This window comes from Enterobacter hormaechei ATCC 49162 (assembly GCF_001875655.1).
Lineage (GTDB): Bacteria > Pseudomonadota > Gammaproteobacteria > Enterobacterales > Enterobacteriaceae > Enterobacter > Enterobacter hormaechei.
The window spans coordinates 284,496-342,166 of record NZ_MKEQ01000001.1; the positions used below are offsets into that span (position 1 = coordinate 284,496).

Annotated in this window: 53 protein-coding genes and 1 pseudogene (2 of these 54 cut by a window edge); 36 read left to right on the top strand and 18 right to left on the bottom strand. The window is 54.9% G+C overall.

Features of this window, described 5'->3' with window-relative positions:
• On the top strand, window positions 1–1,125 hold the 3' end of the coding sequence (acnA, locus tag BH712_RS01490; RefSeq protein ID WP_006810842.1) for an aconitate hydratase AcnA. The gene continues 1,551 nt to the left of window position 1, outside the view; the window shows 1,125 of its 2,676 coding nt (coding positions 1,552–2,676); its start codon lies beyond the left edge, outside the window; it ends in the stop codon at window positions 1,123–1,125.
• A 37-nt stretch (window positions 1,126–1,162) separates the two neighbouring features.
• On the opposite strand, the gene ribA is transcribed toward acnA, so the two are convergent.
• A complete protein-coding gene (ribA, locus tag BH712_RS01495) occupies window positions 1,163–1,753 on the bottom strand; it encodes a GTP cyclohydrolase II (protein WP_003856813.1) in 591 nt (196 codons plus the stop codon).
• 197 nt (window positions 1,754–1,950) lie between these two features.
• Here ribA and pgpB point away from each other — a divergent pair, with 197 nt between their 5' ends.
• The 5 genes from pgpB to yciH all read left to right on the top strand — a co-directional run bounded on the left by pgpB (window position 1,951) and on the right by yciH (window position 5,599).
• Window positions 1,951–2,718 carry a phosphatidylglycerophosphatase B gene (gene pgpB, locus BH712_RS01500; protein ID WP_032673862.1) on the top strand — a complete coding sequence of 256 codons (768 nt, stop codon included), beginning with the start codon at window positions 1,951–1,953 and terminating at the stop codon, window positions 2,716–2,718.
• Between the two features lie 148 nt (window positions 2,719–2,866).
• A complete protein-coding gene (locus BH712_RS01505; protein ID WP_006810839.1) occupies window positions 2,867–3,175 on the top strand; it encodes a LapA family protein in 309 nt (102 codons plus the stop codon).
• Window positions 3,176–3,181: 6 nt separating this feature from the next.
• Complete coding sequence (gene lapB / locus BH712_RS01510) at window positions 3,182–4,351, top strand: lipopolysaccharide assembly protein LapB (RefSeq protein ID WP_006810838.1); 1,170 nt, start codon at window positions 3,182–3,184, stop codon at window positions 4,349–4,351.
• 184 nt (window positions 4,352–4,535) lie between these two features.
• Window positions 4,536–5,273 carry an orotidine-5'-phosphate decarboxylase gene (gene pyrF, locus BH712_RS01515; protein ID WP_006810837.1) on the top strand — a complete coding sequence of 246 codons (738 nt, stop codon included), beginning with the start codon at window positions 4,536–4,538 and terminating at the stop codon, window positions 5,271–5,273.
• A complete protein-coding gene (yciH, locus tag BH712_RS01520; RefSeq protein WP_006810836.1) occupies window positions 5,273–5,599 on the top strand; it encodes a stress response translation initiation inhibitor YciH in 327 nt (108 codons plus the stop codon). The genes pyrF and yciH overlap by 1 nt, the downstream gene beginning before the upstream one ends.
• 104 nt (window positions 5,600–5,703) lie before the next feature.
• Here the strand turns inward: yciH and osmB are convergent, their stop codons facing one another.
• The 3 genes from osmB to BH712_RS01535 form a co-directional block, all read right to left on the bottom strand.
• Window positions 5,704–5,922 (bottom strand): osmotically-inducible lipoprotein OsmB, encoded by a 219-nt coding sequence (gene osmB, locus BH712_RS01525; protein WP_003856823.1) that lies wholly within the window; start codon window positions 5,920–5,922, stop codon window positions 5,704–5,706.
• A 262-nt stretch (window positions 5,923–6,184) separates the two neighbouring features.
• Entirely contained in the window at window positions 6,185–6,937 is a 753-nt protein-coding gene (gene yciT, locus BH712_RS01530; RefSeq protein WP_032673861.1) for a DNA-binding transcriptional regulator YciT, read from the bottom strand.
• 37 nt (window positions 6,938–6,974) lie between these two features.
• Entirely contained in the window at window positions 6,975–7,157 is a 183-nt protein-coding gene (locus BH712_RS01535; RefSeq protein WP_032674108.1) for a YciZ family protein, read from the bottom strand.
• 191 nt (window positions 7,158–7,348) lie between these two features.
• On the opposite strand from BH712_RS01535, the gene BH712_RS01540 reads away from it, so the two are divergent.
• The gene (locus BH712_RS01540) at window positions 7,349–8,218 is read left to right on the top strand and encodes a crotonase/enoyl-CoA hydratase family protein (protein WP_006810833.1); all 870 of its coding nucleotides are present in this window, start codon (window positions 7,349–7,351) and stop codon (window positions 8,216–8,218) included.
• Here the strand turns inward: BH712_RS01540 and pdeR are convergent.
• From pdeR to BH712_RS01565, 5 genes and pseudogenes are all read right to left on the bottom strand, one after another.
• A pseudogene (gene pdeR / locus BH712_RS01545) lies at window positions 8,215–10,045 on the bottom strand (cyclic di-GMP phosphodiesterase). The gene BH712_RS01540 and the pseudogene pdeR overlap by 4 nt on opposite strands.
• Window positions 10,046–10,249: 204 nt before the next feature.
• Window positions 10,250–12,184, bottom strand: coding sequence for an exoribonuclease II (locus tag BH712_RS01550; protein WP_006810830.1), 1,935 nt, complete (start codon window positions 12,182–12,184; stop codon window positions 10,250–10,252).
• A gap of 88 nt (window positions 12,185–12,272) precedes the next feature.
• Window positions 12,273–13,259, bottom strand: coding sequence for a CMD domain-containing protein (locus tag BH712_RS01555; RefSeq protein WP_006810829.1), 987 nt, complete (start codon window positions 13,257–13,259; stop codon window positions 12,273–12,275).
• Window positions 13,260–13,406: 147 nt separating this feature from the next.
• Window positions 13,407–14,195, bottom strand: a complete 789-nt coding sequence (gene fabI / locus BH712_RS01560) for an enoyl-ACP reductase FabI (RefSeq protein ID WP_003856831.1) — start codon at window positions 14,193–14,195, stop codon at window positions 13,407–13,409.
• A gap of 285 nt (window positions 14,196–14,480) precedes the next feature.
• Window positions 14,481–14,882: a RidA family protein gene (locus tag BH712_RS01565; protein WP_032673859.1), complete on the bottom strand. Its 402-nt coding sequence runs from the start codon at window positions 14,880–14,882 to the stop codon at window positions 14,481–14,483.
• A 131-nt stretch (window positions 14,883–15,013) separates the two neighbouring features.
• Between BH712_RS01565 and BH712_RS01570 the strand changes: the two genes are divergently transcribed.
• The gene (locus tag BH712_RS01570) at window positions 15,014–15,604 is read left to right on the top strand and encodes a TetR/AcrR family transcriptional regulator (protein ID WP_006810826.1); all 591 of its coding nucleotides are present in this window, start codon (window positions 15,014–15,016) and stop codon (window positions 15,602–15,604) included.
• Here the strand turns inward: BH712_RS01570 and sapF are convergent.
• From sapF to pspF, 6 genes are all read right to left on the bottom strand, one after another.
• Window positions 15,601–16,407, bottom strand: a complete 807-nt coding sequence (gene sapF, locus BH712_RS01575; protein WP_006810825.1) for a putrescine export ABC transporter ATP-binding protein SapF — start codon at window positions 16,405–16,407, stop codon at window positions 15,601–15,603. The two genes, BH712_RS01570 and sapF, sit on opposite strands and share 4 nt — an antisense overlap.
• Before the next feature lies 1 nt (window position 16,408).
• On the bottom strand, window positions 16,409–17,401 hold the full coding sequence (sapD, locus tag BH712_RS01580) for a putrescine export ABC transporter ATP-binding protein SapD (protein ID WP_003856840.1): 993 nt from the start codon (window positions 17,399–17,401) through the stop codon (window positions 16,409–16,411).
• Window positions 17,401–18,291: a putrescine export ABC transporter permease SapC gene (gene sapC / locus BH712_RS01585; protein ID WP_006810824.1), complete on the bottom strand. Its 891-nt coding sequence runs from the start codon at window positions 18,289–18,291 to the stop codon at window positions 17,401–17,403. Before sapC ends, sapD begins: the two co-directional genes overlap by 1 nt.
• Window positions 18,278–19,243 (bottom strand): putrescine export ABC transporter permease SapB, encoded by a 966-nt coding sequence (gene sapB / locus BH712_RS01590; protein WP_006810823.1) that lies wholly within the window; start codon window positions 19,241–19,243, stop codon window positions 18,278–18,280. The genes sapC and sapB overlap by 14 nt, the downstream gene beginning before the upstream one ends.
• Window positions 19,240–20,880: an ABC transporter substrate-binding protein SapA gene (gene sapA / locus BH712_RS01595; protein WP_006810822.1), complete on the bottom strand. Its 1,641-nt coding sequence runs from the start codon at window positions 20,878–20,880 to the stop codon at window positions 19,240–19,242. Before sapA ends, sapB begins: the two co-directional genes overlap by 4 nt.
• 88 nt (window positions 20,881–20,968) lie before the next feature.
• On the bottom strand, window positions 20,969–21,961 hold the full coding sequence (pspF, locus tag BH712_RS01600) for a phage shock protein operon transcriptional activator (protein WP_169313203.1): 993 nt from the start codon (window positions 21,959–21,961) through the stop codon (window positions 20,969–20,971).
• Window positions 21,962–22,112: 151 nt separating this feature from the next.
• Between pspF and pspA the strand changes: the two genes are divergently transcribed.
• From pspA to BH712_RS01675, 15 genes are all read left to right on the top strand, one after another.
• Window positions 22,113–22,781: a phage shock protein PspA gene (pspA, locus tag BH712_RS01605; protein WP_006810820.1), complete on the top strand. Its 669-nt coding sequence runs from the start codon at window positions 22,113–22,115 to the stop codon at window positions 22,779–22,781.
• 49 nt (window positions 22,782–22,830) lie between these two features.
• Window positions 22,831–23,055 carry an envelope stress response membrane protein PspB gene (pspB, locus tag BH712_RS01610; RefSeq protein ID WP_003856853.1) on the top strand — a complete coding sequence of 75 codons (225 nt, stop codon included), beginning with the start codon at window positions 22,831–22,833 and terminating at the stop codon, window positions 23,053–23,055.
• Window positions 23,055–23,414 (top strand): envelope stress response membrane protein PspC, encoded by a 360-nt coding sequence (gene pspC / locus BH712_RS01615; RefSeq protein WP_006810819.1) that lies wholly within the window; start codon window positions 23,055–23,057, stop codon window positions 23,412–23,414. Before pspB ends, pspC begins: the two co-directional genes overlap by 1 nt.
• A 12-nt stretch (window positions 23,415–23,426) precedes the next feature.
• Window positions 23,427–23,651, top strand: a complete 225-nt coding sequence (gene pspD, locus BH712_RS01620; protein ID WP_006810818.1) for a phage shock protein PspD — start codon at window positions 23,427–23,429, stop codon at window positions 23,649–23,651.
• 195 nt (window positions 23,652–23,846) lie between these two features.
• Window positions 23,847–25,544 carry a sugar phosphorylase gene (locus BH712_RS01625; protein ID WP_006810817.1) on the top strand — a complete coding sequence of 566 codons (1,698 nt, stop codon included), beginning with the start codon at window positions 23,847–23,849 and terminating at the stop codon, window positions 25,542–25,544.
• A 13-nt stretch (window positions 25,545–25,557) separates the two neighbouring features.
• Window positions 25,558–26,850, top strand: coding sequence for an ABC transporter substrate-binding protein (locus tag BH712_RS01630; protein WP_006810816.1), 1,293 nt, complete (start codon window positions 25,558–25,560; stop codon window positions 26,848–26,850).
• A 21-nt stretch (window positions 26,851–26,871) separates the two neighbouring features.
• The gene (locus BH712_RS01635; protein WP_006810815.1) at window positions 26,872–27,753 is read left to right on the top strand and encodes a carbohydrate ABC transporter permease; all 882 of its coding nucleotides are present in this window, start codon (window positions 26,872–26,874) and stop codon (window positions 27,751–27,753) included.
• Window positions 27,740–28,582, top strand: coding sequence for a carbohydrate ABC transporter permease (locus BH712_RS01640; RefSeq protein ID WP_006810814.1), 843 nt, complete (start codon window positions 27,740–27,742; stop codon window positions 28,580–28,582). The genes BH712_RS01635 and BH712_RS01640 overlap by 14 nt, the downstream gene beginning before the upstream one ends.
• Before the next feature lie 28 nt (window positions 28,583–28,610).
• The gene (gene ycjQ / locus BH712_RS01645) at window positions 28,611–29,663 is read left to right on the top strand and encodes a D-guloside 3-dehydrogenase (protein WP_006810813.1); all 1,053 of its coding nucleotides are present in this window, start codon (window positions 28,611–28,613) and stop codon (window positions 29,661–29,663) included.
• Between the two features lie 17 nt (window positions 29,664–29,680).
• Window positions 29,681–30,469: a 3-dehydro-D-guloside 4-epimerase gene (gene ycjR, locus BH712_RS01650; protein ID WP_006810812.1), complete on the top strand. Its 789-nt coding sequence runs from the start codon at window positions 29,681–29,683 to the stop codon at window positions 30,467–30,469.
• Window positions 30,470–30,480: 11 nt separating this feature from the next.
• The gene (gene ycjS, locus BH712_RS01655; RefSeq protein ID WP_139237265.1) at window positions 30,481–31,539 is read left to right on the top strand and encodes a D-glucoside 3-dehydrogenase; all 1,059 of its coding nucleotides are present in this window, start codon (window positions 30,481–30,483) and stop codon (window positions 31,537–31,539) included.
• Window positions 31,533–33,812 (top strand): glycoside hydrolase family 65 protein, encoded by a 2,280-nt coding sequence (locus BH712_RS01660; protein WP_006810810.1) that lies wholly within the window; start codon window positions 31,533–31,535, stop codon window positions 33,810–33,812. Before ycjS ends, BH712_RS01660 begins: the two co-directional genes overlap by 7 nt.
• Window positions 33,802–34,467, top strand: coding sequence for a beta-phosphoglucomutase (gene pgmB, locus BH712_RS01665; protein ID WP_006810809.1), 666 nt, complete (start codon window positions 33,802–33,804; stop codon window positions 34,465–34,467). Before BH712_RS01660 ends, pgmB begins: the two co-directional genes overlap by 11 nt.
• 13 nt (window positions 34,468–34,480) lie before the next feature.
• Complete coding sequence (locus tag BH712_RS01670) at window positions 34,481–35,563, top strand: ABC transporter ATP-binding protein (protein ID WP_006810808.1); 1,083 nt, start codon at window positions 34,481–34,483, stop codon at window positions 35,561–35,563.
• 65 nt (window positions 35,564–35,628) lie between these two features.
• On the top strand, window positions 35,629–36,543 hold the full coding sequence (locus tag BH712_RS01675) for an OmpG family monomeric porin (RefSeq protein WP_006810807.1): 915 nt from the start codon (window positions 35,629–35,631) through the stop codon (window positions 36,541–36,543).
• 33 nt (window positions 36,544–36,576) lie between these two features.
• Here BH712_RS01675 and BH712_RS01680 read toward each other — a convergent pair whose 3' ends face one another.
• Window positions 36,577–37,587, bottom strand: a complete 1,011-nt coding sequence (locus BH712_RS01680; protein WP_000075349.1) for a LacI family DNA-binding transcriptional regulator — start codon at window positions 37,585–37,587, stop codon at window positions 36,577–36,579.
• A gap of 155 nt (window positions 37,588–37,742) precedes the next feature.
• Between BH712_RS01680 and BH712_RS01685 the strand changes: the two genes are divergently transcribed.
• The 3 genes from BH712_RS01685 (at window position 37,743) to tyrR (ending at window position 41,842) form a co-directional block, all read left to right on the top strand.
• A complete protein-coding gene (locus BH712_RS01685; protein WP_006810806.1) occupies window positions 37,743–39,140 on the top strand; it encodes a YcjX family GTP-binding protein in 1,398 nt (465 codons plus the stop codon).
• Window positions 39,137–40,189, top strand: a complete 1,053-nt coding sequence (locus BH712_RS01690) for a YcjF family protein (protein ID WP_006810805.1) — start codon at window positions 39,137–39,139, stop codon at window positions 40,187–40,189. The genes BH712_RS01685 and BH712_RS01690 overlap by 4 nt, the downstream gene beginning before the upstream one ends.
• Before the next feature lie 111 nt (window positions 40,190–40,300).
• Window positions 40,301–41,842: a transcriptional regulator TyrR gene (gene tyrR, locus BH712_RS01695; RefSeq protein WP_006810804.1), complete on the top strand. Its 1,542-nt coding sequence runs from the start codon at window positions 40,301–40,303 to the stop codon at window positions 41,840–41,842.
• A 34-nt stretch (window positions 41,843–41,876) separates the two neighbouring features.
• Here tyrR and tpx read toward each other — a convergent pair whose 3' ends face one another.
• The gene (tpx, locus tag BH712_RS01700) at window positions 41,877–42,383 is read right to left on the bottom strand and encodes a thiol peroxidase (RefSeq protein WP_006810803.1); all 507 of its coding nucleotides are present in this window, start codon (window positions 42,381–42,383) and stop codon (window positions 41,877–41,879) included.
• A 105-nt stretch (window positions 42,384–42,488) separates the two neighbouring features.
• Between tpx and ycjG the strand changes: the two genes are divergently transcribed.
• Entirely contained in the window at window positions 42,489–43,454 is a 966-nt protein-coding gene (ycjG, locus tag BH712_RS01705; RefSeq protein WP_006810802.1) for an L-Ala-D/L-Glu epimerase, read from the top strand.
• On the opposite strand, the gene mpaA is transcribed toward ycjG, so the two are convergent.
• A complete protein-coding gene (gene mpaA, locus BH712_RS01710) occupies window positions 43,445–44,158 on the bottom strand; it encodes a murein tripeptide amidase MpaA (protein WP_032673856.1) in 714 nt (237 codons plus the stop codon). The two genes, ycjG and mpaA, sit on opposite strands and share 10 nt — an antisense overlap.
• A 183-nt stretch (window positions 44,159–44,341) precedes the next feature.
• Here mpaA and BH712_RS01715 point away from each other — a divergent pair, with 183 nt between their 5' ends.
• From BH712_RS01715 to BH712_RS01755, 9 genes are all read left to right on the top strand, one after another.
• Window positions 44,342–45,958: a peptide ABC transporter substrate-binding protein gene (locus tag BH712_RS01715; protein WP_006810800.1), complete on the top strand. Its 1,617-nt coding sequence runs from the start codon at window positions 44,342–44,344 to the stop codon at window positions 45,956–45,958.
• Between the two features lie 611 nt (window positions 45,959–46,569).
• The gene (gene tssB / locus BH712_RS01720; RefSeq protein ID WP_003856899.1) at window positions 46,570–47,061 is read left to right on the top strand and encodes a type VI secretion system contractile sheath small subunit; all 492 of its coding nucleotides are present in this window, start codon (window positions 46,570–46,572) and stop codon (window positions 47,059–47,061) included.
• 40 nt (window positions 47,062–47,101) lie between these two features.
• A complete protein-coding gene (tssC, locus tag BH712_RS01725) occupies window positions 47,102–48,637 on the top strand; it encodes a type VI secretion system contractile sheath large subunit (RefSeq protein WP_032674106.1) in 1,536 nt (511 codons plus the stop codon).
• Window positions 48,638–48,652: 15 nt separating this feature from the next.
• Entirely contained in the window at window positions 48,653–49,993 is a 1,341-nt protein-coding gene (gene tssK / locus BH712_RS01730) for a type VI secretion system baseplate subunit TssK (RefSeq protein WP_006810798.1), read from the top strand.
• Window positions 49,990–50,679: a type VI secretion system protein TssL, short form gene (gene tssL / locus BH712_RS01735; protein WP_006810797.1), complete on the top strand. Its 690-nt coding sequence runs from the start codon at window positions 49,990–49,992 to the stop codon at window positions 50,677–50,679. Before tssK ends, tssL begins: the two co-directional genes overlap by 4 nt.
• On the top strand, window positions 50,676–52,382 hold the full coding sequence (locus BH712_RS01740; protein WP_006810796.1) for an OmpA family protein: 1,707 nt from the start codon (window positions 50,676–50,678) through the stop codon (window positions 52,380–52,382). Before tssL ends, BH712_RS01740 begins: the two co-directional genes overlap by 4 nt.
• Before the next feature lie 5 nt (window positions 52,383–52,387).
• Window positions 52,388–52,879, top strand: a complete 492-nt coding sequence (hcp, locus tag BH712_RS01745; protein WP_006810795.1) for a type VI secretion system effector Hcp — start codon at window positions 52,388–52,390, stop codon at window positions 52,877–52,879.
• 169 nt (window positions 52,880–53,048) lie between these two features.
• Window positions 53,049–55,694, top strand: coding sequence for a type VI secretion system ATPase TssH (tssH, locus tag BH712_RS01750; RefSeq protein WP_006810794.1), 2,646 nt, complete (start codon window positions 53,049–53,051; stop codon window positions 55,692–55,694).
• On the top strand, window positions 55,691–57,671 hold the 5' portion of the coding sequence (locus tag BH712_RS01755; protein ID WP_006810793.1) for a type VI secretion system Vgr family protein. It continues 800 nt past the right edge of the window; only the first 1,981 of its 2,781 coding nucleotides appear in the window; its start codon is at window positions 55,691–55,693; the stop codon falls past the right edge of the window. Before tssH ends, BH712_RS01755 begins: the two co-directional genes overlap by 4 nt.

Consider the following 57,671-nt stretch of genomic DNA (forward strand, 5'->3'; position numbering starts at 1 on the left):
GCGATCAAGCAAGGTGATTTGACCGTTGGCGCGGTGCTTTCCGGTAACCGAAACTTTGAAGGGCGTATTCATCCGCTGGTGAAAACCAACTGGCTGGCCTCGCCGCCGCTGGTTGTGGCCTATGCTCTGGCCGGAAACATGAACATTAATCTGGCGACCGATCCGATTGGTCACGATTGCAAGAATGAACCGGTTTATCTGAAAGATATCTGGCCATCATCGCGTGAAATTGCGCGCGCAGTCGAGAAAGTCTCCACGGAGATGTTCCGCAAAGAATATGCCGAAGTATTTGAAGGTACGGAGGAATGGAAAGCGATCGACGTGGTGGGTTCCGATACCTATGACTGGCAGAATGACTCCACCTATATTCGCCTGTCTCCATTCTTCGATGAGATGCTGGCGGAGCCTGCACCGCTGAAAGATATTCACGGCGCGCGGATCCTGGCGATGCTGGGGGATTCCGTCACAACCGACCATATCTCTCCGGCGGGGAGTATCAAGGCGGACAGCCCGGCTGGTCGGTATCTGCAAAGTCGAGGCGTGGAACGTCGCGATTTCAACTCCTACGGTTCGCGTCGCGGTAACCACGAAGTGATGATGCGCGGAACATTTGCCAACATCCGCATTCGTAATGAAATGGTGCCGGGCGTGGAAGGGGGCATGACGCGTCACCTGCCGGATACGGAGGTCATTTCGATTTATGACGCTGCCGTGAAGTATCAGCAGGAAGGGACGCCGTTGGCGGTTATTGCCGGGAAAGAATACGGTTCCGGCTCCAGCCGTGACTGGGCGGCGAAAGGCCCGCGCCTGCTTGGAGTTCGCGTGGTCATTGCCGAATCCTTTGAACGTATCCACCGTTCAAACCTGATCGGAATGGGGATCCTGCCGCTGGAATTTCCACAGGGCGGGACGCGTAAAACGCTGGGGCTGACCGGAGAAGAGCAGATTGATATCAGCGGTCTGCAAAATCTGCAACCGGGTAAAACGGTGCCAGTGAAGTTAACGCGTGCAGACGGTACAACAGAAGTGCTGGAATGCCGGTGTCGTATAGATACGGCCACGGAGCTGACCTATTACCAGAACGACGGCATTTTGCATTATGTAATCCGTAAGATGCTGGACTGATAAAACTCGCCCGGCACATGTGCCGGGCGTTTTGCATTTACTCGCTCAGCAGGTGGCCCATTTTGGCGGCTTTAGTATCAAGATAGTGCGCGTTTTTCGGGTTACGGCCAACAATCAGCGGCACGCGTTCCACGATATTGATGCCCGCTTCAGTGAGGATCTCCACTTTCTTCGGGTTGTTAGTCAGCAGGCGCACTTCGTCCACGCCCAGCAGCTTGAACATATCTGCGCACAGGGTGAAATCGCGCTCGTCGGCAGCAAAGCCGAGCTGATGGTTCGCTTCGACAGTATCGTAGCCCTGATCCTGCAACGCATAGGCGCGGATTTTATTCAGCAGGCCGATATTACGTCCTTCCTGACGGTGATACAGCAGAACGCCACGTCCTTCCTCTGCGATATGAGAAAGGGCGGCTTCAAGCTGGAAACCGCAGTCGCACCGCAGGCTGAACAGCGCGTCACCGGTCAGACACTCTGAATGAACGCGGGACAACACCGGCGTTTGTCCCGAAATGTCGCCGAATACCAGGGCGACGTGATCTTGCCCGGTTGCCAGTTCTTCAAAACCCACCATCAGGAAATCGCCCCATGGGGTTGGCAGTTTGGCTTCTGCCACACGTTTAAGCTGCATGTGATTCTCCAGACCAGGCTGACACGTTTCGTGCCTTTGCCCCATTTTGCTTTCTGTATTGGACTATTTTGCCACAAGCCCGGCAACTTCACCTAATCGCCACCACGTTATACGGACGTTAAACGCACGATCCGACATCTCCACCAGAATGATGAAATTCAGTTATGATTGTGGTGCTTAGTGAAAAAGGAGAGGACATGCTTTCAATTGCCAGACGAACGGCCGCAGGCGCCGCCGTATTGCTTGTTATACCCCTGGTCGTTTGGTTCTCCGGCTGGATGTGGCAGCCAGAACAAAACGAGACGTGGCTGAAAGCCTTATACTGGATAACCGAGACGGTCACCCAGCCGTGGGGGATTATTACGCACGTGCTGCTCTGTGCCTGGTTCCTGTGGTGCCTGCGCTTTCGCCTTCGCGCGGCGCTGGTACTCTTTGCCATTCTTGGCGGAGCCATACTTATCGGGCAGGGGGTGAAGTCGTGGGTGAAAGATCGTGTGCAAGAACCCCGTCCTTTCGTCGTCTGGCTGGAAAAAACGCACCATGTTCCGGTGGATGAGTTCTACAATTTAAAGCGTAAAGATCGCGGTGCGCTGGTAAAGGAGCAGCTTGCGGAACAACAGGATATCCCGACTTTTTTACGCAAACACTGGCAAAAAGAGACCGGCTTTGCGTTTCCTTCCGGGCATACCATGTTTGCAGCCAGCTGGGCGTTACTTGGCGTGGGTCTGCTGTGGCCGCGTCGGCGTACCCTCACGATTGCGATTTTGCTGGTCTGGGCGTCAGGCGTAATGGGCAGCCGGATGCTGCTGGGAATGCACTGGCCGCGTGATTTGGTGGTGGCAACGCTGATCTCGTGGGTACTTGTGACGCTGGCGTCCTGGCTTGCACAACGTTTCTGTGGACCACTGACGCCGCCGCCGGAAGAGAAGGAAGAAATCGCCGAAAGGGAGTCTGGCGGAATCTGAAGGTTGATATTCCGCACTTTGACCATAAATCCATGTAGGGCGCGTTACTTTTTCCGTTTCGCGTCCGTCACTAAAATGGTAGCTTATAAGGCTGATTGCAGTGAGTTGAACACGCTTTATACGCTCGAACCACATAACGGGAAGTCATGTGAAATATTTACTCATTTTCTTACTGGTGTTGGCGATTTTTGTCATTTCAGTCACATTGGGCGCGCAAAACGATCAACAGGTAAGTTTCAACTATCTGCTGGCGCAGGGCGAGTACCGGGTGTCGAGCCTGCTGGCTGTGTTATTCGCGGCGGGTTTTGTCATTGGCTGGCTTGTATGCGGCCTGTTCTGGCTGAAGGTTCGTGTTTCTCTTGTTCGCGCTGAACGTAAAATTAAACGACTTGAACATCAACTTACGCCTGCGACTGACATTCCGGCGAGCTCTGGTGTGCCGGTAGTCAAGGAATAATCGAATATGCTGGAGTTGTTGTTTCTGCTTTTGCCTGTCGCCGCAGCCTATGGCTGGTATATGGGCCGCAGAAGCGCGCAACAAACAAAACAGGATGAAGCGAACCGACTCTCCCGTGATTATGTTGCGGGGGTGAACTTCCTGTTGAGCAATCAGCAGGATAAAGCGGTGGATCTGTTCCTCGACATGCTTAAAGAGGATACCGGCACCGTAGAGGCGCATCTTACCCTGGGTAACCTGTTCCGCTCGCGCGGCGAGGTGGACCGTGCCATTCGTATCCACCAGACCCTGATGGAAAGCGCGTCGTTGACCTATGAGCAACGGCTGCTGGCCGTGCAGCAGCTGGGACGGGATTACATGGCCGCGGGGCTTTACGATCGCGCCGAGGATATGTTCTCCCAGCTCGTGGATGAGACTGACTTCCGCATCGGTGCGCTTCAGCAACTTCTGCAAATCTACCAGGCCACCAGCGACTGGCAAAAAGCGATTGATACCGCCGAACGGCTGGTCAAACTCGGCAAAGATAAACAGCGCGTCGAAATTGCCCACTTCTACTGCGAGCTGGCCCTTCAGCAGATGGGTAGCGATGACATGGATAAAGCCATGGCGTTGTTAAAGAAAGGCGCCGCGGCCGATCGCAACAGCGCCCGCATCTCGATTATGATGGGCCGGGTCTTTATGGCTAACGGCGATTACGCCAAAGCCGTGGAGAGCCTGCTTCGTGTTATCGATCAGGACAAAGAGCTGGTCAGCGAAACGCTGGAAATGCTGCAAACCTGCTATCAGCAGCTTGATAAGCAGGACGAGTGGGTGGCGTTCCTGCGCCGCTGTGTTGAAGAAAACACCGGGGCCACAGCCGAGCTGATGCTGTCTGATGTCGTTGAACAGCACGAAGGGAGTGATACTGCACAGGTTTATATTACCCGTCAGTTGCAGCGTCATCCTACGATGCGCGTCTTCCACAAATTGATGGACTACCACCTCAATGACGCGGAAGAAGGGCGCGCTAAAGAGAGCCTGATGGTGCTGCGAGACATGGTGGGCGAACAGGTACGGAGCAAACCGCGCTATCGCTGCCAGAAATGCGGCTTCACCGCGTACTCGCTCTACTGGCATTGTCCTTCATGCCGTGCCTGGTCCACCATTAAGCCAATCCGTGGCCTGGACGGGCAGTGATTTTTTAAAACGCCGCAATTTAGTTACAACATACTAATGGTTGCAGTAACTTCGTCAGCACCGTGCGGTCTGGGGTTCAGCAGGAAAAGCATTCGATTCTGTTCATTTACCCCGAGGGCAGGTAGAATGCACGCCGTTTATCTGTTCCGCGCCGCTGCGCGCCCATAGACGAAAAGGGCTGGTCATGACGTCTGTTACATCCTCCACTTCCCGCGTAGTTACCGATTCTCCCGTAGTTGTTGCTCTGGATTACAATAACCGTGACGCTGCACTGGCCTTTGTCGAGGGTATTGATCCCCGCGATTGCCGTCTGAAAGTAGGCAAAGAGATGTTTACGCTGTTCGGTCCGCAAATCGTCCGCGATCTGCACCAGCGGGGTTTCGACGTTTTCCTCGACCTGAAATTCCACGATATTCCGAATACCACTGCGCATGCCGTGGCTGCGGCGGCTGAACTGGGCGTGTGGATGGTTAACGTTCATGCATCCGGCGGAGCACGCATGATGACGGCGGCGCGTGAAGCGCTGGTGCCGTTCGGCACTGACGCTCCGCTTCTGATCGCCGTCACCGTGCTGACCAGTATGGATGAATCTGACCTGCGCGACCTGGGTGTGACATTGTCACCTGCCGGGCACGCGGAGCGTCTCGCGCGCCTCACGCAACAGTGTGGGCTTGATGGCGTAGTCTGTTCAGCGCAGGAGGCGGTTCGCTTCAAATCTGAGTTAGGCCGCGATTTTAAACTGGTGACGCCAGGTATCCGTCCGGCAGGCAGCGCAACAGGGGATCAGCGACGCATCATGACGCCAGAACAGGCGTTAAGCGCGGGGGTGGACTATATGGTGATCGGCCGTCCGGTGACGCAAGCCGCTAACCCGGCAGAGGCCCTGAAAGCGATTAATGCATCACTGAAAAAGGGGGCATAATGCGTGACGCCAACAGTCGTCTGGTCTATTCAACCGATACCGGGCGCATAGAAGAGCCAAAAGAGAAAGCCGAACGTCCGAAAGGCGATGGCATCGTGCGTATTCAGCGTCAGACCAGCGGCAGAAAAGGTAAAGGCGTTTGCCTTGTCACCGGCCTTGATCTGGATGATGCAGACCTGGCAAAACTCGCCGCGGAGCTTAAAAAGAAGTGCGGATGCGGTGGGGCAGTAAAAGATGGCATTATTGAGATTCAGGGTGATAAACGGGATTTAATTAAAACGCTGCTGGAAGCCAAAGGAATGAAAGTCAAACTGGCGGGCGGCTAAAATAAATGAGCCACGGACATTGCCGTGGCTCTTTTTTTTACGTGCGTAAGTCAGACCTGAAAATACAAAATATATTATTTTACCGGTGAGAGCCGTTATGGTGATTATTTGCCCACCTGGTGACCGATAATACCACCTACGGCAGCACCACCTAATGTACCCAGCGTACTACCATCCGTTAATACTGCACCACCAAGCGCACCAGCACCGGCACCAATCGCGGTATTACGGTCACGTTTAGACCAGTTAGAGCAAGCGCTCAGGGACATTGCTACAGTGATTGCCAGAACAGCGGCGGCTAATTTTTTGCTGGTAAAGGTCATAATACTTTCTCCTGAATTATCGATTCACGGAAAGGAATGCACTTTAAGTATAGACAATATCCATACTTAAATTCTTTTCCCGTGAAAGCTGGTCGCGCAGGCGTTTCATCATCACGCAGGTGATAGTCACTTCCTGTTATATCGCTAATATTAATTTTACGTGTTTAGAACGGTTTCAACAGGTAAAAACTCTTAAAGGAAGGGTCGGAATACTCTCAGAGAAAGGTTTAAGTGCGCCCATTATTCGGGCGCAGCAGGATAATCAGGCCGTTTTTTTCACAATATCGACCGTCAGGCCGTCTTGTTCTAATTGCTGGCGATATTCATCTCGCAACCGCTCATCCGTAATCACACGGCTGAAGCGCGAAGCCGGACCCATCGTATAGGGGTGCACGGCGCCAAACTTAGAGCTGTCGGTCAGCACAATCGCTTCACACTCTTTGGCGAGCACGGCGTTAACCACGTCGGTACGCATCATGTCGCGCCCGGTAAAGCCGGTCTCAGGCTGCCAGCCGTCAATACCAATGAACGCTTTGCTGAAGTGGACCTGCTGAACATATTGACGCGTTAAAGGTCCCACCATGCTTTCGCTTTTTTTCTGGTAAATGCCGCCCAGCAGAATCACCTCGCAGCGAGTTTCCTTCAACAGGTGGGCGATATAGCTACTGACGGTGATGATGGTAATGTCTTTTTGTTCGGCAAGCGTGCGTGCCAGAAGGGCGTTACTGCTGCCATTTTCAATAAAGACGGTCTCACCGTTATTCACCAGGGATGCAGCAAACTCCGCCAGTTCCCGCTTGAGCGCATAATTGTTCATCATGCGGGTTTCAACATCCTCACTGTCCAGTGGGACGGCATAACCGTGCGCACGACGCAGGTAGCTCTGTTTTTCCAGAAGATTCAGATCCTGGCGGATGGTGACTTCAGAAACGCCGGTGGCTTTAGCGAGATCGACCACGCTCACGCGTCCCTGATCGATCACCATCTGCAAAATGATTTGTTGTCGGGAATTCATAGCATCCATTTAAAAGGCTAGGGCGGAAACGACGTGGTTACACTTCCCACGGGGCTTTTGGTTGAGTGGATCCTGGTGCGTTATCAGCGCCGTTCTCAGCCAGCAGTTCAGACTTGAGGATCTCAAGATTACGGATAGCAGAGTGATAATCGCCCGCGACGAGAATATCCAGCACAGTATCAATACGCTGTGCCACGGCTGCTGCATCAATGTTAGACATAAGCTCACCCTGAAGCGAAAAGTTAATATTATCAATGATGCAGAAAATTGATTCAAAAGAGAAGGTGAAAAATGCAATAACCAAAGTTCATCAATGAGAGTGATAAATTTAACCCCCGTATGCTGCGGATTGTAGGGGTGGATTAGTCTAAAACTGCGCGCAACGCGCTTTTTTATAAGAGGAATTCGACTATGACAGTTATCAACCAGACAACCTGCACCTTGTTTACTGATGCTGAACGATTCACTCAACTGGCGGCTTATTATGAGGCCGAACGGCGCACGGTGTGGATGATGTTACGTGCCGCCCCGCGGCCTTGTTTCAACCACGCGCTGATCGAGGAGATCATGAACCTCTCCTGGCTGGTACGGCAGTCAGGATTTATCGTGGATTTTTGGGTGACCGGATCGCTGGTCCCCGAAATATACAATACGGGTGGTGATTTACACTTCTTCGTTGAGTGCATCAAAAATAACCGACGCGAAGCGTTACGCGCCTATGCCCGGGCCTGCGTGGACTGCGTGCATGCCGCCTCGCGAGGGTTTGACACCGGTGCGGTCACGCTGGCCATGGTGGAAGGAAGCGCCTTAGGGGGCGGGTTTGAGGCTGCGCTGGCGCACCATTTCATACTGGCCCAGCGCGATGCCCGTTTAGGCTTTCCTGAAATCGCGTTCAATCTCTTCCCGGGTATGGGGGGCTATTCACTGGTGGCGCGCCGTGCTGGCATGAAAATGGCGGAGGAGCTGATCTATAAAGGTGAGTCGCATACGGCGGAATGGTATGAGCAGCACGGCCTTGTGGATGTCTTATTCGAGCCGTTACAGAGCTATATGTCGGTGCGGACATTTATCGATACGCTGCAACCGAAGCTGAACGGCGTCAGGGCCATGTTGCGCGCCCGTACGCGTGTTTTGCCGCTTCCAAGGAGCGAACTGATGGACATTACCGAGGATTGGGTTGATGCCGCCTTCTGCCTTGAACCGAAAGATATCGCCTACATGGAGCGGCTGGTTATGCTGCAAACTCGCCATCAGGCGACGGGCTTACACAAAGCCAGCTAACGGACATGCCTGGCCTGATAACGCTTTAGCCATCGCTCAAATGCGGCAGCGGGCATGGGCTTAGCAAACAGATAACCCTGCCGTTCGTTGACGCCATTCTTCGTCAGAAAGGCGTCTTCTTTTGCGCTCTCCACGCCTTCAGCAATGACCTGCAAATTCAGCGCCTGCGCCACGGCGACTATCGCGCGCACCAGCGACTGTGAAATGGACTGTTTATGGATATCCCGCACGAAAGACTGGTCGAGCTTAATGGCATCGATAGGGAATCGCGCCAGTTGCGACAGGGAAGAGTAGCCCGTACCGAAGTCATCCAGGTGAATTTGCGCACCCAGGCGGCTGAATTGCTGGATCACTGACAGGGCCAGCTCTTCATTTTGCCACCTGACGCACCACATCGAGCATAACCCAGCGGCCAAGAGGCACAATTAGCCCCGACTCCTCGGCGTAGGAGATAAATTCCATCGGCGGGATCAGGCCGCGTTCTGGCGACTGCCAGCGCACCAGCGCCTCCAGACTTCTGACTTCGCCGCGCCAGGTCATTTTCGGCTGGTAGTGGATCAGCAGCTGATCGTTATCCAGCGCTTTACGCAGGTTGGTATCCAGCCAGAGATATTCAAATACCCGCTGATTCATCTCTGGCGAGAAAACGCAGAATTTACCCCGACCATTTTCTTTGGCGGTGTACATGGCGGTGTCGGCATTGCGAATGACGCTTTCGCGATCGTTACCATGCTGGGGCGCAAGCGCAATGCCCAGCGAGCAGCCGGTGTAAACCTCTATCAGCCCGATGCGGAAAGGCTGACGCAGTCGGGTCAGAATGCGTGACGCCATGGCTTCCAGCGCGCCCTGCGAGGTATCGGTGGCCAACACGATAAACTCATCCCCGCCCAGGCGCGCCAGGGTTTGTCCTTCGTCCAGGCAGCTCAGGATCGCCAGCGCAACGGCCTGGAGTAACTGGTCGCCAAACATGTGCCCATAGGCATCGTTCACTTTTTTAAAGTTATCCAGATCGAGATACACCACGCCCACCTGCGTGTCACCTCGTGCGGTGATGGAATCGGAGATCAGCTCATGGATGGCATTTCGGTTAGGCAAACCGGTTATCGTATCCGTATTGGCGAGAACGCGCAGGCGCTCCTGGGCCCGGCGCTCTTCCGTTATGTCGGTACCCGAACAGATGAGGAAAATTTCATTTTTCCCGCTGCCGCTGTGAACGAATTTATTTCTGAAGAGAAACAGGCGTTGCCCCTTGCGGGTCTTGATCCAGCGTTCGACTTCGTACGAACTGCCGTTACGAAAAAAACCGGTGATGTTGCGTTTGGAGGCGGCGGCTTCGCTACGGCTCATAAACAGTTTGAACACGTTTTGTCCGATGACTTCCTGTTCCTTCAGGCCCGTATATTCCTCACTTAAACGGTTGAAGCGCTGAATATTCCCGTTCTGGTCGAGGATCACAATCACGGAGTTAGCCTCGGAAACCACCTGTTCGGCGAAGGAGAGCCCTTGCGCCAGGTCGCGCGCCACGGAAGGGGTATCGTTCCAGGCTGATGCCGTTCCTGCCCACTCATTTTTGTTAATTTTACGGCCAACAAGATGGACGGGAACCTCCACACCGTACAGTGGCAGAGTCATGGCAATGCTGGAGGTGATCACGGTTAGCTGGCGAATCAGCGCGGCCTGCTCATCATCCAGCGCAACGACCTGAATGATGTCAGCACTTTCACTGGCAGCAAGATGCAGAGCATTGCTGTCTGCTGTCAGTCGCCACCAGGGGCTATGCGTACCCATGTAACGAAACAGCAAATTCTGCTCCAGATCGTCCAACACGTTTTCTCCCGCGTCTGCTGAGTAGCGCACACATTATTCAGTTGCAGTCGACAATGACGGCTCTCTTTTACTGTAGATAATTCTGGCGAAATGTGGCGGCGGGAAAACGAAAAGTGTGAGAAAAAACGATGATTTTTCGGGAGATAATACAGGAGAGAACTCCCGGCAGCCCCTGAACGGGAAGGCCGGGAGTTTGCGCGGTTATCAGGCGACAGGGCGCGCGATAATGCTGCGGGTTTCCATACGGACTTCAGCGATGGTGACATCAATCACGTCTGTGACCTTGTATACCGTTTCGCCTTTAATTTGCACGGTCCCGTTTTCCTGGCTACAAACCAGTTCATCGCGAACGGCGTGCAGGAACGGGGCAGGGATAAAGGCAACGGCGCCATTATCTACCAGACGAACGCGCATACCGCCGCGGCTGATATCGATGATTTCAGCCGGGAAGCGGGTGTCAGTCCCCGCCTTATCATTCAGGAAGCGCGCGTACAACCAGTCACCGACATCACGCTCCGCCATACGGTTGAGACGGCGACGCTCTGCCATCTGCAACGTCGTATCATCCTGAGGGCGCGCAACAGATTCACCTTTAATGATCGCTTTCAGCAGACGATGGTTCACCATGTCGCCGTACTTACGGATCGGAGAGGTCCAGGTCGCGTACGCCTCAAGACCGAGACCAAAGTGCGGGCCTGGCTCGGTGCTGATTTCCGCAAAGGACTGGAAGCGGCGAATACGGCTGTCAAGGAACCCTGACGGCTGTGCGTCCAGCTCGCGGCGCAGTTTGCAGAAACCCTGAAGGGTAAGCACTTCCTCAGGATCAACGTGTACGTCATGAGTTTTCAGCAGGGCAGCCAGCGCTTCGGTGTTCGCCGGATCAAACCCGGTGTGCACGTTGTAAATGCCAAAGCCTAATTTGTCGCGCAGCACGCGTGCGGCACAAATGTTGGCGGAAATCATCGCTTCTTCAACGATGCGGTTGGCAATACGGCGCGGCTCAGCGACGATATTCAGCACTTCACCTTTTTCACCCAGCACAAAACGGTAGTCCGGACGATCTTTGAAGACCAGCGCGTGGGTTTGACGCCATTCGCTGCGGCTCAGACAGACGCGGTGCAGCAGACGAATTTGTGCAGCAATAGTGTCGGACTCGGGTTTCCAGCTGCCCGTATTCTCCAGCCAGTCGGATACGTTGTCATAGGCCAGCTTGGCTTTGGATTCGATGGTGGCGGCGAAGAACTCGATGTCCTCTTCAATGGTACCGTCAGCCGCGATGGTCATGCGACAGGCGAGCACCGGACGCACTTCATGCGCACGCAACGAGCAAAGGTCGTCGGAGAGTTCACGCGGCAGCATCGGAATGTTAAAGCCCGGCAGGTAGTTGGTGAACGAACGCACTTTGGCCATCTCGTCCAGCTTGCTGCCTTCAACAATCCATGCGGTAGGATCGGCGATGGCGACGGTCAGATGCAGCTTGCCATCGGCTGTCTCTTCGGCATACAGCGCATCGTCCATATCCTCGGTGCTGGCGCTGTCGATGGTAACAAAGTCCAGCGCCGTCAGATCGCGACGTTCCAGACCTTCGTCCTGCATTTCAGTTGCCACGCCATCAGGGGCTTCTTTTTCGAGGTTGTGGCGCGCCAGCGTCACCCACCAGGGGACGAAATGGTCGTCGCCGAAGGTGATGTACTGGGTTAGCTCTGCGTAGAAACCGCGATCGCCTTTTAACGGATGACGGCGCATCTCAGCCACCGCCCAGTCCCCCTCAACAAAATCATGCTCAACGCCACGCGCGGCGCGGCACGGAATAGCATCTTTCAGGAGAGGATGATCCGGCACGACAGAAAGACGATCGTCTTTTTTATGCACTTTCCCGACAAAGCGGGTCAGGAAAGGTTCGATCAGTGCTTCCGGCTCGGCAGATTCTCGTTCCTTTTCGGTATGAATAACGGCCGAAATGCGGTCGCCATGCATCACTTTCTTCATCTGAGGAGGCGGAATGAAGTAGCTCTTCTGACCGTCAACTTCAAGAAAGCCAAAGCCCTTTTCCGTGGCTTTTACGACCCCTTCTGCACGCGGCGTCTGGGAATGCAGTTGCTGTTTAAGCTGCGCTAGCAGCGGGTTGTCCTGAAACATAATGTTCTATTTTCGTAGCCATTGAGCGGCTGACAGTTTTACGCGAATCTCACTGCTACAGCAAGCGCTCTTTAGGTAAAGAGTATGGTTATTCCTCTTTGCCGAGCGCCATGCGCAGACGGTCCAGCCAGCCATAAAATGCCGATCGGGTTAACAGGCTGATGACCTTCTCTGGCGAGAGACCTGACTCGGTCAGGGGCGTTAACTGGGCAGCGCTAAAGCGATCCGGAGACGCGACGAGCAGCGCATGGGCGGCGGTGAGCATCGACGACGCCTGGCCTTCGCTTCGCGGAAGGTTAACCAGAATTTCGCCCGTCATGTTAAGCAGCATCGGTTCATGACACAGCACCGGCGTGAGCGCTTCAAGCGCCGGTTCCGCCTGCCAGCGAGAGAGTGCCTCAAGCTGAAGCGTACTGGCATATTTGAGTTCAACCGGGGGAAGCGTGGCGGTCCATTTGCTGAAGCTGACCGGCAAGGTATGGGGCTGAATGTGGTGTCCGGGAAGCCAGCGTACCGGATGGCCAAGCAACGCCTGAAATGCCGCGACCACTCGCGCCTGAAAACCGACAAAGCCGATGATCTGGTTAATAAGCACAATGTCATACGTCGTAAGTCCAACTTCATCAAGCTGGTTTTGGGCTTTGTTATCGATGACATCGGGTGAGCTGGCTAACTGGCGGGCATACTGGGTAATTTCTGCAAGGCGTCGATTGCTTTCCCGGGAGGAATCCGGCCCCGGAAGAGGCGCGAGGAGAGCAGCGTAGTGGTTACAGAGCCGCTGAACGCCACACGCCTGGGCAACCGTTAATGCCGTGCTCAGCCTGTCGTAGGCGCTGAGCGTATGCAGACGGTTCACGGGTGTTTCGAGTGGGAACAAAAGATGACACAGGTTTCGGGCAGGCGTAAGCCAGCCAGCACAGCGTGCGAGAATGGTTTCGGGCAGGGCTAAATCGAGCAAAAAACGATCGTCGACGTTAGCAGCTTCGGGCACCAGCGGCAGAACGTCCCTCTGCGAATGATTTGACTGGGTTTCATGATACCAGTGGCCTTTGCCGGAAAAACGGCGCTGTTCCATGGGCGTTCCTTGATCTCAAAATGGCGATCAATATCCTGGCGTAAGGCGGATGAGGGGAAAAATATTGTTAGGTGATAACAAATAGCAGAACGGAATAACGAAGGGGGGGGAGAAACTCTCTTCCCTGGCGGGAAGAGAGTGACAAGCTTATTTGATTTCCAGTTCGTTCATTGCAGCGATGTTGAAGCCGCCGTCAACGTGAACCACTTCACCGGAGATACCTGCGGAAAGGTCAGAGCACAGGAATGCCGCAGAGTTACCCACATCTTCAATGGTAACGGTACGACGAATCGGGGTAACCGCTTCGCAGTGTGCCAGCATTTTACGGAAATCTTTGATACCGGACGCGGCCAGGGTACGGATTGGACCCGCAGAAATAGCGTTAACACGCACGCCTTCAGGACCCATTGCGTTCGCCATGTAGCGCACGTTAGCTTCCAGAGAGGCTTTTGCCAGACCCATAACGTTGTAGTTAGGGATTGCACGTTCTGCGCCAAGGTAGGACAGGGTCAGCAGGGCTGCGCCCGGATTCAGCATCGCGCGGCAGGATTTTGCCATCGCAACGAAGCTGTAGGAGCTGATGTCGTGTGCGATTTTAAAGCCATCACGGGTAACCGCGTTCACATAGTCGCCGTCCAGCTGGTCGCCAGGTGCGAAGCCGATGGAGTGAACAAAACCGTCGAATTTTGGCCATGCTTTTGCCAGTTCAGCAAACATGCCATCAATGCTTTCGTCTTGTGCAACGTCACATTCCAGAACAATGCTGGAACCCAGCTGCGCGGCAAATTCTTCAACACGGCCTTTCAGCTTGTCGTTCTGGTAGGTGAACGCCAGCTCAGCGCCTTCGCGATGCATAGCCTGTGCGATGCCGTATGCGATGGACAGTTTGCTGGCAACGCCAGTCACCAGAATGCGCTTACCGGAAAGAAAACCCATAGCTTTAATCCTTATATTCATTGCTTATTTTGCCTTGTAATTCATAGCGTTACAGGCAGTATTTCAAAATCATTCGAAATTAGCTCGAAATTATAGCCCACTCACAGCCCCTTGTGTCACGATATTTCTCGCTCCTGCGTCGTGACTGGGTTCACGGAAGACGTTGACCTGACTCTTCATCAGGCTGTTTTGTGTGTATTCCAGCAGTATATCACCGCGCGCTGGGTTCGCCTCATCCAACCAGACACTGGCCGAAGCTGCACGCTTATACTGCCGGAACGGATATTACTTCGCTGGCGAGGGAATTCTGGCAATAACTTTAATTTCAAAATCAAATCCGGCCAGCCAGTTAACACCGATAGCCGTCCAGTTTGGATAAGGAGGGTGCGGAAACGCCAGTTTCTTCGCCTCCATGATGGCGGGGAACTGGTTTTCAGGATCGGTATGGAACGTCGTGACGTCAATCAGATCGTCAAAAGTACATCCCGCGGCTGCCAGAGTCGCCCGTAAATTATCGAACGCCAGCTGTACCTGAGCGGGGAAATCAGGCTCAGGCGTGCCATCACTGCGGCTGCCAACCTGACCGGAAACAAATAACAGATCGCCAGAGCGGATTGCAGCTGAATAGCCATGCTCTTCATAAAGGGCATGACGGTTGGCCGGGAATACAGGATCACGTGAGTGCATGGTTTTTCCTTTTCTGTCAGAGGTATTGTTGTGGTTACGCAGTGGAAGTAACATACGCGATGTATGTCAAAAATGTAATTCACATACATTGCGTATGTCAAATTAAAAGATTGCTTAATAAAGGAAGTCCTATGGCTACAAAACGTCGCGCTGAAACAGCCCAGGAAAATCGCGAGAAAATGATTCAGGCGGCGCGGAGGGCATTTGCAGAAAAAGGCTATGCCGCAGCGTCGATGGATGAACTGACGGCAAGCGTGGGGTTAACACGCGGCGCGCTGTATCATAATTTTACCGATAAGAAAGGGTTACTGGCGGCGGTAGTCGCGCAGATAGACGGCGAAATGGCAGCAAACGCGAAAGCCGTTGCCGCCGCCGCAGAAGATGACTGGGAACGATTGCTGGCGGAAGGCATTGCCTATATTAAAATGGCGCTGGTTCCGGAAGTTCAGCGTATTGTACTGCTTGACGGCCCGGCTGTTCTGGGCGATCCGGCGCAATGGCCCAGCCAGAACAGCTGCCTTGAGTCCACCCGTCAGACCATCGAAAAAATGATCGAATGCAAGGTGCTTAAAAAGATGGATGCCAGAGTTGCAGCCCATCTGTTAAATGGTGCTGCGCTGAATGCGGCTCTGTTGATAGCTGCCAGTGATGATCCGCAGAAGACGCTACCGCATGCCATAGAGGTGTTTACTCTGCTGGCAAGCGGATTACGTAACGGCTAGCGATCTTTACGCCACGCGTCCGCCGTCAACGCTTCACCAAAGTGTCCGGCAATCAGGCGTTTTGTCAGGTCATGGAGTGGGGAGGCCAGCACATCAGCCGTACTGCCGCGCTCAACGACTTCGCCCTGGTGCATCACCAGCACCTGATCGCTGATATGCTTCATCATGCCCAGGTGCTGAGTGACGTAGATATAGGAGATCCCCTGTTTCTCCTGTAACTCCAGCATCAGGTTAATGAGCTGCGAACGCATCGACATATCCAGCGCCGCCAGCGCTTCGTCGGCGATAATGACCTTCGGGCGCAGGATCAGCGCGCGGGCCAGACCGAGACGCTGTTTTTGCCCCGGGGCCAGCATATGTGGGTAATAGCTGACATGGTCGGGCAGGAGGCCAACCAGACGCAGGGTTTCGACAATCCGTTTGCGACGTGCTTCCGGCTCCAGGTCGGTATTCAACCGCAGCGGGAAATCCAGGATCTGGGAAATTCGCTGGCGCGGGTTAAGGGAGGTCGACGGATCCTGAAAAATCATCCTGATGCGCTGACTGCGGAAAGAGTAGTCCCCAAATTCCAGAGGATGATCGTCAATCAGTATTTCACCGCCGCTCGGCTCGACCATGCCCGCAAGCATTTTTGCCAGGGTCGATTTGCCCGATCCATTTTCTCCAATAATCGCCAGCGTCTGTTTTTCGCGCAGCATAAAGCTCAGCGGTTTAACCGCCTCGACGGTCTGACGGTGAAACAGGCCGGTGCGATAGCGAAAGGTCTTACTCAGGTTTCGCACTTCCAGTAAGGTTTCGACCATTTCACTCTCTCTCCATGTTCAGCGGGAAATGACAGGCAAACAGATGGTTTTTCGGCCCTGTCAGGCGCGGTGTTTCAATGCATTTACGCTGAGCATACGGGCAGCGCGGACCCAGACGGCAGCCAATGGGCAGCGATTCCAGCAGCGGTATCGCGCCTGGCAGGGTATTCAGACGGCTCTTGTGCGGCATCGCGCTGCCAAAGTCAGGGATTGCCCGGATCAGCGCCTGGGTATAGGGATGATGCGGCGTCGTCACCAGGTCTTCACTTGGCGCGGTTTCTACCGTCTGGCCGCAATACATCACGTCAATTTTATCCGCCCACTTGCTCAACATTTGCAGGTCATGGCTGATCAGCAAAATGGTGGTGTTGTTATTCTGGTTCAGACGCGTGAGCAGGCGGAAGATCTGGGCCTGAGTGGTTGGCTCCATCGCGTTCGTCGGTTCGTCCGCAATCAGCAGGCGCGGCTGATTCGCCAGGGCGATGGCAATCATCACTTTCTGGCATTCACCGTCGGTCAGTTCGTAGGGGAAACTGCGCATCGCGTCTTTATGATCTTTGATCCCGACACGGTGCAACAGCTCAATGGCACGGCGTTTACGCCAGCCGAAACGCTGCCACCAGCGGCCTTTATAGGTCCAGCCGGGAATGTTCTGCATCAGCTGTTTCCCGACGCGCTCGGACGGGTCGAGACAGGATTGCGGCTCCTGGAAAATCATCGAGACGTTATGACCCACCAGCTTGCGGCGTTCGCGTGGGGAAAGACGCAACAGATCGATGTCGTCGAAACGCATACGATCGGCGGTCACCCGCCAGTTGTCCTTCGCCACGCCGCAAATGGCTTTGGCGATCAGACTTTTCCCCGAACCCGATTCGCCCACCAGCCCGCGGATTTCGCCCTCAGCGAGCGTGATACTGATGCGATCCACGGCCTTGACCCAGCCTTCGCCCGTTTTAATTTCGATCGTGAGGTTGCGGATATCAAGTAACGGCATTATTGCACCCCCGCATTGATGGCGCGGCGGATCCCGTCGCCCAGCAGGTTAACGAGCAGCACGCTCACCATGATGGCCGCGCCCGGCAGCATCACCGTCCACGGCGCGACGTAAATCAGCTCCAGCGCATCGCCGAGCATAGCGCCCCATTCCGGGGAGGGGAGCTGCGCGCCCAGGTCCAGGAAGCCCAGCGCCGCGATATCCAGAATCGCCATCGACAGGGCACGGGTGATCTCCGTCACCAGCCCGGCGGCAATATTTGGCAGCACGGCAAACCAGAGAATATTGAAGGTGGTGGCGCCATCCAGACGGGCGGCGACGACATACTCTTTCTCCAGTTCGTCGTGAACCAGACTGTACACCGAGCGAACCATGCGCGGCAGAATGGCCAGCCAGACGGCAAACATCGCATGCGTGAGATGTGGCCCCGCGAAGGCCACAACGATAATCGCCAGCAGCAGCGAAGGAATCGAGAGCAGGGTATCCAGAATATGGTTAAGCACGGCTGACCGCAGCCCGTGGGTTGAGCCGGCAAAAATACCCAGCGCAAGGCCGCAGATCGCGGCGGCCAGCGTCACCACAAACGCGCCACCCACAGTGGGGGCCGCGCCGCTCAGTAAACGGCTTAGGACGTCGCGTCCGAGATCGTCAGTCCCCAGGAAGAAAGAAACCTCCCCGTAGCGCGACCACGACGGCGGTAAAAGCTGGTAGCCAAGGAACTGCTGATCGATGCCATACGGGGCAAACCACGAGCCAAAAACACATAGCAACACGAGGCCAATACAGCCGTAAAAGCCGATCATCGCCGTGGTGTCCCCGTAAAAATTACGCCACACGGTACGTAACGCACCGGGCGTGCGCTTTTCGCTGTAGACGTTATCGTAAGGCATACCATTCCTTATGCTTCAACGGGTTGGCCATGGCACCCAAAATATCGGAAACAACGTTAACAATAATGACCAGGGAACCTATCACCATCACCCCGGCGGAGATCGCAGCGTAATCCTGCTGGCGAATGGCGTTGATCATCCAGCGCCCAAGGCCCGGCCAGCTGAAAACCATCTCGGTGATCATGGCCAGCGTCAGCATGGTGGAAAATTGCAGCCCAAGACGTGGGATAACCGGCGGCAACGCATTGTGCAGCACATGGCGACGCAAAATCGTCAGGCGAGACAATCCGCGCGTGGCGGCAGCTTTAACATAGTTTTGATCGAAGACCTCGATGGTACTGATACGCATCAGGCGGATCACTTCGGTCGTTGGCGCGACGGCCAGCGTAAGTACCGGCAGCACCATGTGGCGCAGCGCGCTCACGATCATTTCGTCGCGCCAGACCGAATCAGAAAGCCAGGCGTCAACGATGGCGAAGCCGCTCACCGTTTGCACGTTATAGAGCAGGTCAAAACGGCCAGACACCGGCAGCCAGCCTAACGTCAGTGAGAAGAAGAGGGTAAGCAGCAGCGCCAGCCAGAAAACAGGGATGGAAAAACCAATTAAGGCAAGCGCGCTGATAAATTTATCCTGCCATTTATTGCGATAAATTCCCGCCAGCATCCCCACCGGGATCCCCACCATAAGGGCAAAGCCAAAGGCGAGTATACACAGCTCCATGGTGGCCGGGAAAACGACTTTCAGCTGCTCGGAGATAAGCTGTCCGTTGATGCTGGACACGCCAAAATCCCAGTGCAACAGGCCGTTAAACCAGAACAGCCAGGCGTCCCAGAGGGAGGAGCCCTGAAGCGGGGCGTGCGGCGTAAAGTAGCTAAGGCTAAAGCCGACAAAGGTCAGGAAGAACAGGGTGACCAGCAATAACAGCAGCCGACGCAAGGTAAAGATAATCATGGTTTTTTCACCTCTTGTTCTTTCTCACGGGTCACGCCCGCGAAGGAGGCGTTACCAAACGGGCTGAGTACCAGCCCTTTGATATCGTAACGGTAGGCCTGGAGGCGCAGGGAAGAGGCAAGCGGCAACACGGGAAGTTCTCTGGCCAGAATATTTTGCGCTTCATCGTAGGCTTCAATGCGGGAAGCAAGCTGTTGAGACGCCAGCGCTTTTTGCAGTACGGCATCAAATTCCCGGTTACACCAGTGAGCGTAGTTGGTCTGGGAGTTGATCGCCGCACAGCTCAATAGCGGACGGAAGAAGCTGTCCGGGTCGTTACTGTCGGTGGACCAGCCAGCCAGCGTTAAGTCGTGATTCATGTCCATCAGACGCGCCTCCTGGAAACGGCCTTCGACAGGCACGATGATCACCTTAACGCCCACTTGCGCCATATCGGCCTGTAACAGTTCGGCCGTTTTCAGCGGGCTGGGGTTCCACGCCTGAGAGCTGGTAGGTACCCACAGCTGTAGCGTCAGGTTCTCTGCCCCCAGCGCTTTAAGCTGTTCGCGCGCTTTCGCCGGATTGTATTCCGTGATCTTCGCCTCGCCGTCATAGGCCCAGGAGGCGCGCGGCAGAATAGAGGCGGCGGTTTCCGCAGTACCGTAGTAAATCGACTGCATCAGACGCTGGTTGTTGATCGCTAACGCCAGCGCATGGCGCACGGCCGGGTTATTGAGCGGCGGCTTATCGGTATTAAACGCCAGATAAGCGATGTTCATTCCCGGGCGCAGGGTCAGGCGCAGGCGAGGGTCGTCGCGCAAAATGGTCAACTGACTGGCCGCAGGCCAGGCAAGGACGTCGCACTCGCCAGTCAGCAGTTTAGAGAGTCGCCCTGTTCCGCCTGAGCCCAGATCAACAATTACCTGCGGCATCAGCGGTTTGCCGCGCCAGAAATGATCGTGACGTTGCAGGCGAATGTATTGTCCGGCGCGGTACTCTGCTAACTGGAACGGACCTGTGCCCACAGGTTCACGATCGAGACGTTCCTGACGATCCTTTTTCGTCAGCTGATCCGCATACTCGGCTGACATGACCGAGGCGTAATGGGTTGCCAGGTGCCATAGGAAGGAGGCGTCCGGGCGTGTCAGGCGAAATTCAACCGTACGGTTATCCAGTTTACCAACGCTTTTGACCGTATCAGCAAACTGCAAACTGTCGAAATAGGGGAAGTTGTCGCCGTTGACGTTGTGCCATGGATGATTGCGGTTGAAGATGCGCTGGAAGGTGAAAACCACGTCATCCGCGTTGAGTTTACGGGTTGGGGTAAACCACGGGGTGTGCTGAAAAGCGACGTCATCGCGTAGACGGAAGCGGTATGTGGCGCCGTTATCCATCACTTCCCAGCTCTCGGCAAGTTCCGGGACCAGCCGATAGGTGTAAGGATCGACATCAAGCAGGCGATCGTAAAGCTGTGCGGCCAGCGTATCAACAATCAGGCCGCTCCCCGCCTTTTGCGGATTAAAGGTATCAACTTGCCCGCTGACGCAGTAGACGAAACCACTATCACGGATATCAGGGGGCACAGCGCGATCGGGCGCAGCAAAGGCCAGATTGCTGAACAGACCGAGTGCAAACAGGGACGATAAAACCAGGCGCATAGTTTTTAAGGTTTTTAGATTCGATCTGCAAAGTGTATCGCACTTACGCCTGCTTCGTAAAAATGTCTGGGGGTAAGTGCTGATAATGTCAGCGCATTTGATGTTTTTTGAGCAATGCCCTTAACTGATGGTAGGTCAGACCCAGCAGTTCAGCTGCCCGTTTCTGGTTATATTTTGCCTCTTTCAGGCTCTGCTCAAGCAGTTGCTGTTCCTGCTGATGCTGGAACTGCCGTAAATCGAGCGGTAACGCCGGATCCTGCTGGAGCGTCGTTGAAGCCGGAGGCTGTTTAACCTCGCGCCGAAACGGATCGAGAATAATGTTGTCCAGCTCGGTCTCGCTGGTGCCATGACGGTAAACAGACCGTTCCACCACGTTTTTGAGTTCACGAATATTGCCCGGCCAGTGGTAACCGAGCAGGGTCTCGGTGGCCTGTTCGCTGAAGCCCGGGAAGAGCGGCAGGCCCAATTCCCGGCACATCTGAATGGCAAATTGATCGGCCAGCAACATGATATCGCTGCGCCGCTCCCGCAGTGGTGGCAGCTGAACGACATCGAAAGCGAGCCTGTCCAGCAGGTCGGCGCGGAATTTGTCTTCTGCCACCATCGCGGGCAGATCGGCGTTGGTGGCGCATACCAGGCGAACGTTGACCTGGAGCGGCTGACTTCCGCCAACGCGTTCCAGTTCACCATACTCAATGACGCGCAGCAGCTTTTCCTGCACCAGCATCGGCGCTGTCGCCAGCTCGTCGAGGAAAAGGGTTCCGCCATCGGCACGTTCAAAGCGTCCGGGATGCCGTTTTTGCGCGCCGGTAAATGCGCCAGCTTCATGACCAAACAGCTCGGTGTCGAGCAGATTTTCATTCAACGCCGCGCAGTTAAGGGAAATAAAGGGTCCGTCCCATCGGCCCGACAAAAAATGCAGACGGTTAGCGATAAGTTCTTTACCCGTTCCCCGCTCGCCAATAATGAGGACCGGTTTATTCAGCGGTGCCAGGCGAGAGACCTGCTCAAGCACTTCCAGAAAACTGTTGGCTTCGCCAAGCAAATTATCTTTATATTCAGCCATGATGAAATTAACCACTCCTTAGTGATATTCACCAGGTGAGCATAGCTGTCGGCTGAGTAAATATCAATCACATACAGTAAAATCAATAAGATAAAAAGTTGGCATGGCATTTGTATTACCTGTTCAGCAGGGCATCGCCCGATAACAGAACTATGAGGATTGAATTATGGGTATTTTTTCTCGTTTTGCCGACATCGTGAACGCCAACATCAACTCACTGCTGGAGAAAGCGGAAGATCCGCAGAAGCTGGTGCGCCTGATGATTCAGGAGATGGAAGACACGCTGGTTGAAGTACGCTCCACCTCCGCCCGCGCGCTGGCAGAGAAAAAGCAGTTGACGCGTCGTATCGAGCAGGCGACCTCCCAGCTCAACGAGTGGCAGGAAAAGGCCGAACTGGCGCTTCGTAAAGATAAAGAAGATTTGGCTCGCGCTGCGCTGATTGAAAAACAGAAGCTGAGCGATATGGTCACCACCCTGGAACATGAAGTGACGCTGGTGGATGATACGCTGACGCGTATGAAGAAAGAGATCGGTGAGCTTGAAAACAAACTCAGCGAAACCCGCGCACGTCAACAGGCGCTGGCGCTGCGCCACCAGGCGGCAAGCTCGTCCCGCGACGTGCGACGCCAGCTGGACAGCGGCAAACTGGATGAAGCGATGGCGCGTTTCGAATCGTTTGAACGCCGTATCGACCACATGGAAGCGGAAGCTGAAAGCCACAGCATCGGTAAGCAGAAAACCCTGGATCAGCAGTTTGCTGACCTGAAAGCCGATGATGAAATTAGCGAGCAGCTGGCTGCGCTGAAAGCCAAAATGAAACAAGACAACCAATAATAATTCCTGCGGCACCTGAGCGTGCCGCATCGTAAGACAAGGAGTACACATGAGCGCGCTTTTTCTGGCTATACCCCTGACCATTTTTGTGCTGTTTGTTCTGCCCATCTGGTTATGGCTGCACTACAGCAACCGTTCTTCACGCGGTGAGTTGTCCCAGAGTGAACAGCAGCGGCTGGCGCAACTCTCTGCGGAGGCAAATAAAATGCGCGAACGTATTCAGGCGCTGGAAGCTATCCTGGATGCGGAACACCCGAACTGGAGGGAGCGATAATGGCTGGACTGAATCTGAATAAAAAACTGTGGCGCATCCCGCAGCAGGGCATGGTACGGGGCGTTTGCGCCGGACTGGCACACTATCTGGATGTTCCGGTAAAACTGGTGCGTGTGGTCACCGTGTTGTCGATTTTCTTCGGCCTGGCCTTTATTACGCTGGTGGCTTATATCATTTTGTCGTTTGTGCTCGATCCGATGCCGGAAGGTGAACTGGATGCAGAGAACACGCCAACCAGCAGCGATCTCCTTAACGCGGTCGATGAACAGCTAAGCGCAGGGGAGAAGCGATTGCGTGAGATGGAACGTTATGTCACCTCCGATACCTTTACGCTGAGAAGTCGTTTTCGTCAGCTTTAAGAGAGAACTTACATGAAACAAAACTGGCAACAGGCCGGTCAGAAGGTAAAACCCGGCCTGAAAATCGCAGGTAAACTGGTTCTGATGACGGCGTTACGTTATGGCCCGGCCGGTGTGGCGGGTTGGGCGATCAAATCTGTTGCCCGCAAGCCGGTCAGAATGTTGCTGGCGGTTGCTCTGGAGCCGCTGTTACAAAAACTGGCAAAACGCGTTTCCCGGCGCTACTTTTCACGTTAGTCCCTCCCGCATACGCCCTTTCTCGCCAGGAGAAGGGGCATGAGTTCCCCCTCTGCGTTTCTTCTGCTTTTCTTCTTTCTTTGCGGCAGCTCACAATAATGCGTTGCGCTGCTCTGAGATTGCGGCTTTCTGCGCCCGGGTCCGTTGACAGATATTTTTCATGGGAGTAGATTGCCACCCCGTGGGACCGCTACCATGGAAAATAATGTGAACGCGAAAATTAAAAAACTTATCAATCATATTTACGGTGAATCATTTTCAGATGCACACCTGGACGTGTTATTAACTAAGCTTGAAAAAGCGGCGGTTAATATTACGGAAAAACGTAAGTCAGGCTGGGATGAAAAAGACGTGGTGCTGATTACGTATGCCGATCAGTTCTCCGCGAAAGGGGAGAAAGCGTTGCCGGTATTCACCCGGTTCTATAATGAATGGCTTTCCCGTACGTTTTCCCATGTCCATCTGTTACCGTTTTATCCATGGTCTTCGGACGATGGATTTTCCGTTATCGATTATCACGAGGTGGCACATGAAACCGGAACCTGGCAGGATGTTGCGGAATTAAAACAGTCAGCCAGCTTAATGTTTGACTTCGTTTGCAACCATATGTCAGCGAAAAGTGAATGGTTTGCTAATTATCTGGCGCAGAAGCCAGGCTACGAAGATTTCTTTATTTCTGTCGATCCCGAAACCGATTTATCCGCCGTGACGCGTCCACGCGCATTACCGCTGCTGACGCCATTCACGCTTCATGATGGCAGCGTTCGTCATCTGTGGACCACCTTCAGTGAGGACCAGATCGATCTCAATTTCGCCTCGCCGCAGGTGCTGATTGCAATGGTTGACGTTCTGCTCCATTACCTCATGGAAGGGGCGCGTTATATCCGTCTGGATGCGGTTGGGTTTATGTGGAAGATCCCGGGAACTACCTGCATTCATCTGGAACAAACCCATTGCCTTATCCAGCTGTTCCGCGCCATTACGGACGCCGTGGCGCCTGGAACGGTGATAATCACTGAGACAAATGTTCCCCACAAAGACAATATCTCTTACTTCGGTAATGGCGAAAATGAAGCCCAGATGGTCTATCAGTTTTCCTTACCTCCGCTGGTGCTGCACGCCGTTCATTGTCAGGACGTTAAAGCCCTGTGTCAGTGGGCGGGGTCACTGGCGCTGCCTTCAACACACACCACATGGTTTAATTTCCTGGCCTCGCATGATGGTATCGGTTTAAACCCATTACGCGGCATCCTTCCGGAATCCGAGATCCTCTCGCTGGTCGACAAGCTTCAGCAGGAAGGCGCGCTGGTTAACTGGAAAAATAATCCAGACGGAACGCGAAGCCCTTATGAAATTAATGTCACCTATCTTGATGCGTTAAGTTTACGAGACAGTTCAGATGATGAGCGCATTGCCCGGTTCATCCTGGCGCATGCTGTGTTGTTAAGTTTCCCTGGCGTACCGGCTGTTTATATTCAAAGCATTCTCGGTTCGCGTAACGATTATGAAGGGGTTGAGCGTCTCGGATATAACCGTGCGATAAACCGGAAGAAATATACCGCAGGTCAGGTTGATCGGGAACTCAATAATAAGAAGAGTATTCGTTATCAAATTTATTCTCGTTTGAGTGAGCTTATCGCTATTCGTCGCGGAGAGAGTGCGTTCCATCCCGACGGTCAGGCTATTTTTGACGCAATGGGTGAACATATTCTTAAAATTGTTCGTGTTGCTAAAAATGGCGAGCGAATAACAGCATTATTTAATTTTAGCAATAAAATGCAGACCGTTTATGAACAAACGCACTTCGGTAAAGAATTACTATCAGGACAAGATATTAGCGGTACGGAACTGACCCTCAATCCATGGCAGGTCATGTGGATTAAAGAAAACTAAAAAGGACCCAAAAATGAAAATGCCCAAAATTGTGCTGTTATCAGCACTGGTTTCGTGCGCCCTGTTATCAGGCTGTAAGGACGATAAAGCATCTCAGGTCACCATTGAGTTTATGCACTCGTCGGTAGAACAGGAGCGTCAGGCAGTTATTACGAAACTGATCGAAAAATTCGAAAAAGAGAACCCGACTATCACGGTGAAACAGGTTCCCGTTGAGGAAGATGCCTATAACACCAAAGTCATTACGTTGGCCCGTACCGGCGCGCTGCCGGAAGTGATTGAAGTCAGCCATGACTACGCCAAAGTCATGGATAAAGAGCAACTGCTGGACCGTGAAGCGATCGGCAACGCGATCAAAGCCGTTGGCGAAGACACGTTCTACGACGGCATTTTACGCGTTGTTCGCACTGAAGACGGTACCGCATGGACAGGGGTGCCGGTTAGCGCCTGGCTGTCCGGTGTCTGGTATCACAAAGATGCGCTCGCGGCAGCGGGGATCGGAGAACCACACAACTGGGAGCAACTGCTGAAAGCCAGTCAGGCGCTCAACGATCCGGCGAAAAAACACTACGGTATCGCGCTTCCAACCGCAGAAAGCGTCATGACGGAGCAGGCCTTCTCGCAGTTTGCTCTGTCTGGAGGGGCTAACGTCTTTGATGCAAGCGGCAACGTGAAAATCGAGACCCCTGAAATGTCGAAAGCGTTGGCGTTTTATCGGGCACTGGCCGCGAACACCATGCCGGGCTCGAATGATGTCATGGAGATCAAAGACGCCTTCATGAACGGCTCTGCGCCTATGGCGGTTTATTCCACCTATATCCTGCCCGCGGTCTACAAAGATGGTAATCCGGCCAACCTGGGATTTGTTGTCCCGACGGAAAAATCATCTGCCGTGTACGGCATGATCACCTCGTTGACGATCACGACCGGTCAGACCGAAGCAGAAACGCAGGCGGCCGAAAAATTTGTGACCTGGATGGAGCAGGCGCAGAACGCCTCTGACTGGGTGATGATGTCCCCTGGCGCGGCGCTGCCAGTGAACAAACTTGTGGTGGGCACTGAAAGCTGGAAAAACAACGACGTGATCAAAGCCTTCGGCCAACTGCCTTACGAGCTGATTGCGCAGTTCCCGAACGTCCAGGTGTTTGGTGCGGTGGGGGACAAAAACTTTACCCGCATGGGAGACGTTACCGGGTCCGGCATTATCAGTTCCATGGTGCATAACGTGACGGTGGGTCAAAAAGATCTCAATGCGACGTTAAGCAACAGCCAGAAAAAACTGACTGACCTGATCTCACAACGATAGGAGCGCTTTGCGAAGGGAATTATGAAGACGTTGTTTTCTGGTCGTTCAGATATGCCTTTCGCCATGCTGCTGTTGGCCCCCAGCCTGATTTTGCTGGGGGGCCTGGTGGCCTGGCCAATGATTTCCAACATTGAAATCAGTTTTTTACGTTTACCGCTGAACCCGCGCATTGATGCGGTGTTTGTCGGCCTTGATAACTACATTCGCATCCTGGGTGATGCTGCATTCTGGCACTCGCTGTGGATGACGTTCTGGTACACGGCGCTGGTCGTGCTCGGCAGCACCGGGCTGGGGCTGGCCGTAGCGATCTTCTTTAACCGTGAATTCCGCATGCGGAAAACGGCACGTTCACTGGTGATCCTGTCCTATGTGACGCCGTCTATTTCACTGGTGTTTGCCTGGAAATACATGTTCAACAACGGCTACGGGATTGTGAACTATCTGGGCGTTGATCTGCTGCATCTCTACGATCAGGCGCCGCTGTGGTTCGACAACCCTGGCAGCAGTTTTGTGCTGGTTGTGCTGTTCGCCATCTGGCGTTACTTCCCGTATGCCTTTATCTCGTTCCTCGCGATTTTACAGACCATTGATAAATCGTTGTACGAAGCGGCAGAGATGGACGGGGCGAATGCCTGGCAGCGTTTCCGTATCGTGACGTTGCCCGCCATCATGCCGGTGCTGGCAACGGTGGTCACGCTGCGCACCATCTGGATGTTCTACATGTTTGCGGATGTTTATCTGCTGACCACGAAGGTCGATATTCTGGGCGTGTATCTCTACAAAACCGCCTTTGCATTCAATGATCTGGGTAAAGCAGCCGCCATTTCCGTTGTGCTGTTTGTGATCATCTTCGCTGTCATTCTGCTGACCAGAAAAAAGGTAAACCTCAATGGCAACAAATAAACGCGTTCTGGGCCGTATCGGTTTTTATCTGGGACTGGCGCTATTTCTGATTATCACGCTGTTTCCGTTTTTTGTGATGTTGATGACGTCGTTCAAAAGCGCGAAAGAGGCGATCTCGCTGCACCCGACCATTCTGCCGCAGGAATGGACGCTCCAGCACTACGTCGACATCTTTAATCCGCTGATTTTCCCGTTTGTGGATTACTTCCGTAACAGCATGGTGGTGTCGCTCACCTCATCGATCATTGCGGTGTTTCTCGGCACGCTGGGTGCTTACGCGTTATCCAAGCTGCGCTTTAAAGGGCGCACGACGATCAATGCGAGCTTCTATACCGTTTATATGTTCTCCGGGATCCTGCTGGTGGTGCCGCTGTTCAAAATCATCACCGCGCTCGGCATTTATGACACCGAGCTGGCGCTGATCATCACCATGGTGACGCAGACGTTGCCTACCGCGGTCTTTATGCTGCGCAGCTATTTCGACACCATCCCGGACGAAATAGAAGAGGCCGCGATGATGGATGGCCTGAACCGCCTGCAAATTATCTTCCGCATCACCGTGCCGCTGGCGATCTCTGGTCTGGTGTCGGTCTTTGTCTACTGCTTTATGGTGGCGTGGAATGACTATCTGTTCGCCTCTATTTTCCTGTCCAGCGCCAGCAACTTCACCTTACCGGTGGGGCTGAACACGCTCTTCAGCACGCCAGATTACATCTGGGGTCGCATGATGGCGGCATCGCTGGTGACGGCACTTCCGGTCGTCATTATGTATGCCCTGTCTGAACGTTTTATTAAAAGTGGTTTGACCGCCGGCGGCGTGAAGGGCTGAGGCGGCCGATTTTAACAAGGAGTGAGTCATGAAAAAATTAGTTGCGACAGCGCCTCGTGTAGCGGCGCTGGTGGAATACGAAGATCGTCCTGTAGCAGCACATGAAGTCAAAATTCGTGCCCGTTATGGTGCTCCAAAACATGGCACCGAAGTCGTGGATTTCCGCGCGGCAAGCCCGTTCATCGATGAAGAGTTCAACGCTGAGTGGCAGATGTTTACACCCCGTGAAGAAGGGGCAGCGCGCGGCATCGAATTTGGTAAATTCCAGCTGGGAAATATGATCGTCGGCGACATCATCGAATGTGGTGCGGACGTGACGGATTACCAGATTGGCGACAGCGTCTGCTGCTACGGCCCGTTGCAGGAAACGGTCATCGTCAACGCGGTGGACAACTACAAGCTGCGCAAAATGCCGCAGGGCGCATCCTGGAAAAACGCCGTTTGCTACGATCCGGCACAGTTCGCCATGAGCGGCGTGCGTGATGCTAACGTCCGCGTAGGGGATTTCGTCGTGGTTGTAGGGCTGGGCGCGATTGGCCAGATTGCGATTCAGCTGGCGAAAAAAGCCGGTGCGTCAGTGGTTATTGGCGTCGATCCTATCGAACACCGCTGTGAGATCGCCCGCCGTCACGGTGCAGACCACTGCCTGAACCCAATCGGTACGGATGTCGGTCTTGAAATTAAGAAACTGACCGGCAAGCAGGGCGCGGATGTGATCATCGAAACCAGCGGTTTTGCAGATGCGCTGCAATCTGCACTGCGCGGTCTCGCCTACGGCGGAACGATCTCCTACGTGGCTTTCGCCAAGCCGTTTGCGGCAGGCTTCAACCTGGGTCGCGAAGCACACTTCAACAACGCGAAAATTGTCTTCTCCCGCGCATGCAGCGAACCCAACCCGGACTATCCGCGCTGGAGCCGCAAGCGTATTGAAGAGACCTGCTGGGAATTGCTGATGAACGGTTATCTCAATTGTGAAGATCTGATCGACCCGGTCGTCACCTTCACCACCAGCCCGGAAAGCTATATGAAGTATGTCGATCAGCACCCGGAACTCAGTATCAAAATGGGCGTTACTTTTTAAGCTAAGGACAGCAAATCATGAAAATCGCAACACAAAACCAGGCCTTTTTCCCGACCGCTATCATGGAAAAATTCGAATACATCAAAGCGATGGGTTTTGATGGCTACGAAATTGATGGCCGACTGCTGGTAGATAACCTCGACGAAGTGAAAGCGGCTATCAAAGCCACCGGTCTGCCGGTAACAACGGCATGTGGCGGATACGATGGCTGGATCGGGGACTTCATCGAAGAACGCCGTTTAAACGGTTTACAGCAGATTGAACGCATTCTGGAAGCGCTGGCAGAAGTGGGCGGCAAGGGGATTATTGTGCCAGCTGCCTGGGGAATGTTTACCTTCCGTCTGCCGCCAATGACTTCGCCACGTAGCCTCGAAGGCGACCGCAAAGCGGTAAGCGCCTCCCTGCGCTGGCTGGATGAGGTCGCCGCGCGTACCGGGACCACCGTCTACCTCGAGCCGCTGAACCGCTATCAGGATCATATGATCAACACCCTGGCCGACGCGCGTCGTTATATCGAAGAGAACGACCTGAAGCACGTGCAGATCATCGGTGATTTCTATCATATGAACATTGAAGAAGACTCGCTGACGGAAGCGCTGCATCACAACCGCGATCTGCTGGGTCATGTGCACATTGCTGATAACCACCGCTATCAGCCGGGCAGCGGCAGTCTCGATTTCGCCAGCCTGTTCGACCAGCTGCGTGCCGATAACTATCAGGGTTATGTCGTGTACGAGTGCCGGGTTCGTGCCGACGATCCGGCTAAGGCCTATAAGGACTCTCTCACTTACTTGCGTGAATGCTAAGGATGACGAGCGTGATGAGTGCTTCTACACCTTTGCCTCTGCGCGTCGCCATCATTGGCGCCGGGCAGGTTGCAGACAAAGTGCATGCCTCGTATTACGCCACGCGCAGTGATGTTCAAATGGTGGCTGTCATGGACAGCCGCCTTGAGCAGGCACAGGCGTTCGCGGAACGTTATGCCATTCCATCGGCATGGCAGGACGCTCACGAGATGTTGCAGGAAGTAAAACCGGATGTGGTGAGCGTCTGTTCGCCTAACCGGTTCCATTTTGAACATGTGATGGCGGCTCTCGAGGCAGGCTGTCATGTGATGTGCGAAAAGCCGCCAGCGATGACGCCGCAACAGGCTGATGAGATGTGCATCGCGGCGCGCAAGGCAGGAAGAGTCCTGGCATACGATTTTCACCATCGCTTTGCCCTGGATACCCAGCTCCTGCGCGATGCGGTTATGAACGGTACGCTGGGTGAAATTTACTTCACCTCCGCGCAGGCGCTGCGTCGCTGCGGTGTGCCGGGGTGGGGCGTGTTCACCAATAAATCGCTCCAGGGCGGCGGACCGCTGATCGATATCGGCATTCATATGCTGGATGCCGCGATGTATGTGCTGGGCTTCCCGGCGGTAAAACGGGTAACCGCGCACAGCTTCCAGAGACTGGGGAACCGGAAACACACCGGTCAGTTCGGCGAGTGGGATCCAGCGCAGTTTACCGTGGAAGATGCCCTGTTTGGCACGATTGAATTCTGCAACGGCGGCATTCTGCGTCTGGACACCTCTTTTGCGCTTAATATCCGCGAGCAGTCCATCATGAACGTCTCTTTCTGCGGTGAGAAGGCGGGTGCAACGCTGTTCCCGGCACACATTTATAACGACGAAGCCGGTGTTTTGCAGACGCTGACCCAGCGTGAAGAGGCGGACGATCGTCGACATCAGCGTAGTATGGACGCGTTTGTTCGCCACGTATTGGGCGAGTCGGTCATGATTGCCGATGCGGAGCAGGGGCTGGTGATCCAGCAATTAGTCGCGGCGTTATACGAAGCCGCGGAAACAGGGGAAAGCGTGACGTTATGCTGAACCAGTCTGTATTAACCGATCCGGGCTTTTGCCCGCACAGCCTGAATAAATACGCGTCCATTATGGCCTGCGGCAATGGCTATATGGGCCTTCGCGCCACGCATGAAGAAGATTACACCCAGCAGACCAGAGGGATGTATCTCGCCGGGCTGTATCATCGCGCGGGACGCAACGAAACCACAGAACTGATCAATCTGCCGGATATCACCGGGATTGATGTTGAGCTGGACGGCGTCAATTTCACGCTCCTTTCAGGCGACATTCTTGAGTGGCAGCGCGAGCTGGCCTTTGCTAATGGCGAACTGCATCGTAACGTGGTCTGGCGTTCGCCGGACGGTAAACGCTATCGCCTGGAGAGCCGTCGTTTTGTTTCGCTGGATCAGCTGCCCTTAGTGGCAATGCAGCTCTCCATCACACCGCTTGATGGTGCCGTACAGGCCGTGCTGAAAACCGGCATTGATGCAACGCAAACGAACAGCGGCAGGCAGCATCTGGATGAAATCTCGGTCAGGGTCTTTGACCAGCACTACATGCAGGGTGTCTATGAAACGCAGGACCGGGCGTCTGAAGTTGTTGTTTCGGCGTTTTGTCAGCTTTCCGCTAAAAGCGACAGCTGTTTCACCGCCAAAAATCGCCGTCTCAGCGTTCATCATTCTCTGACTATTTCGCAAGGTGACACTGTCACGCTTGAGAAAATCGTCTGGCTGACGCATCGCAGCGATAAATCGCTATCGCAGGAGTCCTTCGCTCGCAACGCGCTGGCCGATCTCAAAGTCTGCGCGGCAAGAGGCTACGATGCGTTGCTTGAGAGCTCAGCGTATGCCTGGGAAACGGTCTGGCGTGACGCCCGGGTGGAAGTGGCTTCCGCAGAGCATCAGGATCAGCTGGCGCTGGATTACGCCATCTGGCATCTGACGACAATGACGCCTGCCCATGATGAACGAAGCAGTATTGCGGCGAAAGGGCTGACGGGCGAGGGGTACAAGGGGCACGTCTTCTGGGATACCGAAATTTTCCTGCTGCCGTTCCATCTGTTTACCCGTCCACAGATTGCCCGCAGCCTGCTGCGCTATCGCTGGCTGAATCTCTCAGGCGCACGTGAAAAAGCACGCCGTAACGGTTGGCCGGGCGCGTTGTTCCCGTGGGAAAGCGCCGCCAGCGGACAGGAAGAGACGCCAGAGTTCGCGGCAATTAACATCCGTACCGGAGTTCGCCAGAAAGTCGCGTCAGCCCTCGCTGAACACCACATCGTGGCTGATATTGCCTGGGCCGTTGTCGCTTACTGGCAGGCGACACACGATGATGCCTTTATGCGAAATGAAGGCCTGACGCTGCTGATGGAAACCGCTTCGTTCTGGATGGGACGCGCGACGGAAATTAATGGTCGTCTTGAGATCCATGACGTGATCGGACCGGATGAATACACCGAGCATGTCAACAACAATGCTTACACCAACTATCTGGCCTGGCATAACGTTGCCTGTGCGCGTCACTTTATGGCGATGTTTGGCCGTGAAGATGCGCGTTTTACGGAGAATGCCGGGAAGTTTCTGGCGCGCCTGTGGCTGCCGGAGGCCGACGCGGAGGGTGTGATCCCGCAGGATGATACCTTCATGGCTAAACCAGCCATCGATCTGAGCCGCTATAAAGCTAAAGCGGGTAAGCAAACCATTCTGCTTGATTACTCCCGCGCGGAAGTGAACGAGATGCAGATCCTGAAGCAGGCCGATGTGGTGATGCTTAACTACCTGCTGCCGGAACGGTTCACACCGGAGCAATGTGCTGCCAACCTGGCGTTTTATGAGCCACGCACTATTCATGATTCCTCCCTGAGCAAAGCCATTCACGGCATTGTGCTCGCGCGCTGCGGTGACACCGAAGGGGCGTATGCCTTCTGGCGTGACGGTATCGCGATTGACCTGGGGGACGATCCGCACAGCAGCGATGACGGTATACATGCCGCCGCCACCGGAGCGATCTGGTTGGGTGCCATTCAGGGATTTGCTGGCCTGCACATTAGCGAAGGGGAACTGCATCTTGCGCCAAAGCTGCCTGCTCACTGGCAGAAACTCGCCTTCCCGCTGCGGTGGCGGAACGCAACAATGCACATTACCTGTGAAAGTGACCAGTTAACCATTGAAACCACTGCACCTGTCACGTTGACGCTGTGGGGCAAAACGCTGCACGTATCGGGGCGAAAAGTCTGTGCGCATAAGGACTTTATTGCACCTGTTAATGGGACCGCTACCAGGGAGGCGCGCCATGACGCTTAACGCTGTTGTATTCGATCTGGACGGGGTGATCACCGACACCGCGCACCTTCATTTTCTGGCCTGGCGCGCGGTGGCGGAGGAGATTGGTATCACCTTCGACGAAGTGTTTAACGAACAGCTGAAGGGAATAAGCCGCATGGATTCCCTCCAGCGCATTCTGAAGCACGGCGGGAAAGAGGGGATGTTCAGCGAGGAGCAGCTTCTGGCGCTGGCGACGAAAAAAAACGCGCTCTACGTCCAGTCGCTGGCGTCACTGACGCAGGATTCGCTCCTGCCGGGAATTCGTGACGTGCTGGCGGATATTCGCGTCGCGAAGGTCAAAATTGGACTGGCATCCGTATCGCTTAATGCCCCCGGGATTTTGCACGCGTTGGGTATTCACCAGGCTTTCGATTTTTGCGCCGATGCTTCGCGCATTTCCCGCTCAAAGCCGGACCCGGAAATCTTCCTTGCGGCCTGTAAAGGACTGAACGTGCGTCCTGAAGAGGCCATTGGTATCGAAGATGCCGCCGCAGGGGTAGATGCGATCAACGCCGCAGGAATGCTGTCGGTCGGGATTGGGCCTGGCCTGAACCATGCGGGATTACAACTTCATTCAACGCAGGAACTGACCTGGGAACGTCTGACGGCGTTCTGGGCATCCCGGGCGTTTTGATAAGGAATTAATAATGGCTCAACTGTCTCTGAAACACATTCAGAAAATCTATGATAACCAGGTCCACGTGGTTAAGGATTTCAACCTCGAAATTGAAGACAAAGAATTTATTGTCTTCGTCGGTCCATCGGGCTGTGGGAAATCCACGACGCTACGAATGATTGCCGGCCTTGAGGAGATCAGCGCGGGTGAACTGATTATTGACGGGGTTTGCATGAATGATGTTCCCGCCAAGTCCCGTGATATCGCGATGGTCTTCCAGAACTATGCGCTCTATCCGCATATGACGGTCTACGACAACATGGCGTTTGGCCTGAAAATGCAAAAAATCGCGCCCTCCGTCATTGAAGAACGCGTTAACTGGGCCGCACAGATCCTGGGCTTACGCGACTATCTCCAGCGTAAACCTGGCGCGTTGTCCGGCGGTCAGCGCCAGCGCGTGGCGTTAGGCAGGGCGATAGTGCGCGAAGCGGGGGTCTTCCTGATGGATGAACCTCTGTCTAACCTCGATGCCAAGCTTCGTGTACAGATGCGCGCTGAAATCAGTAAGCTGCACCAGAAGCTTAACACCACCATGATTTACGTGACGCACGATCAGACGGAAGCCATGACGATGGCGACCCGCATCGTGATTTTAAAAGACGGCATCATTCAGCAGGTAGGCGCGCCGAAGCAGGTCTACAACGAGCCAGCGAATATGTTCGTTGCAGGGTTTATTGGCTCACCTGCAATGAACTTCATTCGTGGCGCGATCGACGACCGCTACTTTGTAACCGAAACGCTGCGTCTGGAGATCCCGGAGGACAAGCTGGCCGTACTGAACGCGCAAGGTTACCAGCGTAAAGCGGTCGTCTTTGGGATCCGTCCGGAAGACATTCTCACCCCGCAGCGCAACGGTGAAAACATCACGGCGAAAATCAGCGTTGCCGAGCTGACCGGCGCTGAATTTATGCTGTATGCCACCGTGGGTGGGCATGAACTGGTTGTCCGTGCGGGAGCGGCGGATGATTACGTTGCAGGAAATAATATCGGCATTCAGTTCGATATGAATAAATGCCATTTCTTCGATGCTGATACTGAAACAGCTATTAGATAAGAAAGGTGTTCACCGGAAATGAAAATTTCCGGTTTTTTGTGTGTTAATTATAAAGGAATATTTTAATGAGTACTCTACTAAGAAGTGCTGCGCTCGTTCTGTGCGCAGGAGTGAGCTGCGCGCAAGCAACTGAATCAGCCAAACACTGGGAATTTAATATTGGTGCCATGTATGAAATTGAAAACGTCGAAGGTCAGGCCGACGATAAAGATGGATTATATGAACCTTCCGTGTGGTTTAATGCCACATGGGATGCCTGGACCCTTTCGCTGGCTATGTATCAGGAGGGGCCGGTCGATTACAGTAGCATGACGCGCGGCACCTATTTTGATCGTCCGGAATTTGAATTACGCTATCGCTTTATCGGCACCGATGATTTTACGTTCGGCCTGACCGGTGGCTTCCGTAATTATGGCTATCACTTTAAGGATGAGCACGGTGCTAAAGACGGCAGTGCCAATATGCAGCGCTACAAAGTTCAGCCTGACTGGGATATTAAATTAACCGACGACTGGCGTTTTGGCGGCTGGTTTGCCATGTATCAGTTTGCCAACGATCTGGAAAAAACCGGCTATTCTGACAGCCGCGTCGAGACCGAAACCGGTTTTACCTGGACAATTAACGAAACCATCTCGGCAAAAGTTAATTACTATTTAGAGCGCGGTTTCAATATGGACGGCTCACGTAATAACGGTGAATTCGCCACTCAGGAAATTCGCGCCTATCTGCCGATTTCGTTGGGCCAGACTACGTTAACGCCTTATACCCGTCTGGGACTCGATCGCTGGTCTAACTGGGACTGGCAGGACGATCCTGAGCGCGAAGGACATGATTTCAACCGTCTGGGTATGCTGTACGCCTATGACTTTAGCAATGGTTTATCCATGACCCTGGAATATGCTTATGAATGGGAAAACCATGACGAAGGTGATAGCGATCGCTTCCACTATGCAGGCGTCGGCGTGAATTACGCGTTCTGATGACCTGTTGCCAGGGGCGTAAGCCCCTGGTTTTTAGCGTAACGAAGTCGCATCGGAAAAATGCGTTTCAACCAATACCTTATGCGGCGCAGATTTACCCGCAATGCACTTGAACAACAAATTGCAGCTCTCTTCGCCCAGCTTTCTCGTGGGGATATCAAAGCCGCCTGGCGCAGGGGTTAAAATCAGAGAGAGCATCGGATCGCTGTATCCTGCCATTGCGACCTGTTCCGGGATCGTCAGATTTAACTCATCCGCGGCACGGTAAAGACTCAGCAATTTCATACTGTCAGTCGCAAAAACCGCATCGGGTGGGTTGTCTGAAGAGAGTAGCTGGCAGGCCGCCTGAAGCGCGCTTTCATGGGTATATCCGCCATCGATCACCCAGTCCGGGTTAATCGCAATACCCTGCTTCTCAAGGCTCGATTTATAACCCGCAAGGCGATCGATAGAAACGTGATAATCGAGCGGGGCATGCAGGCAGGCAATTTTAGTGCGGCCATGTTTGATAAAAGAGTCTGTTAATATGGCGCTGTCGTGGAAATTATCCGTGTCGACAGAATAGATATTCTGGTAAATGCCTTCCACTTTACCAATAACGACTACGGGGACACCGTATCCGTCCAGCGTCGCGAAAAAAGACTCGTTCGCTGGCGAGCTTAGCATGATGATCCCCTTGATCATCTTCTGCTTTATTTTACCTACGCATTTTTGCAGATCATCTTCACTGCTTTTGCTCGTTTGCAAAATAACATCAAACCCTTCCTCTTCTGCTTTTGCCGTTATGGCATGCAGTACATCAGAGAAAAATGGATTTCCCGCGGTGGTTTTGGTTGAACGGGTCGAAATAACCATAATGGCGTCGAAGCCAGAAGAGGTGAGTGCGCGGGCAAGCTTATTAGGTTGATAATTTAATTCATCTATCGCCTTCAACACTTTTTCGCGCGCTTCAGGAGAAATATTCGTTTGTTTATTCAGAACGCGCGACACGGTTGATTTCGAAACGCCAGCAACGCGTGCAATATCATAGATGGTGGGTGACATACACCTTACTCACTCCGGACGGACAGCAATTGCGCCCATCTTACTGGAGAGAAAACGGCAATAGCAATAATTAAGAATTGATAATCAACGATCTGCCCCAATTTACTGTATTCTGAAGTGACTTTTTTCAGGGTTCCAGGCAATGAAGGACGGCGATGAAGCGACTTAAAAACGAATTCAATTCTCTGATGAACCGTGGCGTTGATCGCCATCTGCGTCTTGCCGTGACGGGACTGAGCCGCAGCGGTAAGACGGCATTCATTACGGCGATGGTCAATCAGCTGTTGAACCTTCACGCAGGGGCGCGGCTGCCGCTGCTTAGCGCGGTGCGCGAGGAGCGGTTGTTGGGCGTGAAACGCGTACCGCAACGTGATTTTGGCATCCCCCGTTTCACCTATGATGAAGGTCTGGCGCAGTTATACGGGGAGCCTCCTGCCTGGCCCACCCCGACGCGTGGCGTGAGCGAAATTCGCCTTGCGCTTCGTTTCCGCTCGAATGAATCCCTGATGCGCCACTTCAAAGAAACCTCCACGCTGTATCTCGAAATTGTGGATTATCCGGGAGAATGGCTGCTCGACTTACCGATGCTGGCGCAGGATTACCTGAGCTGGTCCCGACAGATGACCGGTCTGTTGCAGGGGCAGCGGGCTGAGTGGTCGACCAAATGGCGCCAGCTTTGCGAGGGACTGGATCCGCTGGCACCGGCGGATGAAAACCGTCTGGCCGTCATAGCCGAAGCCTGGACGGATTACCTGCACCAGTGCAAACAGGAAGGGTTGCATTTTATTCAGCCGGGCCGCTTTGTTCTGCCGGGTGACTTAGCCGGTGCTCCCGCGCTACAGTTTTTCCCGTGGCCGGACGTGGACAGCATCGGCGAATCGAAACTGGCGCAGGCGGACAAGACGACCAACGCCGGTATGCTCCGCGAGCGATACAATTACTATTGTGAGAAGGTGGTTAAGGGCTTTTATAAAAATCACTTTTTACGCTTTGACCGCCAGATCGTGCTGGTGGACTGCCTGCAACCGCTCAACAGCGGGCCGCAGGCGTTCAATGATATGCGACTGGCGCTGACGCAGCTGATGCAGAGTTTTCATTACGGCCAGCGTACGCTGTTTCGCCGTTTGTTCTCGCCGGTCATCGACAAGCTGCTGTTTGCCGCCACAAAAGCTGACCATGTTACGGTCGATCAGCACGCCAATATGGTATCCCTGCTGCAACAGCTGGTGCAGGATGCCTGGCAAAATGCGGCTTTCGAAGGCATCAGCATGGATTGTCTGGGTCTGGCGTCCGTACAGGCAACGCAGAGTGGGTTGATTGACGTGAATGGCGAGAAAATTCCGGCCCTGCGGGGTAACCGTCTCAGCGACGGTGAGCCGCTCACGGTCTATCCGGGGGAAGTTCCTGCGCGCCTGCCGGGCCAGGCTTTCTGGCAAAGCCAGGGTTTTCAGTTCGAAGCCTTCCGTCCGCAGAGCATGAACGTTGATCAGCCATTGCCGCATATCCGTCTGGATGCCGCGCTGGAGTTTTTAATTGGAGATAAATTGCGATGACGGAACCGTTAAAACCACGCATTGATTTTACCGGCCAGCTTGAGCAGTCCCCGCATGAGGCGTTTAAAACGGCGCAAACCTTCAGCGGCCCGCAGGCCGACAACTTTGCCCCCGTGCTGGCAGAGGAGCCGCTGGTAGAAGAGGGGCAGGCGGAAGCGGTCGTTGATGCGGCACTGCGCCCGAAACGCAGCCTGTGGCGCAAGATGGTGACTGCCGGGTTAGCCCTTTTTGGTGTGAGCGTCATCGGGCAGGGCGTGCAGTGGGGCGTCAATGCCTGGCAAACGCAGGACTGGGTGGCACTGGGGGGATGCGCCGCTGGGGCGTTGATCGTCGGTGCGGGTGTCGGCTCAGTCGTCACCGAGTGGCGTCGCCTCTGGCGTCTGCGTCAGCGCGCCCACGAACGTGATGAAGCGCGGGATCTGCTGCACAGTCACGGCACAGGTAAAGGGCGTGCTTTTTGTGAAAAGCTTGCGGCTCAGGCCGGGATAGATCACTCTCACCCGGCGCTTCAGCGCTGGTATGCGGCGATCCACGAAACTCAGAATGACCGGGAAGTGGTCACGCTCTATTCCCATATGGTTCAGCCGGTACTGGACTCGCAGGCTCGCCGTGAGATCAGCCATTCGGCGGCGGAATCCACGCTGATGATCGCCGTCAGTCCACTGGCGATGGTGGACATGGCCTTTATCGCCTGGCGCAACCTGCGCCTGATCAACCGCATCGCCAGGCTGTATGGCATTGAGCTTGGCTATTACAGCCGTCTGCGCCTGTTCAAACTGGTGTTGCTGAATATCGCCTTCGCCGGGGCAAGCGAGCTGGTGCGGGAGGTGGGGATGGACTGGATGTCGCAGGATCTCGCGGCGCGTCTCTCTGCCCGGGCGGCACAGGGGATTGGTGCCGGTCTGCTGACGGCGCGCTTAGGTATCAAAGCGATGGAGGTCTGTCGTCCATTACCCTGGATCGATGGCGATAAGCCACGGTTGGGGGATTTCCGTCGCGAGCTGATTGGCCAGCTTAAAGAGACGCTCAACAAAAAACCTGCTCAGTGAGGTTTTGTTCACTATTCGTGCTGGCTGTCAATATTTGTTGACAGCCACCTTCCCGAACACCGTGATCTGACATATCATTTTACTGTTATTGGCTTAAACGGTGAATTTCCCATGCGTCTGGAAGTCTTTTGTGAGGACCGTCTCGGTCTGACCCGCGAGTTACTCGATCTTCTTGTTTTACGTAGCATTGATTTACGTGGCATTGAGATCGACCCTGTCGGGCGAATTTACCTCAATTTTGCCGAAATTGAATTTAACACCTTCAGTAGCCTGATGGCGGAAATCCGCCGTATCGCTGGCGTTACGGATGTACGCACCATCCCCTGGATGCCGTCCGAGCGGGAACATCTTGCGCTGAGCGCGCTGCTGGAAGCAATGCCGGAGCCGTTTCTGTCCCTCGATTTGAAAAATAAAGTCGAGCGCGTTAATCAGGCCAGCTGCCAGTTGTTTGCGCAGAGCCAGGAAAAACTTATCGGTCACCCTGCCACGCAACTGATCGCCGGGTTTAATTTCCAGCGCTGGCTGGACAGTAACCCGCAAAATACCCATAGCGAGCACGTCGTCATCAACGGACAGAATTTCCTGATGGAAATCACGCCGGTCTACCTGAAAGGGGAAAATGCTGCGCGGGTGCTGACCGGCGCAGTGATCATGCTGCGCTCCACGGTGCGTATGGGCCGCCAGTTGCAAAATCTTTCCAGCCAGGACGTCGGCGCATTCAGCCAGATTATTGCGGTGAGCCCGAAGATGCGTCATGTGATTGACCAGGCGCGTAAGCTGGCTAATCTCACGGCACCGCTGCTGATTACCGGAGATACCGGTACGGGGAAAGATCTGCTGGCGCATGCTGTGCACATGGCCAGTCCGCGTGCGGCAAAACCGTATCTGGCGCTGAACTGCGCGTCAATTCCGGAAGATGCGGTGGAAAGCGAGCTGTTCGGGCATGCGCCGGAAGGCAAAAAAGGCTTCTTCGAACAGGCCAACGGCGGTTCGGTGCTGCTGGACGAGATTGGCGAAATGTCGCCACGTATGCAGGCGAAACTGCTGCGTTTTCTCAATGACGGCACGTTCCGCCGCGTGGGGGAAGATCATGAAGTGCACGTGGACGTGCGCGTCATCTGCGCCACCCAGAAAAACCTGGTGGAGCTGGTGCAGAAAGGGGTATTCCGCGAAGATCTCTACTATCGTCTCAACGTTCTGACGCTCAATATCCCGCCGCTGCGCGACTGTCCGCAGGACATTATGCCGTTGACGGAACTGTTCGTGGCCCGTTTTGCCGACGAGCAGGGCGTGCCGCGTCCGAAGCTCTCTGCCGACCTTGGCACTGTGCTGACGCGTTACGGCTGGCCGGGCAATATTCGTCAGCTAAAAAATGCGGTCTATCGCGCATTAACTCAGCTTGAAGGGTATGAACTGCGCCCTCAGGATATTCTGTTGCCGGATTACGATGCCGGGACGGTATCGGTAGGCGAGGAGGCAATGGAAGGCTCGCTGGATGACATCACCAGCCGTTTCGAACGTTCGGTGTTAACGCAGCTTTACCGTAGCTATCCGAGCACGCGCAAGCTGGCTAAACGTCTTGGGGTGTCACATACCGCGATTGCAAATAAACTGCGCGAGTATGGGTTAAATCAGAAGAAGGGTGACGAATAAACAAAAAAGCCTCTTTGCAGAGGCTTTTTTACGTTTAGGCTTTAAGCGTCTCAAGTGCAGCGGTGTAATCCGGTTCGGTGGTGATTTCGTTCACCAGTTCACTGAAAACAACGTTGTCGTTTTCGTCGATCACCAGCACTGCACGCGCCGCCAGACCTTTCAGCGCGCCTTCGGAAATGGCAACACCGTAATTTTCCAGGAAATCCGGGCTGCGCAGAGTGGAAAGGGTGATGACGTTGCTCAGGCCTTCAGCGCCGCAGAAGCGGGACTGGGCAAACGGCAGGTCAGCAGAAATGCACAGCACCACGGTGTTGTCCATTTCGGTCGCCAGTTGGTTGAATTTACGCACTGATGCAGCGCAAACGCCAGTATCGATGCTTGGGAAAATGTTCAGGACTTTACGTTTGCCAGCAAACTGGCTCAGCGTGACGTCAGACAGATCTTTAGCCACCAGAGTAAAAGGCTGTGCTTTGCTGCCAGACTGTGGGATGGAACCTGCAACAGCAACCGGGTTGCCCTGGAAATGAACGAGTTGTGACATAGATATCTTCCTGTTTACAAATAGTTAACGTCGTGGCTAGTGTATGTCATCCGCAGTTAGCACGGCAAACCAATTTTATGCCTACCGGCCTGCAAGGAGTCAGTGATGAGAAGCGTTAAGGTTTATGAAGAAGCCTGGCCATTGCACACCCCGTTTGTGATTTCGCGCGGCAGCCGTAGTGAGGCCTGCGTGGTCGTGGTTGAATGTGAAGAGGATGGCGTGAAAGGTGTCGGGGAATGTACCCCTTATCCTCGCTATGGAGAAAGCCTGGCGTCAGTCATGGCGCAAATTATGACGGTAGTGCCCGAATTGCAGGCGGGCCTGACGCGTGAGGCTCTTCAGCAGCGGTTACCGGCTGGCGCTGCGCGCAACGCGATTGACTGCGCGCTGTGGAGTCTGGAAGCGGCGAAACAACACAAACCGCTTCCTTCGCTGCTGAACATGACTCTGCCGCAATCGATCGTCACCGCGCAAACGGTGGTCATCGGTGAACCTGAGCAAATGGCGGCCAGCGCCCAGGCGTTATATGCCACCGGTGCAACCTTATTAAAGGTGAAGCTCGACGATCGTCTGATTAGCGAACGCATGGTCGCCATTCGTGCGGCGGTGCCTGATGCCACCCTGATCGTCGACGCGAATGAATCCTGGCACAGCGAAGGGCTGGCAGCCCGTTGTCAGCTGCTTGCCGATCTGAACGTTGCCATGCTGGAACAACCCCTCCCGGCAGAAGACGATGATGCGCTGGCGAATTTTATTCATCCGCTTCCAGTCTGTGCAGATGAAAGCTGTCATACCCGTGAGAGCCTGTCATCCCTCAAGGGGCGCTACGAAATGGTGAACATCAAGCTGGATAAAACAGGCGGATTAACCGAGGCCCTTGCTCTGGCAAAAGATGCGCAGGCGCAAGGCTTCACTCTGATGCTGGGCTGCATGTTGTGCACTTCCAGAGCGATTGGCGCTGCACTCCCGCTGGTAAACAGCGTGCGTTTTGCCGATCTGGATGGCCCAACCTGGCTGGCGGTTGATGTTTCACCTGCTCTGAATTTTACTTCCGGCGTGCTTCATCTTTGAGGCTGCCAGCGCAGGAGATCTGTCATCGCCCGCAGGTATTTTTCGCTCGCTTCATCTGACGAGATGGGCGGAAACTCAGCGGTGATACAGTGAAGGCCGAGGTCCGCGCACCAGCTGCCAAACGACCCGGGTGTTTCATAGCCAACGCTGGTCACCAGAGGAAGCGCAAACGCATCCGCCAGCCACTGGCCGAGCGCCGTATGGCGAGGGTCTTCAATACAGGCGAGGGGATCGTGGAAAGAGACAACCCAGGCCGGGTGGATCTTATGAATAAGCTGGCACAACGCCTGAGTTTCCGGTTCGGACCCAGGTTTATCTCCCGTGAGCAAAACCACATCTCGCTCCTGAGCAGAACTGTTCCAGCGATATACCGTTTCACCGGCGCGCCAGTTTGCCGCCGGGAAGTTCCTGTTAAGGTCAACGCCTCGTGCATTCGCCCGTAATCCAAGCTGACAACCGTCCGGGTTGACGGTCAAAATCACATGATGACGTCGTAAATCGGGAGACAGCGTACGTAGCGCGCACGAAAGCGTCACGACTGATGAGTTTTCGTCGCCATGGGTGCCCGCAATAATTAAGCCGCTATTACGATCGGCCTCGGGTGCCGGAAACCAGATCAGTGGCGCGCCTAAAAACGAGCGGCCATAATGTTCAGTCCCGGGCGGGAAGGCACCGCGTTCCGTTCTTGGTCGGGTAGTTGCCATAGTAAACCCTGATAATAAAGTCACTTCTGGCAGTGTTGTGCAAAACCCGCGGTTAATCAAATAGTTTCCGTATGTCGTGAAAATTGCCTGGCATCAACTTTCCGGAGGAAGAATTTGCATTTCTCCGTTTCGAAACAAATAATTACGCATCTGCCTGTTACCTGACATCATTAAGGGGATCGTATGAAGCATCCTGTTTCGCTTCTTTGTACTGCGCTGTGGCTGTGCGGAGTTTCTTCACTTTCATATGCTGCGGAGGTTCCCGGGGGAACGGTTCTGGCGCAAAAGCAGGAGCTGGTTCGACACATCAAAGATGAACCCGCTTCGCTCGATCCGGCAAAAGCGGTGGGATTGCCCGAGATTCAGGTGATCCGAGACCTCTATGAAGGGCTGGTAAATCAGAACGAAAAAGGGGAGTTAGTGCCCGGCGTGGCGACGCGCTGGCAGAGTAATGATAACCGAGTCTGGACGTTCACGTTGCGGGATAACGCGAAATGGTCTGACGGTACTCCGGTGACGGCACAAGATTTTGTCTACAGCTGGCGTCGTCTGGTTGATCCCAAAACAACCTCACCTTTCGCCTGGTTTGCGGCGCTGGCGGGCATTAACAATGCCCAGGCCATTATCGATGGCAAAGCTGCTCCGGATACCCTCGGCGTGACGGCGGTCGATGCTAAAACGCTGCGGGTGCAGCTGGACAAACCGCTGCCCTGGTTCAGCAATCTGACGGCTAACTTCGCGTTTTATCCTGTTCAAAAGGCCAACGTGGAAAGCGGTAAGGAATGGACGCGCCCAGGCGCGCTCATTGGCAACGGTGCGTATGTGCTGAAAGAACGCGTCGTGAATGAAAAACTGGTGGTTGAGCCAAATTCACATTACTGGGATAACGCCAACACGGTGCTGAAAAAAGTCACCTTTGTGCCAATCAACCAGGAGTCCTCAGCGACCAAACGCTACCTGGCGGGCGATATTGATATTACAGAATCATTTCCGAAAAACATGTACCAGAAGCTGCTTAAAGATATTCCGGGACAGGTCTATACACCGCCACAGCTTGGGACCTATTACTATGCGTTTAACACGCAAAAAGGCCCAACCGCTGATGCCCGCGTACGTCTGGCGCTGAGCATGACGATCGATCGGCGCATTATGGCCGAAAAAGTCCTGGGAACCGGTGAGAAACCGGCCTGGCATTTTACCCCTGATGTTACTGCTGGTTTTACGCCGGAAACCTCGCCATTTGAGCAGATGTCGCAGCAGGAACTCAATGCACAGGCGAAAACGTTGCTCCAGGCCGCAGGCTATGGTCCTCAGCGTCCGCTTAAATTAACGCTGCTGTACAACACGTCTGAAAATCATCAGAAAATTGCGATTGCCGTCGCCTCTATGTGGAAGAAAAATCTGGGGGTTGACGTTAAGTTGCAGAATCAGGAGTGGAAAACCTACATCGACAGCCGCAATACCGGCAATTTTGACGTCATCCGTGCGTCGTGGGTAGGGGACTACAATGAGCCGTCGACATTCCTGTCGTTGCTGACCTCCTCCCACAGCGGGAATATCTCACGATTCAACGATCCTGCTTACGATAAGATTATTCACCAGGCGACGCTCGAAACCACTGAAAAAGCGCGTAATGCAGACTACAACATGGCCGAGAAGATCCTCGCTGAAAAAGCGCCCATTGCTCCAATTTATCAGTACACCAATGGCCGTCTCATCAAGCCATGGGTAAAAGGTTATCCGATAAATAACCCAGAGGATGTTGCGTACAGTCGTACAATGTATATTGAAAAACACTAAAACAGGCCAGGGCGCTACGTGGTTAAGATCTCTATCTGTTAACCGCATAAGCGCCCGAACCCCAGAGTTCATGGTTTTACTGCGTGGTTATTACCAACCATCCCTTCGTATCAGCTCATTACTCATTGTGTTGATGAATATCTTCAATCCCATTCTTCTTCCAGTTTATTGAAAAGCGCATAGTCATCTCTTCGCCATTCCTGTAGCAGCATAATCATTGCTATTTTAAGATTAAATTTGTCCGGAACAGGATTTTTCATATTCAGACTATTTATTGAATTAAGGCGTTATTTCTCTGCGCTGTTACGGAACGTGTTAAGAAGTGCATTGATATAAATCAATTATTCAACTTCATGGCACGATAAATTCAATATTGCCGATAAAAGCAGTCATTCCTGCCACATTATTGTAAATAAATAGTTAATATTTACTGCCTGTCATACATGCCTGGCATTTATGAATGCATCAATTTAGTGGAATATTCTTAAGAAAAGTCCAATCTTGGATCTTTGATCTGGGAAGTTGATTTTGAATGGGCTTTTGCTCTAATATGGTTTTGTAAAGAAACGTCACTCACTTAACATTTATTTCTTTTTAAGAAAGGGATTGCTATGGCCGATTCATTCCAGAATGAGGTGCCCAAGGCACGCATAAACTTAAAGCTGGCTCTGCATACAGGTGGCGCGCAGAAGAAAATCGAACTGCCGCTTAAACTCCTCACCGTCGGTGATTTCAGTAATGGAAAAGAGAATCGCCCATTATCCGAAAGGGAGAAAATCAACGTCAATAAAAACAACTTCAACAGCGTACTTTCGGAATTTAACCCGGAAGTTAATCTGACGGTTCCAAACACAATGGCCGGGGATGGTTCGGAGGAGAGTATAAAACTGAATTTCTCCGATATTAAGGATTTCGAACCTGAACAGGTTGCCCGCCAGATCCCTCAGCTCCGCGCCATGCTGGCCATGCGTAATTTATTACGCGACCTCAAATCCAATCTTCTTGATAACGCTACTTTCAGAAAAGAACTCGAGAAAATTCTTAAAGATCCGGCGCTGTCTCAGGAATTACGCGACGAAATGAGTGCACTGGCCCCGAAATAAGCGGCGTGCGTTATTTAATGGATTAACCGGGAATATGCTGATGTCTGTAAATACTGAAACCGCCTCCGCGCAGGGGCAGACCACCGTACTGGAAAAAGAGGGCGTTTACGCCTCCCTGTTTGAAAAAATCAACCTGACCCCGGCTTCCAGCCTGGGCGATATCAATGCGTTTCTGGATGATGCCGCGCTCTCTGACGCTCCGGCGGGTGAACGCCTGACGGCGGCGATGCAGGTGTTTATGGACTGCATTCGCAAATCCGGCCAGCCGGTGGAGAAGCTCGACAAGACGCTGATTGACCACCATATCGCCGAACTGGATTTCCAGATCAGCCGTCAGCTGGATGCGGTAATGCATCACCAGGAGTTCCAGAAGGTGGAATCCCTGTGGCGCGGCCTGAAGCAGCTGGTGGACAGCACCGACTACCGCCAGAACGTGAAAACCGAAATTCTGGATGTGTCGAAAGAAGATCTGCGTCAGGACTTTGAAGACGCGCCAGAACTGATCCAGAGCGGCCTCTACTGGCACACCTACACCGCCGAATACGACACCCCGGGCGGTGAGCCGATTGGATCGGTGATTTCTTCCTACGAATTTGACGCCAGCCCGCAGGATGTGGCGTTGCTGCGCAACATCTCAAAAGTGTCTGCTGCCGCGCACATGCCGTTTATCGGCTCCGTCGGTCCGAAATTCTTCCTGAAAGACTCGATGGAAGAGGTTGCCGCGATTAAAGATATCGGCAACTACTTCGACCGCGCCGAATACATCAAGTGGAAATCCTTCCGCGAGACGGATGACTCCCGCTATATCGGCCTCGTGATGCCGCGCGTGCTCGGCCGCCTGCCGTATGGCCCGGACACCGTGCCGGTGCGCAGCTTCAACTACGTCGAGCAGGTGAAAGGCCCGGATCACGAGAAATACCTGTGGACCAGCGCGTCATTCTCTTTCGCCTCTAATATGGTGAAGAGCTTCATCAATAACGGCTGGTGCGTGCAGATCCGTGGCCCGCAGGCGGGCGGGGCGGTGAAAGACCTGCCGATCCACCTGTACGATCTGGGTACCGGCAACCAGGTGAAGATCCCGTCCGAGGTGATGATCCCGGAGACCCGTGAATTTGAGTTCGCCAATCTGGGCTTTATCCCGCTGTCTTACTACAAGAACCGCGATTACGCCTGCTTCTTCTCGGCGAACTCCGCGCAGAAACCGGCACTGTACGACACCGCTGATGCCACGGCCAACAGCCGCATCAACGCGCGTCTGCCGTACATCTTCCTGCTGTCGCGTATTGCGCACTATCTGAAGCTCATCCAGCGCGAGAACATTGGTACCACCAAGGACCGCCGTCTGCTGGAGCTGGAACTCAATACCTGGGTGCGCAGTCTGGTGACGGAAATGACCGATCCGGGCGATGAGTTGCAGGCTTCTCATCCGCTGCGTGACGCGAAAGTGGTGGTGGAAGATATCGAGGACAACCCGGGCTTCTTCCGCGTGAAGCTGTTTGCGGTGCCGCACTTCCAGGTGGAAGGCATGGACGTGAACCTGTCTCTGGTGAGCCAGATGCCTAAGGCGAAAGCGTAACGTAAGGCAGGAAGCATGAAAACGGAACAACCGTTATGGGGCAGGGGCCAGATGGTCTCTCCCCAGCACTTCCAGCAACAGGCCGCCTATGCGGCCTGGTCTGCGGAATGTATCGCCCAGCTTGGTCTCTCCCATCCGTGGGGGGTGATTAATGCCACTTTCGAACCGGAAGTACTGAAATTGGGTCGTCTCCAGGCCCGTCATCTGCACCTCCGCTTCCCTGACGGGACATTAATCGATACGGATAATGCTGACGACCTTCCACCAGTGCTGGGGCTTGAGAGTGAATCACAGGAGGTGATGGTGGTTCTGGCCCTTCCGCTGCTGCGCGCGAATGGCGGTAACTGCCTTAAGCCCGATGAGGTAGCCGGGCGTCCTGTTCGCTTTCGCCAGCGCTGGCGGGATGTCCGCAACCTTTTTGGCGACGACACGCGCCAGATTGCAGTGATGCGGCCAGAGCTGACGTTGCGTTTCGCCCATCAGAACAACAGCGATTACCTGACCTGTCCGGTCGCCCGCCTGCAACAAGATTCGCAGGGAAACTGGGCACTTGACGATACGTACCTTCCGCCACTACTGGCGCTGCGGGGCAGTGTCTGGCTGTTGACCCAGCTGGAGCAATTGTTGACGCAACTGCGCGCCCGTCTGGGCCGCCTGATGGACATGCGTCGGGAAAGTAATGAGCGCATGGCGGATTTTGCCGTAGCTGACGTTTCCCTGTTCTGGCTGCTTAATGCTCTGAATAGTGCTGAACCCGTGCTGGGTCAGTTTCAGCGCCACCCACAAAGCCCGCCTGAGCGTCTTTATCCAGAACTGGCACGGCTTGCGGGCAGCCTGCTGACCTTCTCGCTCGAGCATCAGGTCAGTGCGATCCCAGTCTGGCAGCATGAGCAGTTAAATAACGTCTTCCCGCCGCTCTTTGATTTACTGGGTGACCTGCTGGAAGCTAGCCTGCCATCACGCGTGGTAGCGATTGAACTTGAGCATGATGCCCGGCTTCACTTCTGGCAGGCTCGTCTGCATGATCCGCGTCTGCGCGAAGGCGCTGATTACTACCTCTCCGTGCGTTCACCGATGCCGGTGGCACAATTGCAGGAACAGTTCCCGCGCCAGTGCAAGGTTGGCAGTCCCGATCATGTCAGGAGTATCGTCAATTCATCGCGGGTGGGCGTCCCTCTGACACCACTGCGCCATGTGCCGGCAGCCATTCCACTGCGTCTGGAAAATCAGTATTTCAGCCTTGATGTCTCTCATCCCCTGGCCATCGAAATGTTCCAGAGCGGCACCTGTATGTTTTACGTTCCGGGAATGCTCGCCGAGCCTGAACTTGAACTCTTTGCGGTACTGAGAACATGAGTGATCGTAAACGCGGTACTGCCGCGTTCATTGATATTGATGCCCTGTTACAGGACACCTGGCTACAGGTGATCAGCCTGCGTCACGGCCCGACATTCCAGGACGGGGAAGGGCGAACGCTTTGGGAGCGCTGCATTGATGATGTCAGGCGTGTGCAGCGAGACCTGAAAGCGAGCGAACTTGATGAAGCCAACTGCCAGCATATTCTTACGGCACAGTGTGCGCTGCTTGATGAGGCGGTCAAAGGGCGCGGTGTGGAGGATGACGCCTGTATACAGTGGTATGACATTCCCCTACAGGGGTACTTCCTTGGCACCATGGACGCCGGCGACACGTTATGCGATCGGATGCGTGATGTGCTGCGTGAACCGGCTCCTGACCACGCCGTGGTGACCTGCTTCCAGCGAGTCATGATGCTCGGGTTCCTCGGCAGCTTCCGCTCCCTGAACGATCCTGAGCGCGTGAAGCTCTTGAATGCACTTAATGAATATGTTGCGCCGTTCAGCTATTCACATCCCCATCCCGTACTGGCGGAAAGCCATGCCGGACGGGGGATGGGCGGCTGGCTGGCATCATGGCCCGTACGTATTGGCCTGAGTGCGGTGGTTGTCGCCGCATTATGGTGGGGGCTGGATCGCTGGCTGGATCAGACTCTGCTTACCCTGTTGCCGGGAGCCGTGAAATGAGCCCTGCACAACAGCGCGGGCTTGCGCTCTGGGCTGCCCTGCTGAGTGCAGTGGTCTGCCTGGGTTTCCTGCCAGTCACCCGCCTGGTTTCTGTGCTTGTTTTGCTGGTGCTGCTGGGGCTTATTCTGACGTTCTGGACTGTCGCCAGTCGTCGTGCGGGTCATGACGTCACGCTGTGCCTGGATGATCTCCCGGAAGCCACTTACCGTCAGCCCGTGGTACTGGTCTGTGGCGATCTGCCGTTGGCCTGGCCACAGCAGTCACCGGTGCTCACTGTCACCCAGGGATGCTGGATCCGCGTGGAGAATCATCAGGACCTGGAGCAAACAGCCCGCCAGGTACTGTGGTTGCGTCCTGACTGGGGTCGTCAGCTGTCGGTGATGGTCAGCGTCTGCCCGCAGAAACATGCTGACAGCGAAGCCCTGACCAGCCGTTTGCTGGCTCTGCGCTGGCAAATCAGCCAACTGCGTAAAGAAACCGGTCACTCTGTGCCGCTGATTCTGAATGGTCAGGTTGGCAGTGCGATGACGAATGACCAGCTCTGGCAGGCGGCTATCCCAGGGGAAGGCGTGAGGATCTGGCGGGAATCTTCCGCGCCAGCCTCAATCGCTGCATGGATCGCCACCAGCGGGTCGGCTGCGATGCAGCAACAGGTTTTGATGAACAGCCTGATGGACTGGTTCTATCAGCACGTTCAGGCCGTCTTTACGGATGAGAACCCCGATGTTCCTGTCATTACGCCTGTAGCGGTGCTGTGGGGAATGGGACCGATCCTTGCCGGTAGTCTGGCCTCATCGGCCTGGACGGCGTGGCTTTCTCGTCATACTGCAATGCAACAGGTAGTGGGCTGGCACCCGGTGGGAACGGACAGTACGGTTATTTCCCCGTTACCGGATTTTGTCCTGCCATTGCTGCCGGAAGGGCGAGGCCTGACGCCGCGTGACAGAACCTTCCGCTGTGCGCTCAGCATCTTCACGCTGGCGGCTGTTGCGGCACTGCTCAGCAGTGGCTGGAATAATCGCCAGCTGTTGCAACGAGTGAGCTTCGATATTGCCCGCTATGACGGTATCCCGATGAAGGATTTAGGGCCGAAAGGCGACGCGGTTGCTGTGCTGCGTGACGATGCGGCACAGCTGGATGCGTGGGCACGCAATGGGGTACCTGTACGAATGAGCCTGGGTTTGTATCAGGGCGGGCGTCTGCGTATGCCAGTACTGGAAGCGATTCGCTCGTATGTTCCTGCCCCTCCGCCGTCTAAACCGAAGCTTAAAACAGTACCGAAAATTGTACGCCTTGACAGCATGTCGCTGTTCGATACCGGCAAATGGGCGCTGAAACCCGGCTCAGTGAAGCTGCTGGTGAACTCGCTGGTGGGCATTAAGGCGAAGCCCGGCTGGCTGATTGTGGTCGCGGGCCATACCGACAGTACGGGCGACGACAAATCCAACCAGGTACTGTCCCTGAAGCGTGCAGAGTCCGTACGCGACTGGATGCGTGATACCGGCGACGTTCCGGAAAGCTGTTTTGCGGTGCAGGGCTATGGTGAAAGCCGTCCTGTCGCCGCCAACGACACGACGGAAGGCCGTGCGCTCAACCGCCGTGTCGAAATCAGTCTGGTACCGCAGGCGGATGCCTGTCAGGCGCCGGACACGACCCATGCGTCATCGCAGGATGATGGCGCTGATAACAATGTAACGGAGTAATTAACATGGCAATTCCTGTTTATCTTTGGCTGAAGGACGACGGCGGTGCGGACATCAAAGGGTCTGTGGACGTTCAGGATCGTGAAGGCAGCATTGAAGTGGTGGCGCAGGAGCACAACCTGTACATCCCGACCGATAACAACACCGGCAAGCTGACCGGTACGCGTATCCACACGCCGTTCCTGTTCACCAAGGAAATCGACTCCTCCAGCCCGTATCTGTACAAGGCGGTAACCACCGGCCAGACCCTGAAATCTGCCGAGTTCAAGTGGTACAAAATCAACGACGCAGGCCAGGAAGTGGAGTACTTCAACACGAAGCTTGAGAACGTGAAGCTGGTGAAAGTGAATCCGAAGATGCATGACATCAAGGATCCTGCTTTCGAGAAGCACAACCACCTCGAGCAGATTGAGCTGCGCTACGAAAAAATCACCTGGACCTACAAGGACGGCAACATCATTCATTCCGACTCCTGGAACGAACGCGCCACCGCGTAAGTCGCATGCGGACAGGGCCCTGTCCGCAGTTTTTTGCTGAGCGCCTGCCCTGACGGGCGTTCAGCAAAGAATCACACAATCTGCCTGCCCGACCTGATGCGCTTGGGGTTCCTGAATAAGGAAAAGCGACGGGCGGTAGCGTGTCCGGAACTGATAAAGAGAGAGTCTCATGGAAAATCCAGCCATCCTGTTACGTCGTCTTAACCCTTACTGTGCCCGCGCGATGGAAGGGGCCGCTTCCCTGTGCCAGACCCGGGCGCACGCGGAAATACTGCCTGAGCACTGGCTGCTGAAACTGCTGGAACAGGGTGAGGGCGACCTGACGGTGCTGGCGCGGCGCTACGAATGGGATATGGATGCGATATGGCAGGACATGCTGGGTTTTCTGGACAGTCTGCCACGGTCGGTGCGCAGCCGTCCGCAGCTGTCGGACAGTGTGCAGACTCTGATGCAGGATGCCTGGCTGCACGCCTCGCTGTCTGGGGAAGAACACATCCGCAGCATTCACCTCCTGATGGCTCTGGTGGAAAAACCGAAGCTGCTGCGCTGCGACGGCCTGTGGCCGCTGCTGACGCTGGCGCAGAGCCAGCTTGAGCGCCTGCGTGGGCTTATGGATGCGCAGTCGGATGAACGTCCGGAGGTGCAGCAGGAAGCGGAACTGGCGCAGGGCGATGAGGTTGAGTTTGTTGGCCGCCCGGTAAATGCGGATATAAAAGGAGAGCTGAACCCGGCCTTGCAGAATGCGCTGGACAAATTCACCCTCGACGTCACCGCCCGCGCCCGTGAAGGCAAAATCGACCCGGTGTTCGGGCGCGACAATGAAATCCGCCAGATGGTGGATATTCTTTCCCGCCGCCGCAAGAACAACCCGATTCTGGTCGGCGAACCGGGCGTCGGCAAGACCGCACTCGTGGAAGGACTGGCGCTGCGCATTCATGAGGGCAATGTGCCGGACGCGCTGAAGCCGGTCTCCGTGCGCACCCTTGACCTCGGCCTGTTACAGGCCGGGGCGGGTGTGAAGGGGGAATTCGAGCAGCGCCTGAAAAACATCATCGAAGCGGTGCAGCAGTCACCCTCTCCGGTGCTGCTGTTTATCGACGAGGCGCACACCATTATCGGCGCCGGCAACCAGGCGGGGGGCGCCGACGCGGCAAACCTGCTGAAACCGGCCCTGGCCCGCGGAGAGCTGCGCACCATCGCCGCCACTACCTGGAGCGAGTACAAACAGTACTTCGAGCGTGACGCCGCGCTGGAGCGTCGCTTTCAGATGGTGAAAGTTGACGAACCGGACGACGACACCGCCTGCCTGATGCTGCGCGGCCTCAAGTCACGCTACGCGGAGCACCATGGCGTGCATATCACCGATGAAGCGGTTAAAGCCGCCGTCACGCTCTCCAGACGCTATCTGACCGGACGCCAGCTTCCGGACAAGGCGGTGGATTTACTGGATACCGCCTCTGCCCGTATCCGCATGAGCCTGGATACGGTGCCGGAGCCGCTGACCCGCATGAAGGCGCAGCTCACGGCACTGGCTATGGAGAAGCAGGCGCTGCTGGAAGATATCGCGGTGGGCAATACCGCGCATGGCGAACGCCTGGCCGCCATCGGAGAGGAAGAAGTCCGCATTATTTTGCAGCTCGACGAACGGGAAACCCAGTACGGCCAGGAGCTGGCGCTGACGCAGGAACTGCTGGCCTGCCGCGCCGATATTTCCCGCCAGGCAGAGATTGCTGACCTGCAACAGCAACTGAGCGATGTACAAAAGAATAACCCGCTGCTGGGCCTTGACGTGGACGCGCGTACGGTTGCCACCGTTATCGCCGACTGGACGGGCGTACCGCTCTCTTCATTAATGAAGGACGAGCAGACGGAACTGCTGAGTCTGGAGCAAAACCTCGGCAGACGGGTGGTCGGCCAAGACAGTGCACTGAACGCCATCGCGCAGCGCCTGCGCGCCTCAAAAACCGGCCTTGCGCCGGAGAACGGCCCGCAGGGCGTGTTCCTGCTTGTGGGGCCGAGCGGCACCGGCAAGACCGAAACCGCGCTGGCACTGGCGGACGAGCTGTTCGGCGGCGAGAAATCCCTGATTACCATCAACCTCTCGGAATATCAGGAGCCGCACACTGTCTCCCAGCTCAAGGGCTCTCCTCCGGGATACGTCGGCTACGGCCAGGGCGGCATCCTCACCGAAGCTGTCAGAAAACGCCCGTACAGCGTGGTGCTGCTGGATGAAGTGGAAAAGGCGCACCGGGACGTGATGAACCTGTTCTACCAGGTGTTTGACCGGGGCTTCATGCGCGACGGCGAAGGGCGGGAAATTGACTTCCGCAACACGGTGATTCTGATGACCTCGAATCTCGGCAGCGACCTCATCATGCAGATGCTGGAGGAACAGCCGGAGGCGACAGAGCCGGACCTGCACGAGCTGCTGCGCCCGGTTTTACGTGACCACTTCCAGCCCGCGCTGCTGGCGCGTTTCCAGACGGTGATTTACCGTCCGCTCACACAGGCAGCGATGCGCACGATTGTCGGCATGAAGCTGAATCAGGTGAGCCAGCGTCTGGCCCGGCATTACGGCATGAAAACCGTTATAGCAGAGAGCCTGTCTGACGCGCTGACGGCCGCCTGCCTGCTGCCGGACACCGGGGCCCGTAATGTCGACAGCCTGCTGAACCAGCAGATTCTGCCGGTCCTGAGCCAGCAACTGCTGATGCATATGGCAGCGGGGCAGAAGCCGCAGCATCTTACGCTGGGCTGGGATGAGGAAGAGGGCATAGTGCTCGAGTTTGACCGGACAGAAGGAGTGCACGCATGAGCAATAATCCTCCGTTAAGATTCAGCCACAGCCATCACCTGCTGTCGGTGAAGGACTGCGATGCAGGGCTTGATGTGCTGGCGTTTGAAGGCGATGAAGCCCTGAGCACACCGTTCAGCTACCGTATTGAGTTCACCAGCACGGACCATGCCATCAGCAAAGAGATGATGCTGATGAAAGCGGCTTCCCTGACGCTTCAGGCCCCGGTTGACCAGGGTTACGGCATCAAAATACAGCAGCCGGTGCGGGTGATTCAGGGGGTGGTCACGGGTTTTGAACGCCTGGGTACCTCAAAGGATGAAACCCGCTACGGGGTGACGCTTGAGCCGCGTCTGGCCCTGCTCAGCCGCTCGCACCAGAACGCCATCTACCAGGACATGTCCGTCCCGCAGATTGTGGAGAAAATCCTGCGTGAGCGCCACGGCATGCGCGGCCAGGACTTCCTGTTCTCACTGAGTAAAGCGTATCCGCGCCGTGAACAGGTGATGCAGTACAGTGAGGACGACCTGCACTTTATCACCCGCCTTCTGGGTGAGGTCGGTATCTGGTTCCGCTTCACCACCGACACACGCCTGAACATTGACGTGGTGGAGTTTTACGACAGTCAGCAGGGGTATGAGAAAGGCCTGACGCTGCCGTCGGTGCCACCGTCAGGGCAGCACTCGCAGGGTGTGGACTCGGTGTGGGAGATGGAGAGCCGTCATAACGTGGTGCAGAAGGAGGTCAGCACCCGCGACTACAACTACCGTCAGGCCACGGAGGACATGAATACCCGGGTCGACGCGACCGGCGGAGATACCACCACCTACGGTGAGGCCTATCACTGGGCCGATAACTACCTGACACCCGGCAGCGCGTATGACCGCAACCCGGCAGCGGAGACCGGGGCGTTTTACTCCCGCATTCGTCACGAACGCTACCTGAATGGCCAGACGAAGACCCGGGCCTTCACCAGCTGCCCGGTGCTCTCTCCGGGTATGCTGCTGAAAGTGACCGGCGGGCACGAAGTGGCGGAGGTGTTTGCGCAGGGCGTGGTTGTCACGGCGATGCACAGCCATGCCCGGCGTGATGCGGACTTTTGCGTCAGGTTTGAGGGTATCCCGGACAGTCCGGATTTCAGTTTCCGCCCGGAGCCTGGTTCACGTCCGGTGATGGCCGGCACCTTACCGGCCCGGGTCACCAGTACCACCGAAAATGACACCTACGGGCATATCGATAAAGACGGCCGCTACCGCGTCAACATGCTGTTCGACCGGGACAACTGGGAGACCGGATTCGAGAGCCTGTGGGTACGTCAGTCCCGCCCGTATGCCGGCGACACGTACGGCCTGCACCTGCCGCTGCTGGCGGGTACCGAAGTGGCGATTGGTTTTGAGGACGGCAACCCGGACCGGCCGTACATTGCCGGTGTGCTGCACGACTCGGCGCACGGTGACCACGTCACCATCCGCAACTACAAACGTAACGTGCTGCGCACCCCGGCGAACAACAAAATCCGCCTCGACGACGAGCGCGGGAAAGAGCACATCAAGGTCAGCACGGAGTACGGCGGCAAGAGCCAGCTGAACCTCGGCCACCTGGTCGACAGCGACAGGCAGAAGCGCGGGGAGGGTTTTGAACTCAGAACCGACAGCCGGGGTGCCATCCGGGCGCAGAAAGGGATTTTTATCAGTGCTGACGGGCAGGCGAAGGCGCAGGGCCAGGTGCTGGAGATGGCGCCGGCGGTCAGCAACCTCGGCGATGCCCGGGAGCAGATGACAGCCATCTCGGATGATGCGCAGGAGGCGACCGCGAACCCGGCAGACCTTCAGGCGCAAATCGCCCTGCTGGAGCAGCATCTGACGGACCTTAAAAAATCGGTGCTGCTGATGAGCGCGCCGGACGGTATGGCACTGACCAGCGGACAACACCTGCAGGTCTCGGCCGGGCAGAACCTGATTGCCACGGCCGGTAAAAATGCGGACGTCAGCGTGGTGA

Excerpts from the sequence above, each read along its gene's own strand:
- fabI (WP_003856831.1), bottom strand. The coding sequence starts at position 14,195 with ATGGGTTTTCTTTCCGGTAAGCGCATTCTGGTGACTGGCGTTGCCAGC.
- tssL (WP_006810797.1), top strand. The coding sequence starts at position 49,990 with ATGAGTGATCGTAAACGCGGTACTGCCGCGTTCATTGATATTGATGCC.
- ycjG (WP_006810802.1), top strand. The coding sequence starts at position 42,489 with ATGAGAAGCGTTAAGGTTTATGAAGAAGCCTGGCCATTGCACACCCCG.
- BH712_RS01740 (WP_006810796.1), top strand. The coding sequence starts at position 50,676 with ATGAGCCCTGCACAACAGCGCGGGCTTGCGCTCTGGGCTGCCCTGCTG.
- sapA (WP_006810822.1), bottom strand. The coding sequence starts at position 20,880 with ATGCGCCTGGTTTTATCGTCCCTGTTTGCACTCGGTCTGTTCAGCAAT.
- ycjR (WP_006810812.1), top strand. The coding sequence starts at position 29,681 with ATGAAAATCGCAACACAAAACCAGGCCTTTTTCCCGACCGCTATCATG.
- BH712_RS01690 (WP_006810805.1), top strand. The coding sequence starts at position 39,137 with ATGACGGAACCGTTAAAACCACGCATTGATTTTACCGGCCAGCTTGAG.
- pgmB (WP_006810809.1), top strand. The coding sequence starts at position 33,802 with ATGACGCTTAACGCTGTTGTATTCGATCTGGACGGGGTGATCACCGAC.
- pgpB (WP_032673862.1), top strand. The coding sequence starts at position 1,951 with ATGCTTTCAATTGCCAGACGAACGGCCGCAGGCGCCGCCGTATTGCTT.
- tpx (WP_006810803.1), bottom strand. The coding sequence starts at position 42,383 with ATGTCACAACTCGTTCATTTCCAGGGCAACCCGGTTGCTGTTGCAGGT.
- BH712_RS01675 (WP_006810807.1), top strand. The coding sequence starts at position 35,629 with ATGAGTACTCTACTAAGAAGTGCTGCGCTCGTTCTGTGCGCAGGAGTG.
- osmB (WP_003856823.1), bottom strand. The coding sequence starts at position 5,922 with ATGACCTTTACCAGCAAAAAATTAGCCGCCGCTGTTCTGGCAATCACT.
- lapB (WP_006810838.1), top strand. The coding sequence starts at position 3,182 with ATGCTGGAGTTGTTGTTTCTGCTTTTGCCTGTCGCCGCAGCCTATGGC.
- BH712_RS01640 (WP_006810814.1), top strand. The coding sequence starts at position 27,740 with ATGGCAACAAATAAACGCGTTCTGGGCCGTATCGGTTTTTATCTGGGA.
- BH712_RS01635 (WP_006810815.1), top strand. The coding sequence starts at position 26,872 with ATGAAGACGTTGTTTTCTGGTCGTTCAGATATGCCTTTCGCCATGCTG.
- BH712_RS01625 (WP_006810817.1), top strand. The coding sequence starts at position 23,847 with ATGGAAAATAATGTGAACGCGAAAATTAAAAAACTTATCAATCATATT.
- pspA (WP_006810820.1), top strand. The coding sequence starts at position 22,113 with ATGGGTATTTTTTCTCGTTTTGCCGACATCGTGAACGCCAACATCAAC.
- BH712_RS01565 (WP_032673859.1), bottom strand. The coding sequence starts at position 14,882 with ATGCACTCACGTGATCCTGTATTCCCGGCCAACCGTCATGCCCTTTAT.
- BH712_RS01660 (WP_006810810.1), top strand. The coding sequence starts at position 31,533 with ATGCTGAACCAGTCTGTATTAACCGATCCGGGCTTTTGCCCGCACAGC.
- BH712_RS01550 (WP_006810830.1), bottom strand. The coding sequence starts at position 12,184 with ATGTTTCAGGACAACCCGCTGCTAGCGCAGCTTAAACAGCAACTGCAT.
- tssB (WP_003856899.1), top strand. The coding sequence starts at position 46,570 with ATGGCCGATTCATTCCAGAATGAGGTGCCCAAGGCACGCATAAACTTA.
- mpaA (WP_032673856.1), bottom strand. The coding sequence starts at position 44,158 with ATGGCAACTACCCGACCAAGAACGGAACGCGGTGCCTTCCCGCCCGGG.
- tssK (WP_006810798.1), top strand. The coding sequence starts at position 48,653 with ATGAAAACGGAACAACCGTTATGGGGCAGGGGCCAGATGGTCTCTCCC.
- BH712_RS01680 (WP_000075349.1), bottom strand. The coding sequence starts at position 37,587 with ATGTCACCCACCATCTATGATATTGCACGCGTTGCTGGCGTTTCGAAA.
- yciH (WP_006810836.1), top strand. The coding sequence starts at position 5,273 with ATGCGTGACGCCAACAGTCGTCTGGTCTATTCAACCGATACCGGGCGC.
- BH712_RS01670 (WP_006810808.1), top strand. The coding sequence starts at position 34,481 with ATGGCTCAACTGTCTCTGAAACACATTCAGAAAATCTATGATAACCAG.
- sapD (WP_003856840.1), bottom strand. The coding sequence starts at position 17,401 with ATGCCGTTACTTGATATCCGCAACCTCACGATCGAAATTAAAACGGGC.
- BH712_RS01555 (WP_006810829.1), bottom strand. The coding sequence starts at position 13,259 with ATGGAACAGCGCCGTTTTTCCGGCAAAGGCCACTGGTATCATGAAACC.
- BH712_RS01540 (WP_006810833.1), top strand. The coding sequence starts at position 7,349 with ATGACAGTTATCAACCAGACAACCTGCACCTTGTTTACTGATGCTGAA.
- BH712_RS01715 (WP_006810800.1), top strand. The coding sequence starts at position 44,342 with ATGAAGCATCCTGTTTCGCTTCTTTGTACTGCGCTGTGGCTGTGCGGA.
- ycjQ (WP_006810813.1), top strand. The coding sequence starts at position 28,611 with ATGAAAAAATTAGTTGCGACAGCGCCTCGTGTAGCGGCGCTGGTGGAA.
- tssH (WP_006810794.1), top strand. The coding sequence starts at position 53,049 with ATGGAAAATCCAGCCATCCTGTTACGTCGTCTTAACCCTTACTGTGCC.
- ribA (WP_003856813.1), bottom strand. The coding sequence starts at position 1,753 with ATGCAGCTTAAACGTGTGGCAGAAGCCAAACTGCCAACCCCATGGGGC.
- BH712_RS01630 (WP_006810816.1), top strand. The coding sequence starts at position 25,558 with ATGAAAATGCCCAAAATTGTGCTGTTATCAGCACTGGTTTCGTGCGCC.
- tssC (WP_032674106.1), top strand. The coding sequence starts at position 47,102 with ATGTCTGTAAATACTGAAACCGCCTCCGCGCAGGGGCAGACCACCGTA.
- hcp (WP_006810795.1), top strand. The coding sequence starts at position 52,388 with ATGGCAATTCCTGTTTATCTTTGGCTGAAGGACGACGGCGGTGCGGAC.
- BH712_RS01685 (WP_006810806.1), top strand. The coding sequence starts at position 37,743 with ATGAAGCGACTTAAAAACGAATTCAATTCTCTGATGAACCGTGGCGTT.
- sapC (WP_006810824.1), bottom strand. The coding sequence starts at position 18,291 with ATGCCTTACGATAACGTCTACAGCGAAAAGCGCACGCCCGGTGCGTTA.
- sapB (WP_006810823.1), bottom strand. The coding sequence starts at position 19,243 with ATGATTATCTTTACCTTGCGTCGGCTGCTGTTATTGCTGGTCACCCTG.
- pspD (WP_006810818.1), top strand. The coding sequence starts at position 23,427 with ATGAAACAAAACTGGCAACAGGCCGGTCAGAAGGTAAAACCCGGCCTG.
- pspB (WP_003856853.1), top strand. The coding sequence starts at position 22,831 with ATGAGCGCGCTTTTTCTGGCTATACCCCTGACCATTTTTGTGCTGTTT.
- pyrF (WP_006810837.1), top strand. The coding sequence starts at position 4,536 with ATGACGTCTGTTACATCCTCCACTTCCCGCGTAGTTACCGATTCTCCC.
- sapF (WP_006810825.1), bottom strand. The coding sequence starts at position 16,407 with ATGGTCGAAACCTTACTGGAAGTGCGAAACCTGAGTAAGACCTTTCGC.
- BH712_RS01535 (WP_032674108.1), bottom strand. The coding sequence starts at position 7,157 with ATGTCTAACATTGATGCAGCAGCCGTGGCACAGCGTATTGATACTGTG.
- BH712_RS01570 (WP_006810826.1), top strand. The coding sequence starts at position 15,014 with ATGGCTACAAAACGTCGCGCTGAAACAGCCCAGGAAAATCGCGAGAAA.
- tyrR (WP_006810804.1), top strand. The coding sequence starts at position 40,301 with ATGCGTCTGGAAGTCTTTTGTGAGGACCGTCTCGGTCTGACCCGCGAG.
- yciT (WP_032673861.1), bottom strand. The coding sequence starts at position 6,937 with ATGAATTCCCGACAACAAATCATTTTGCAGATGGTGATCGATCAGGGA.
- pspC (WP_006810819.1), top strand. The coding sequence starts at position 23,055 with ATGGCTGGACTGAATCTGAATAAAAAACTGTGGCGCATCCCGCAGCAG.